This is a genomic window from Croceitalea sp. P059 (genome assembly GCF_031846365.1).
Classification (GTDB): Bacteria; Bacteroidota; Bacteroidia; order Flavobacteriales; family Flavobacteriaceae; genus Croceitalea; species Croceitalea vernalis.
Genome location: NZ_JAVRHW010000001.1, coordinates 115,343 through 173,013 on the forward strand (window position 1 = coordinate 115,343; position 57,671 = coordinate 173,013).

General features: G+C 34.3%; 40 protein-coding genes (2 of these 40 running past the window's edge). 18 read left to right on the top strand and 22 right to left on the bottom strand.

Annotated features, from left to right (window positions below; genetic code table 11):
* On the bottom strand, positions 1–412 hold the 5' portion of the coding sequence (locus RM542_RS00490) for a pseudouridine synthase (RefSeq protein ID WP_311383739.1). 449 nt of this gene lie to the left of the window's left edge; only the first 412 of its 861 coding nucleotides appear in the window; the start codon lies at positions 410–412; the stop codon falls past the left edge of the window.
* A gap of 123 nt (positions 413–535) precedes the next feature.
* Here RM542_RS00490 and RM542_RS00495 point away from each other — a divergent pair, with 123 nt between their 5' ends.
* Positions 536–3,325 (top strand): prolyl oligopeptidase family serine peptidase, encoded by a 2,790-nt coding sequence (locus tag RM542_RS00495; RefSeq protein ID WP_311383740.1) that lies wholly within the window; start codon positions 536–538, stop codon positions 3,323–3,325.
* 188 nt (positions 3,326–3,513) lie between these two features.
* A complete protein-coding gene (locus tag RM542_RS00500) occupies positions 3,514–5,397 on the top strand; it encodes a tetratricopeptide repeat-containing sensor histidine kinase (RefSeq protein WP_311383741.1) in 1,884 nt (627 codons plus the stop codon).
* A gap of 14 nt (positions 5,398–5,411) precedes the next feature.
* Here RM542_RS00500 and RM542_RS00505 read toward each other — a convergent pair whose 3' ends face one another.
* The 4 genes from RM542_RS00505 to RM542_RS00520 form a co-directional block, all read right to left on the bottom strand.
* The gene (locus RM542_RS00505; protein ID WP_311383742.1) at positions 5,412–6,362 is read right to left on the bottom strand and encodes a carbon-nitrogen hydrolase family protein; all 951 of its coding nucleotides are present in this window, start codon (positions 6,360–6,362) and stop codon (positions 5,412–5,414) included.
* Positions 6,362–7,267, bottom strand: coding sequence for a geranylgeranylglycerol-phosphate geranylgeranyltransferase (locus RM542_RS00510; RefSeq protein ID WP_311383743.1), 906 nt, complete (start codon positions 7,265–7,267; stop codon positions 6,362–6,364). The genes RM542_RS00505 and RM542_RS00510 overlap by 1 nt, the downstream gene beginning before the upstream one ends.
* Before the next feature lie 9 nt (positions 7,268–7,276).
* Entirely contained in the window at positions 7,277–8,209 is a 933-nt protein-coding gene (locus RM542_RS00515) for a mevalonate kinase (RefSeq protein ID WP_311383744.1), read from the bottom strand.
* Positions 8,210–8,353: 144 nt separating this feature from the next.
* Positions 8,354–9,439 (bottom strand): diphosphomevalonate decarboxylase, encoded by a 1,086-nt coding sequence (locus RM542_RS00520; protein WP_311383745.1) that lies wholly within the window; start codon positions 9,437–9,439, stop codon positions 8,354–8,356.
* Between the two features lie 89 nt (positions 9,440–9,528).
* Here RM542_RS00520 and RM542_RS00525 point away from each other — a divergent pair, with 89 nt between their 5' ends.
* Positions 9,529–10,002 carry a TspO/MBR family protein gene (locus tag RM542_RS00525; protein ID WP_311383746.1) on the top strand — a complete coding sequence of 158 codons (474 nt, stop codon included), beginning with the start codon at positions 9,529–9,531 and terminating at the stop codon, positions 10,000–10,002.
* A 26-nt stretch (positions 10,003–10,028) separates the two neighbouring features.
* On the opposite strand, the gene RM542_RS00530 is transcribed toward RM542_RS00525, so the two are convergent.
* Positions 10,029–10,556, bottom strand: a complete 528-nt coding sequence (locus tag RM542_RS00530) for a DUF1697 domain-containing protein (protein ID WP_311383747.1) — start codon at positions 10,554–10,556, stop codon at positions 10,029–10,031.
* Positions 10,557–10,625: 69 nt separating this feature from the next.
* Here RM542_RS00530 and glpK point away from each other — a divergent pair, with 69 nt between their 5' ends.
* A complete protein-coding gene (glpK, locus tag RM542_RS00535; RefSeq protein ID WP_311383748.1) occupies positions 10,626–12,119 on the top strand; it encodes a glycerol kinase GlpK in 1,494 nt (497 codons plus the stop codon).
* A gap of 29 nt (positions 12,120–12,148) precedes the next feature.
* Positions 12,149–12,877 carry an MIP/aquaporin family protein gene (locus RM542_RS00540; protein WP_311383749.1) on the top strand — a complete coding sequence of 243 codons (729 nt, stop codon included), beginning with the start codon at positions 12,149–12,151 and terminating at the stop codon, positions 12,875–12,877.
* On the opposite strand, the gene RM542_RS00545 is transcribed toward RM542_RS00540, so the two are convergent.
* The 5 genes from RM542_RS00545 to RM542_RS00565 form a co-directional block, all read right to left on the bottom strand.
* Positions 12,855–14,135: an NAD(P)/FAD-dependent oxidoreductase gene (locus RM542_RS00545; RefSeq protein ID WP_311384883.1), complete on the bottom strand. Its 1,281-nt coding sequence runs from the start codon at positions 14,133–14,135 to the stop codon at positions 12,855–12,857. The genes RM542_RS00540 and RM542_RS00545 overlap by 23 nt on opposite strands.
* Positions 14,135–14,890, bottom strand: a complete 756-nt coding sequence (locus RM542_RS00550) for a glycerophosphodiester phosphodiesterase family protein (protein WP_311383750.1) — start codon at positions 14,888–14,890, stop codon at positions 14,135–14,137. Before RM542_RS00550 ends, RM542_RS00545 begins: the two co-directional genes overlap by 1 nt.
* An 80-nt stretch (positions 14,891–14,970) precedes the next feature.
* Entirely contained in the window at positions 14,971–16,839 is a 1,869-nt protein-coding gene (locus RM542_RS00555; protein WP_311383751.1) for an alpha-amylase family glycosyl hydrolase, read from the bottom strand.
* Positions 16,836–19,139: a glycoside hydrolase family 65 protein gene (locus tag RM542_RS00560; protein WP_311383752.1), complete on the bottom strand. Its 2,304-nt coding sequence runs from the start codon at positions 19,137–19,139 to the stop codon at positions 16,836–16,838. Before RM542_RS00560 ends, RM542_RS00555 begins: the two co-directional genes overlap by 4 nt.
* Before the next feature lie 24 nt (positions 19,140–19,163).
* Positions 19,164–20,186, bottom strand: a complete 1,023-nt coding sequence (locus RM542_RS00565) for a LacI family DNA-binding transcriptional regulator (protein WP_311383753.1) — start codon at positions 20,184–20,186, stop codon at positions 19,164–19,166.
* A 334-nt stretch (positions 20,187–20,520) separates the two neighbouring features.
* Between RM542_RS00565 and RM542_RS00570 the strand changes: the two genes are divergently transcribed.
* The 8 genes from RM542_RS00570 (at position 20,521) to RM542_RS00605 (ending at position 38,513) form a co-directional block, all read left to right on the top strand.
* Positions 20,521–23,649, top strand: a complete 3,129-nt coding sequence (locus tag RM542_RS00570) for a SusC/RagA family TonB-linked outer membrane protein (RefSeq protein WP_311383754.1) — start codon at positions 20,521–20,523, stop codon at positions 23,647–23,649.
* A 20-nt stretch (positions 23,650–23,669) separates the two neighbouring features.
* A complete protein-coding gene (locus RM542_RS00575; RefSeq protein ID WP_311383755.1) occupies positions 23,670–25,298 on the top strand; it encodes a RagB/SusD family nutrient uptake outer membrane protein in 1,629 nt (542 codons plus the stop codon).
* A gap of 242 nt (positions 25,299–25,540) precedes the next feature.
* Positions 25,541–28,786, top strand: coding sequence for a VCBS repeat-containing protein (locus RM542_RS00580; protein ID WP_311383756.1), 3,246 nt, complete (start codon positions 25,541–25,543; stop codon positions 28,784–28,786).
* Complete coding sequence (locus tag RM542_RS00585) at positions 28,783–32,121, top strand: VCBS repeat-containing protein (RefSeq protein ID WP_311383757.1); 3,339 nt, start codon at positions 28,783–28,785, stop codon at positions 32,119–32,121. The genes RM542_RS00580 and RM542_RS00585 overlap by 4 nt, the downstream gene beginning before the upstream one ends.
* Entirely contained in the window at positions 32,114–35,356 is a 3,243-nt protein-coding gene (locus RM542_RS00590; protein WP_311383758.1) for a VCBS repeat-containing protein, read from the top strand. Before RM542_RS00585 ends, RM542_RS00590 begins: the two co-directional genes overlap by 8 nt.
* A 7-nt stretch (positions 35,357–35,363) precedes the next feature.
* Positions 35,364–36,695, top strand: a complete 1,332-nt coding sequence (locus tag RM542_RS00595; protein WP_311383759.1) for a vanadium-dependent haloperoxidase — start codon at positions 35,364–35,366, stop codon at positions 36,693–36,695.
* A gap of 59 nt (positions 36,696–36,754) precedes the next feature.
* On the top strand, positions 36,755–37,660 hold the full coding sequence (locus RM542_RS00600) for a GyrI-like domain-containing protein (RefSeq protein WP_311383760.1): 906 nt from the start codon (positions 36,755–36,757) through the stop codon (positions 37,658–37,660).
* A complete protein-coding gene (locus tag RM542_RS00605) occupies positions 37,653–38,513 on the top strand; it encodes a hypothetical protein (RefSeq protein ID WP_311383761.1) in 861 nt (286 codons plus the stop codon). Before RM542_RS00600 ends, RM542_RS00605 begins: the two co-directional genes overlap by 8 nt.
* A gap of 23 nt (positions 38,514–38,536) precedes the next feature.
* Here the strand turns inward: RM542_RS00605 and RM542_RS00610 are convergent, their stop codons facing one another.
* The gene (locus tag RM542_RS00610) at positions 38,537–42,274 is read right to left on the bottom strand and encodes a metallophosphoesterase (RefSeq protein ID WP_311383762.1); all 3,738 of its coding nucleotides are present in this window, start codon (positions 42,272–42,274) and stop codon (positions 38,537–38,539) included.
* Positions 42,275–42,328: 54 nt separating this feature from the next.
* Here RM542_RS00610 and RM542_RS00615 point away from each other — a divergent pair, with 54 nt between their 5' ends.
* Positions 42,329–43,522 carry a Pycsar system effector family protein gene (locus RM542_RS00615; RefSeq protein ID WP_311383763.1) on the top strand — a complete coding sequence of 398 codons (1,194 nt, stop codon included), beginning with the start codon at positions 42,329–42,331 and terminating at the stop codon, positions 43,520–43,522.
* A 2-nt stretch (positions 43,523–43,524) separates the two neighbouring features.
* Here the strand turns inward: RM542_RS00615 and RM542_RS00620 are convergent, their stop codons facing one another.
* Positions 43,525–45,897, bottom strand: coding sequence for a GAF domain-containing protein (locus RM542_RS00620; protein WP_311383764.1), 2,373 nt, complete (start codon positions 45,895–45,897; stop codon positions 43,525–43,527).
* A 115-nt stretch (positions 45,898–46,012) separates the two neighbouring features.
* Between RM542_RS00620 and RM542_RS00625 the strand changes: the two genes are divergently transcribed.
* The gene (locus RM542_RS00625) at positions 46,013–46,909 is read left to right on the top strand and encodes a metallophosphoesterase (RefSeq protein WP_311383765.1); all 897 of its coding nucleotides are present in this window, start codon (positions 46,013–46,015) and stop codon (positions 46,907–46,909) included.
* Between the two features lie 4 nt (positions 46,910–46,913).
* On the opposite strand, the gene RM542_RS00630 is transcribed toward RM542_RS00625, so the two are convergent.
* Positions 46,914–48,176, bottom strand: a complete 1,263-nt coding sequence (locus RM542_RS00630; protein WP_311383766.1) for an aminotransferase class V-fold PLP-dependent enzyme — start codon at positions 48,174–48,176, stop codon at positions 46,914–46,916.
* Positions 48,177–48,277: 101 nt separating this feature from the next.
* On the opposite strand from RM542_RS00630, the gene RM542_RS00635 reads away from it, so the two are divergent.
* Positions 48,278–48,919, top strand: coding sequence for a hypothetical protein (locus RM542_RS00635; RefSeq protein WP_311383767.1), 642 nt, complete (start codon positions 48,278–48,280; stop codon positions 48,917–48,919).
* A gap of 16 nt (positions 48,920–48,935) precedes the next feature.
* Here the strand turns inward: RM542_RS00635 and RM542_RS00640 are convergent, their stop codons facing one another.
* Positions 48,936–51,107 (bottom strand): acylase, encoded by a 2,172-nt coding sequence (locus RM542_RS00640; RefSeq protein ID WP_311383768.1) that lies wholly within the window; start codon positions 51,105–51,107, stop codon positions 48,936–48,938.
* Between the two features lie 111 nt (positions 51,108–51,218).
* Here RM542_RS00640 and RM542_RS00645 point away from each other — a divergent pair, with 111 nt between their 5' ends.
* Positions 51,219–52,955, top strand: a complete 1,737-nt coding sequence (locus tag RM542_RS00645; RefSeq protein WP_311383769.1) for an ABC transporter ATP-binding protein — start codon at positions 51,219–51,221, stop codon at positions 52,953–52,955.
* Here RM542_RS00645 and RM542_RS00650 read toward each other — a convergent pair.
* The 7 genes from RM542_RS00650 to trmB all read right to left on the bottom strand — a co-directional run bounded on the left by RM542_RS00650 (position 52,952) and on the right by trmB (position 57,546).
* Complete coding sequence (locus tag RM542_RS00650; RefSeq protein ID WP_311383770.1) at positions 52,952–53,284, bottom strand: 2Fe-2S iron-sulfur cluster-binding protein; 333 nt, start codon at positions 53,282–53,284, stop codon at positions 52,952–52,954. The genes RM542_RS00645 and RM542_RS00650 overlap by 4 nt on opposite strands.
* 3 nt (positions 53,285–53,287) lie before the next feature.
* A complete protein-coding gene (locus RM542_RS00655; protein ID WP_311383771.1) occupies positions 53,288–54,346 on the bottom strand; it encodes an NAD(P)/FAD-dependent oxidoreductase in 1,059 nt (352 codons plus the stop codon).
* Between the two features lie 65 nt (positions 54,347–54,411).
* Positions 54,412–54,651 (bottom strand): NifU family protein, encoded by a 240-nt coding sequence (locus RM542_RS00660; protein ID WP_311383772.1) that lies wholly within the window; start codon positions 54,649–54,651, stop codon positions 54,412–54,414.
* Between the two features lie 6 nt (positions 54,652–54,657).
* Complete coding sequence (locus RM542_RS00665; protein ID WP_311383773.1) at positions 54,658–55,794, bottom strand: Mrp/NBP35 family ATP-binding protein; 1,137 nt, start codon at positions 55,792–55,794, stop codon at positions 54,658–54,660.
* Positions 55,795–55,912: 118 nt separating this feature from the next.
* Entirely contained in the window at positions 55,913–56,248 is a 336-nt protein-coding gene (locus RM542_RS00670; protein WP_311383774.1) for an MGMT family protein, read from the bottom strand.
* Positions 56,248–56,874: a LysE family transporter gene (locus tag RM542_RS00675; RefSeq protein ID WP_311383775.1), complete on the bottom strand. Its 627-nt coding sequence runs from the start codon at positions 56,872–56,874 to the stop codon at positions 56,248–56,250. The genes RM542_RS00670 and RM542_RS00675 overlap by 1 nt, the downstream gene beginning before the upstream one ends.
* Positions 56,875–57,546: a tRNA (guanosine(46)-N7)-methyltransferase TrmB gene (gene trmB, locus RM542_RS00680; RefSeq protein ID WP_311383776.1), complete on the bottom strand. Its 672-nt coding sequence runs from the start codon at positions 57,544–57,546 to the stop codon at positions 56,875–56,877.
* 70 nt (positions 57,547–57,616) lie between these two features.
* Between trmB and RM542_RS00685 the strand changes: the two genes are divergently transcribed.
* Positions 57,617–57,671, top strand: partial view of a glycosyltransferase gene (locus RM542_RS00685; RefSeq protein ID WP_311383777.1) — the 5' portion only. 1,058 nt of this gene lie beyond the right edge of the window; the window shows 55 of its 1,113 coding nt (coding positions 1–55); the start codon lies at positions 57,617–57,619; its stop codon lies beyond the right edge, outside the window.

Genomic DNA, 57,671 nt, shown 5'->3' on the forward strand with positions numbered 1-57,671 from the left:
ATTCCATTACTGTTCTTCTGCCTTTTTCGTCATTTGTTGTGGTAATAAACCCTTTAGGTTTATTTAATAAAATATACTCTTTTTTCTCAGGGTTTAGTCGCTGTCCATCATAGCGAACATCATCAGTCAACTTTACTTTATAGCCCATTTCAGATACCACCTTACCGTTTACAGTGACACTGCCGGCCGCAATATACGTATCGGCCTCGCGACGAGAGCAAACACCTGCATTTGCAATGTATTTGTTTAACCTAATGGCATCAGGATTGGTATTTGTTTTTGGTGGTGCTTTTCGCTTTTTAGGAGGTGTACTTCTTGAGAAGTCTTTCTTTTTTCTAAACCCACCAGTTGGTCGGTTTTTATTGCTATCTGAATTGGGTTTGCGCTTACCCTTATAGTCTGATTTCGCCATCAGTCATTAATTTTTGACAAAGGTAGGCTTTTAGAAATGCTCTTTCTAACGAAAATGAGAATTATAAACACCTAATATAACATGCAATTAACACTTATATTTATAGTAACTAATTCAACCAAAATGAATCGTAAAATTTTATTTCTACTTCTCGCACTATTCGGGACAACTATATTAGCTCAAAAAAAGGTTTTAGATCATGCGGATTATAAAATCTGGAGTACAGTTCAAGACGCCACAATATCACCTGATGGTTCGCATGTAATTTACAGTATTGAACGTGGTGAAAAAGACAACTTTTTAAAAATACAAGATTCAAATGGCAACTTTATTTTAGAATATGATAGAGCCGATAAAGGTCAATTTACTTATAATTCAAAATACGCAATTTTTAATATAAATGCTTGGAAAGACAGTGTTATTGCCATGAAAAAGCGTAAAGTTAAAAAGAAAAACCTCCCGAAAGATTCTTTGGCAATTTTCAATTTAAAGACACAATTCCTTTCTAAAATTGGGAATATAAAATCATATAAAGTTCCGAAAAAATGGTCCGGTTTTGTAGCATATCAATTAGAAGACATTAAAAAAGAGAAAACCTTAGAAGAAAAAGATTCAACTAAAACAAAAGAAAAGAAAAAAGAAAAACTTAAAAAAGTTGGAAAAGACAATGGGTATCATTTAGTTCTTAGAAATCTAAAAAACAATTCTCAAGATACTATCAAATTTGTAAAAGATTACATTTTTGCCGAAAAAGGAAAATATCTAGCCTATTCTTCAACAGGTGAAACCAAAAAAGATTCCTCAGGGGTTTTTATAATGAATTTAGTATCCAACTCGAAAATTGTATTGCATAAAGCAACTAAAGCTAAATACTTTAAGATGAACTTCAGTGAATCTGGTAAGAATTTGGGATTTGTTGTAGATACTGATACTTCCAAAATTCAATTAAGACCTAACGAACTTTATTTATGGAAAGAAGGTCAAAAAACAGCTATGAAAATAGCAGATAATGCAACCACACCAAGCGGATACGTTGTTTCAAAATATGGCGAGGTTCATTTTTCAAAAGATGAGTCAACATTATTTTTTGGCCTTGCTAAACCTCCAATTGAAAAAGATACTTCCCTGTTGGCAGAAGAAATTGTAAATGTAGAAGTATGGACCTATAATGAACCTAAATTATACACTGTTCAAGAATTACAACTTAAAAATGATAGTATTCAATCATTTACATCGGCTTATCATTTAAAAAATAATAAAATAGTTCAATTGGCGAGTTCTGCCTTTATGAATACGGAATTAGGTGATGAGGGTAATGGTAAATTTGCGCTTGTAAATACAAGTATACCTTACGAACTACCAAGTCAATGGACAGGACGTAGAGCTTATGACTACAAAGTTATCAATACAGAAACAGGACAAACTCATTTAGAGTTGAAGCAAATACCCAGAATGAGATTGAGTCCAAAAACAAATTATGGATATGGTTACAATCGTGCAGATAGTACATGGTTCGCCTATAATCTTAATAATAAAAGCTATGCAAGCCTCACAAAGGGTAGCATTTTTTATGATGAACGTAATGACTCACCTATTTTTCCTAGAGCCTACGGTCTTGCAGGCTGGACAAAATATGATAAAGAAATAGTCATTTATGATAGATATGATATTTGGAAATTCAATCCTGACACAAAAAAATCTGTTCGATTAACTAATGGCAGAGCAACCAAAACTGTATATCGCTATGAAGAATTGGATAAAGAAAAACACTACTTAAATATTAATGAAAAGTGGATTTTAAGAACCTTTAATGAAACCACTAAAAATGCTGGGTATGCAGAATTCAATCCAAAGAATAATTCTATAAAACAACTCATTGAAGGTCCTTATCGTTATTCCAATTTTCAAAAATCAAAATTGAGTAATACCGTAATTTATTCAAAAGAATCTTTTGAGACTTTTCCTGATATACGCTTAACGGACTTAAATTTTAAAAAAGATATAAAACTTAGCGAAGCGAACCCACAACAATCATCCTATAATTGGGGTACCATTGAATTGGTTAATTGGACTTCGTTAGACGGGAAAGTGTTATCGGGGATGTTGGTTAAACCGGAAGATTTTGACCCAACTAAAAAATATCCTCTACTAGTCAATTTTTATGAACGAAGCTCAGATGGAATTCATAGGCATAGGTATCCAAAACCTGAGCGTTCTACTATTAATTATAGTTTTTTTACAAGTCGAGGTTATGTGATTTTTAATCCCGATGTAGAATATCGAATTGGATATCCGGGAGAAAGTGCATATAACTGTGTTATCCCTGGTGTAACTTCATTAATTGAAAAAGGATTTATTGATAAGGATAATATTGGTGTACAAGGTCATAGTTGGGGCGGTTACCAAATTGCATATTTAGTTACCAAAACCGATATTTTTAAGGCTGCTGAGTCTGGGGCGCCTGTTCCTAATATGATTAGTGCTTATGGCGGTATTAGATGGTGGACTGGTTTAAGTAGACAATTTCAATATGAACACACTCAGAGCAGAATTGGTGGCACTCCATGGGAATACCCCGCTCGATATATCGAGAACTCCCCAATTTTTAATATTGATAAAATCAACACCCCTTTATTGATAATGCATAACGATGCGGATGGTCATGTTCCATGGTATCAAGGCATTGAATTTTTTGTAAGTCTACGTAGATTAGGCAAACCTTCATGGTTTTTAAATTACAACGGAGAACCACACTGGCCATTGAAGTATCAAAATCGAACTGATTTTAGTATTCGAATGGCACAATTTTTTGACCATTATTTAAAAGGAAAACCTAAACCAATGTGGATGGAACGCGGTGTGCCACCAATTGAAAAAGGGATTAAACAAGGCTACCAATTGATTGAAAAATAAATTTTTATCAAACACAAAAGTTCTAAATTTTGAAAATCAGATTTCGTATCTCCTTTTTTATCTTTTGCTTCATTCTTACTAGTTTATCTTCTCAAATTACTAAACGTGATAGTATAAAACAACAAGTTGAAAATTTAAAGAAAACATTACCTAATTTCCAAAAAGACACACTTTATATTAATACCCTATTGGACTTAGCATTTGAAAATAGATATTATAATTTAGACACCCTTTATTTACTAACTAATGAAGCTCTAGGCTTAAGTGAGTCCATAGATTTTAAAATTGGAAAAGCCAAGTGTTATTTCAACTTAGGGACTTTTTTTTCGAAAAAAGGTAAGCATGAGCTGGCACTAAAAAATTTCTCAATTTCAAATAACCAGGCGAAAGAACATGCTGAATATGAATTAGAGTTAACTACTATAGATGCAATTGCATACGAATATGAGTTCAAGGGTAATTTCACTCTAGCACTAAAAACTTATTTAGAAGGAAAAGAAAGAGCCGAATCTTTAAAAAACTTTACATCTCTTGCCAATTTCAATGCTAACATAGCCTCTCTTTATTTACAATTAAATGACTATGATATGGCTCTTAATTACTACACTAAAGCCAAAATTATTAGAGTAAAACTCGGCAAGCCAATTGCCTTGGCAAAAACTAACTGTAACATAGCACACCTTAATATCGATATAAAGAAATTTGATATAGCACTAAAAAACCTAGATTACTCCCTAAAAATATTTAAAGAAAATGCAATTCTTGATTGGCTTGCGTATGCCTATGAAATAAAAGGAAAGTTATTTCTAAAAAAGAATGAATTTGAAACTGCCGTTCTCTGGTACCAAAAGAGTGAGGCTATTTATAAAGAATTAGATGATGAATACTACCAAATAAGAATGTTACTCGGAATGTCTGAGGCACTTTTAGGTCTTAATAAAAATGAGCTCTCTTTTAAGTATGCCAACAAAGCAAGAAAACTTTCTGAAAAGCTAACTTTTACAAAAGGATCTAAAGATAGTGCTCGCATGTTGTTTTTAATAAATAAAAGTAATGGGGAATTTGAAACCGCTTTGCAGTATTATGAAAAGTACCAAACATTAAAAGATTCTTTAAGTATCAAAGAAAATAATAAAGCTCTTATGCTTTTTAAAGCGCAAAAGGAATATGAGGAAGAAAAAGAAGAATTTATCGAAGCAAATGAAGAATTAGTAGCCAAGCAAAAATCATATGTTTTTATATCTATTGGTATTCTAATTTTTCTACTAACCGTCCTTTTTTTAGTTAAAAGAAATGAGAAAAATTATAAATCATTAAATCAAAAATTAATGATTCAACAAGCTAATCTCAAACAGAGTGAAAAACAACTGCGTTATACTAACTTGACAAAAAATAAATTATTTTCAATTGTAGGTCATGATTTACGGGGGCCTATAATTTCTTTTCAAGAACTTATTAAACTCCATTTGAAAGGCTCCATAAGCAAAAAAGAATTTATAGCCTTTGTTCCTAAACTCAAAACATATATTGACAGCATAGCATTTACACTTGATAATCTATTGCATTGGGGACAAACACAAATTAATGGACTAACAACGAATCCAACGAACAACATTGTACAAAATATTTTAGATGACAATATCTCATTACTATCAGAAATAGCTTCAAAAAAATCAATCTCTATTCAAAATAATATTTCATCCAATATTGTTTCTTTTGCAGATGGGAATCATTTAGATGTTGTTGTAAGAAACCTTTTAAACAATGCTTTAAAATTTACCGAAGTAAACGGAGAAATTTCAATAGGAGCAGCCGATAGACTCAATTTCTGGGAAATATATATAAAAGACACGGGTATTGGTATGGATAAAAAAACCATTGATGAAATTTTTAATACGGATAAAACCTATTCGACTGTTGGAACTAATAGAGAAAAAGGTACCGGATTAGGCATTTCATTATGTAAAGAGCTAATTGAATTAAATGGAGGAAAGATTTGGGTAGAAAGTTCTTTGAATATTGGCTCTAGTTTTTTCTTCACACTTCCCAAGTCAGAATTAATTTCTAAATAAATTAAGAGCACTAATTAGTCGTTAAACTCGACGGTAGATTGTCTCCCTCTATTTACAATGAGTTTAGTAACATCAGGCCTTGAATAATGTCCAACGGGATCAAAGTTTTGACGTTCTTCAAATACGCGATTAAAGTCAAGTGTATGATATATTAGACCTTCTTTGCCAATAATAGGTGCTACTATCCACTCTCCATCTGGCCCTGCGATACAAGAACCTCCATTTGCCAAAGTATCAGGAGCCTCGGATAGTATCTCTTTAATATATGGTGTTTCTTCAGGAAAATTCTCTTTATGCATTAAGGCCGAAACAGAGATGACATAACTGCGAGACTCCCTGGCGATGAATCGGGTAATATCTTTAGTATTATGGTCACTACCGGGCCAAACTGCTACATGTAAGTCTTCTCCTAGACCATATAATGCAGCTCTTGGTAATGGCATCCAATTCTCCCAACAGTTAAGTCCCCCAACAGTAAATTGTTTTAAGGGATGCACTTGTAATCCATTTCCATCGCCAGGTGCCCATGTTAAACGTTCGTCATAAGTTGGTTGTAATTTTCTATGGACAGATTTAATTTCGCCCTGTTCATTAATATAAACCAAGGACGCATAAATACTATGACCTCCCCTATTTTTTGCCCTTTCCATTATGCCCAAATAGATGGCAATTGAATATTCTTTAGCTAAATCACAAATACTATTTAATTCTCCAGATTCTATTTGAATAGAATTACGAACATAATGTGCATGAAGCTGTTTGTTAACTTCTAGATTCCATTTAGCTCCTTGGGTGAGTGCCAACCAAAACGGATAACCAGGAAGCAAAGCTTCGCCAAAGACAATTAGTTCACTCTTATTTTGCGAGGCCTCAATAATTGATGCTTCAATTTTCGCAATTGTTGCTTTTTTATTAAGCCAAACCGGAGCTATTTGAGCTAAGGCCACATTCAATAAATTCTCCATTATATAATTCTATTTAAGACCAAATCAACATCAATTAAAAGGATACTAAAAACCCCAATCACTATTATGAACTTTAAAATATTATGAAGCCAAACGTAATGTTTTTTATCTGTTGCTCTAAATAATAAAATAATAAAAAACACCAATAACAGAATGCTACCTGTAAAGTAAACATACATTAAACCAACATCAAATTTAGTTACTAGAAGCCATGCTGGTATAAGGGTGAAAATCACTAAAAACATTATTAAAGATTTTGCTTTTCTAGCTCCATAAAGAATAGGAATGGTCCTATAATTCTGAGTCAAATCACCTGCAATATTTTCCAAATCCTTAATCATTTCTCTTGCCAGCATCAATAAGAATAAAAACAACGCATGAACAAAAATTACAGCTTCAAAATTTTTATAATAAACAAAAACCACAAAAAATGGAGCAATCGCCAAAGTAGTGGAAACCAAGTTTCCTAAAAAAGGAATTCGTTTCAACTTATGAGAATACAGCCAAATTCCGAAGATATAGGCTGAAAAAAACAAAACCGCCCTAAATGATATATAGCTTGCTGCCAAAACTGCAATAAAATTTAAAACAAAATAGGTAGTCAATTTAAAGCGCTGACTTACCAACCTATCTAACATACTTTTGGTTGGTTTATTAATAAGGTCTTTTTCAGCATCATAAAAATTATTAATGATATAGCCTGATGCTATTACTAAAGCAGAAGCGGTGACAATTAAAAAAAGATTAATATCGAAAACAACAGTTCTTAAAGGTAAATTAGGTGAAAGTATGTAAATTGATGCCAAATACTGGGCAAAGGTTATCATTAGAATATTATATCCTCTAACAACAGAAAATAGACTCAACAACTTAAAAAGAAGGAGTTTATTTTTTCTAGTAAACATGTTTTGATTTTAGAAGTTGTAAACCACTTCTAAGTTATGACCTTTTAACGAAGTTTTTGCTTTATCAATATCTTCAGTAAAACCTAAAATATAGCCTCCGCCACCTGAACCACATAACTTGAGATAATAATCATTGGTTTCGATACCTCTTTTCCATAAATCATGAAACTGTTTAGGAATCATAGGTTTAAAATTATCGAAAACCACATGAGATAGTTGCTTCATGTGACCAAAAAGACTCTTAATATCACCATTTAAGAAATGATCGACACAAGCATCAGTATGCTTGATAAATTTATCTTTAAGCATACTTCTAAAACCCTCTTGCTTCATTTGCTCCATAAAAATCTGTACCATTGGAGCAGTTTCACCAGTAATACCACTATCCAATAAAAATACAGCTCCCTTACCCGCCCTGTTTTGAGTTGGTAAACTTGTGGACTCAATATTGTCTTTGGAATTAATCAGTATTGGCAAACTTAAGTAACTATTTAAAGGATCTAAACCAGAAGATTTTCCGTGAAAAAAAGATTCCATTTGACCAAAAATGGTTTTCAACTTTAAAAGCTTTTCTCGTGTTAAATTTTCTAGAACGGTAATTTTATCAAGTGCATATTTATCATAAATAGCTGCAACTAATGCACCACTGCTTCCGACTCCATAGCCTTGTGGTATAGAGCTATCGAAATACATTCCATCCGAAACATCATTTCTAAGCGATTCAATATCAAATTCAAAAAGTCCATCAGCCTGAAGATTACCAATATGTTCGGCAAAACCAATCAAACTTTGATTTGATTTGACCGCTTCATGAGACGGATTATCATCTGTCTTCAATGCACCTTTAAAAAAATTATAAGGAATTGAAAGGCCTTTAGAATCTTTTATAATTCCATATTCGCCAAACAGCAGAATTTTTGAATAAAATAATGGTCCTTTCATAGGTTTTGAATGATAAACTTAAATTTTGTTTAATCACTTCGCTTATAAAGATAAACAAAGTGGGGTCTAAATCAAAAGTTTATACTATAGTTTGGCTTGGCTTTAAGAGAAAACGTGTAAATCCATTAAAAATTATGGACATCCTTAAGCTATTTTTGTTGCCCCTTGACCAATCCGATCACAAATATAATGTCCGTTCTCACAGTACACAACTAATTCATCTTGAATAAATTGAATTGCTTTTTCTTTTACCATTTCAGGATATAAAACATGAACATTTGCACCGGCATCAAGCGTAAAACAAATAGGGGTATTCGTAGCTTCACGGAAAGACCAAATTTTATTAATAATTTCCAAAGTATTTGGCTTCATTAAAATAAAATAAGGCAAACTCGTCATCATCATTGCATGTAAGGTTAATGCTTCACTTTCTACAATTTTTATAAACTCATTCAAATCTCCTTTTTCAAACACTTGCTCTAACTTATCTAAATTGTTATGAGCCTGCTCAAATCTTTGATTTGCAAATGGGTGATTGTGCATTAACTCATGACCAACCGTACTACTTACGGTTTTCTGTCCTTTATGAACTAATAAAATGGTATCATGATAATTCATAAAATTTGAGTGCACCTTAAATGGGTAAGAAACGCCAAACAAATTAGAACTTTCTTTTATTCCTCCATACTTTCCCCATTGTATAAAAGGACCCTCGATGCTTCTGCAAGCACTACCTGAACCCAAACGTGCAAGAAAAGATGCTTTTCGGTTAAAATATGATTGAGTAATTTCTGGGTTTAATTGTTTTTCTATTGACATAACGCAAAGCGCCAATGCTCCCATTCCACTAGCTGAAGAAGCAATTCCGCTACTATGAGGGAAGGAATTAGATGTTTCTATTTTTAAATGACATGATTTAAGAAAAGGCACATACTTATCAATTCTTTCAAAAAATGTCTGAATCTTCGGTTTAAAATCTTGATTTTCCTTTCCTTCAAAAAATAAATCAAACGAAAAGTCAGATGATATTTTATCTAGCTTTTTGTAGGTAACAGTAGTTGTAGTTGCACAGGCATCAAGTGTAAAACTTATAGATGGATTAGCAGGAATCTGATTTGGTTTTTTACCCCAATATTTTACTAAAGCGATGTTACTAGGAGCCTTCCAACCAACTCTTCCTTCTGAAGATATTACAAACTCGTCATCAAAGATGAAATTATTCTCGGTCATTAAAAGCAATTTTAGCAAAGATAAATGAAGTACCGCTATGGTAGTGTTCAATTGAAATTAATTGTTATTTTAGTAAGAATTGCACTACCATGAGAAGAAAAGTCACCAAAATAGTAATTGCTGTAATTGTTTGCCTTTTAATTGGTTTCTTATCTAGTTTTGCTACCCAAAGTTCTGTGAATGATTGGTATATAACCTTAAATAAACCGAGTTTTAACCCGCCTAACTGGCTATTTGCTCCTGTATGGACTATACTCTATGTCATGATGGGGGTTGCTGCCGGAATCGTTTGGGGCAAAGGATTTCATCATGTTTGGGTCAAAACTGCACTCTATCATTTCGGTTTTCAGCTGTTATTAAATGCATCATGGAGCATTATCTTTTTCGGATTAAAAAATCCTTTAGCTGCTTTGTTTGTCATTTTAATACTTTTAGTACTAATTGTGTTAACCATAAGATGGTTTAACGTAGTAAGTAAAAAAGCTGCTATTTTAATGGTTCCATATTTGTTTTGGGTTATTTTCGCAACAGCATTAAATTTTAAAATTTGGGAATTAAATTAAATTTTTGAGCTCATTCATTAATGAACTTAAGAGGTCATTTCAATCATTTTTTTAAGAGTATTCAGATTACGAGTTGTGGCATTTACTTTAAGCTTTTTTTCTATCAAATTGTTATTCAACTTAGCCCTTCCAGCACCTTTTTTGCAATTTAAATAAACACAATTTTCAGTAAGGAAAAATTCTTCATTAATAAATTGCAATTCTTTAAAATCGTTCACCAGAAATTTATCAGGCTCATCAATAAAAAAGGTGAAATATAAATTCTTTTCATCTGCATTTTTAAAAGGAATACCTTCCAAAATATTAACAAGAGTTACTTTAGTTGTTAGTAATACGGGAACATCAAACCCAAAATCTTGATTGATACTTTTTTCAATTATTGATTGTAATTCTTTAAATGGCTTTTTAGATTTAATAACCAAATTTCCGCTTTGTATATATGTTTTTACATTGTCAAATCCTCTCTTACCTAAAGTTTCTTTCAACTCAGCCATCTTAATTTTTTTCTGACCGCTAACATTTATTCCTCTTAAAAAACAGATATAAGACTTCATTATAATTTTTGCTTTGTTCTAAAACTAGCACATTTATTTTTAGTAAATTCCGTGAACTAATTAATATTTATGAGTGAGTATATTTTAGCCTTAGATCAAGGCACAACCAGTTGTAGGGCTGTCGTTTTTGATAAGAAAGGCGTCATAGTTTCTATAGCTCAAAAAGAGTTTACCCAAATTTTTCCAAAACCAGGATGGGTAGAGCATGATGCTACAGAAATATGGTCAACTCAGGCAGGTGTTGCTGCAGAAGCAGTTACAAAAAAAGGTTTAGAAGGGCAAGCAATAGCTGCAATAGGCATCACAAATCAACGTGAAACAGCTGTTGTATGGGATAGAAAAACCGGAGAACCTATTTATAACGCCATTGTTTGGCAGGATAAAAGAACTGCAAGCTTTTGCGATGATTTAAAAGCGAACGGAAACACTGATTTGATTCGTAAAAAAACAGGTCTGGTCATTGATTCTTATTTCTCGGCAACTAAGGTAAAATGGATATTAGATAATGTTGAAGGAGCAAGAGCGAAAGCTGAATCTGGTGAATTAGCTTGGGGTACAATTGACTCTTGGTTAATTTGGAAAATGACTCAAGGAAAATTACATATTACCGATGTAACAAATGCCTCTCGTTCCTTGATTTTTAATATTAACTCAATGGAATGGGACGAAGAGCTTCTAGAAATTTTTACCATTCCTAAGAGTATGTTGCCAGACGTAAAACAATCAAGCGAAGTATATGGTCATACAAGTCCTAACTTTTTTGCTAATAAAATACCTATTGCAGGTATTGCAGGTGATCAGCAAGCCGCTCTTTTTGGACAAATGTGCACCAAAAAAGGAATGGTTAAAAACACCTATGGAACTGGCTGTTTTATGCTCATGAACATTGGAGATAAACCTACAAAATCAAAAAACAATCTCTTAACCACCGTTGCTTGGAAGATTAATGGACAAACAACCTATGCCCTTGAAGGAAGTATTTTTATTGCTGGGGCTGTTGTTCAATGGCTTCGTGATAGTTTGAAAATTATTCAAAAGTCGGCCGATATTGAAGCTTTGGCCAGTACAGTTAAAAACTCCGAAGGTGTTTATTTTGTGCCAGCATTTGCGGGATTAGGTGCTCCTCATTGGAACCAACAGGCCCAAGGAACTCTGTTTGGACTAACAAGAGGCAGCACTGATGCGCACATTGCTCGCGCAGCATTGGATTCCATCGCCTACCAAACAATGGATATATTAAAAGCAATGGAAGCTGATTCCAATGTTTCAATAAAAGAACTTCGGGTAGATGGTGGTGCTACTGTAAATGATTTATTAATGCAGTTTCAGTCAGATGTTTTAAATACGATAACTGTACGCCCAAAGATTATTGAGACTACGGTTATGGGGGCAGCATATTTGGCAGGATTAGCTGTTGGGTTTTGGAAAAGTCAAGAAGAAATTCAAGATATTTGGCAAACTGATATACATTTTAAACCAACCTCTGATAGAAAAACAATTGATGACGGAATTAAAGGTTGGTACAAAGCAATTGATGCCCTAGAACATTGGACAAAAAATTAAGTAAAAATCTTTTTAAATAAAACCAAAATATGAGTCCATTTGTAGCCGAGATTGTCGGCACCTTTCTTTTAATTCTTTTAGGTTGTGGTGTTAATGCCAATGTTTCATTAAACAAGACTTATGGTAGCGGTTCAGGCTGGATTGTTACTACAACTGGTTGGGCATTAGCAGTTTATACAGGCGTGGTGGTTGCAGGGCCTTATAGCGGTGCGCACTTAAACCCTGCTGTTAGTATTGGATTAGCTTTTGCTGGAGAATTTTCGATATATGATGTACCCAAATACATAATCGCACAGTTTATAGGTGCGATGCTAGGAGCATTTTTTGTTTGGTTAATGAATAAAGATCATTTTAACATAACCGAGGATGGAGATGCCAAACGTGGTGTTTTTTGCAATACTCCTGCAATCAAAAATATTCCGATTAATATTTTGACTGAAATATTAGGAACTTTCGTCTTAGTATTTGCAGTATTGTTTTTTACTGATGCAACAATTACAGATGATAATACCATTATAGGTCTGGGTTCACTTGGTGCTTTACCAGTTGCATTAATTATATGGTCAATTGGTCTTTCTTTAGGAGGAACAACGGGTTACGCAATTAATCCAGCTCGTGATTTAGGTCCGAGAATTATTCATGCTTTGGTTCCCATAAAAAATAAGGGCTCTCACGGTTGGGGGTATTCTTGGGTTCCTGTTGTTGCACCAATTATAGGTGGAATTTTGGCGGCTTTTATTGCTGGGTATTTACAATAGCTTGAGCTGCAATATAGGCTCCAGTCCATGCATTTTGAAAATTAAACCCGCCAGTAATGGCATCAATATTTATAACTTCTCCGGCAAAATAGATGTTCTTTAATTTTTTGCTTTCAAAAGTTTTAAAATTAATTTCTTTCAAATCAACCCCACCAGCTGTAACAAATTCTTCTTTAAAAGTACTTTTCCCTTCTACTTTCAATGTACATCTTGTTAACTGCTCTGATAAAGATCTAATGCTTTCTTTTGAAACGTCAGCCCACCTCAGCTCAGGTGTTATTCCTGAAGCTTTTACCAAACTGTTCCATAGACGTCTTGGAATATCAACAGCTTTTGTTTTTAAGATTGTCTTTTTAGCTTCAACATCTTTTATTTCCATAAATAAACGCTCCAATGACATAGTACTATATTCGGGCAACCAATTTATCTCAATTCGGAAATTATAGTTCAGCTCATTTAAAACAGCTGCTCCCCATGCAGATAATTTTAAAATGGCAGGACCACTTAAACCCCAATGTGTAATTAACAAGGGCCCTTCAGATTCCAAAAGAGATTCTTGCCTAACGGCACTCTTAAGTTGTATGGAAATCTTTGAATCGTACTTTTTCTTTGGTAGTACTCTAACCTCGGCTTTGGTACTTAAACCTTGAATTCCTTTTATTCTTTCGTCATTTATATTAAACGTAAATAAAGATGGTACTGGAGGTATTATGCTGTGACCCATTTTTTGTAGTAAATCCCACATTTTTGGACTGCTACCAGTTGCGATAAGAAGTTTTTGACAATGGTAAAATTTATTTTTAGTAGCCACTTGCCAGCCTTCATTTATTTCTGAAGATTGTTCAATTAATTTGATAGGATTATTACGAAGAACCTCAATAGAATACTTTTCAGTCGCATTCAAAAAACAATCTATAATACTTTGAGAACTATTAGAAAGAGGAAAGATTCTACCATCTTCTTCAATCTTTAAAGGAACCCCTCGTTCCTCAAAGAACTGCATAATATCGCCAGTACTATGGGTATGAAACGGCCCTAATAATTCTTTTTTACCACGAGGATAATTATTAATAAGTTCTTGAGGGTTAAACTCAGCATGCGTAACATTGCAACGGCCACCGCCAGATATTTTTACTTTACCCAGAACCGTTTTGCCTCGTTCAAAAATCGCAATTTTCTGTTTGGGATTATTTTCTGCAATTTGAATTGCGGCGTAAAAGCCTGCAGCCCCACCACCTGCAATAATTACATCATAAATCACTGAACTCTATCTGGGTAATTGGTAAAAACACCATCTACACCAAAATCTAACATTTGTTGTAAATCTTCAGGTTCATTTACGGTATAAGTATATACCTTAAAACCTTCATTTTGTATTTGCTTTACTTTTTCAGCTGTTAAGGTTTTGAACCAAGGATTAACTGCAACGGCATTCAATTCTTTTGCCATCGCTATTGCTTCATCAAAAGCTTCATCTTCAGTTAGAACAGCTATTGCTCTATCAGGATTCAATTCTCGAGTGTATTTCAATTCGTCCCAATTAAAGCTTGAAATCACAAAATTTTCAGCGCTCCAACCATGCTTTTCAGCATAGTAGTTGGTAATGAAATTTACTCGGTCGGCGGTATTAGTACCTTTCAATTCTATATTTAGTGCAACTTTATTATCAATTAATTTAAGAACTTCTTGAAGTGTTGGTATTCTATGATTGCCATCTAAAATCACCTGTTTTAAATCACCAATATAATACTCTTCAATATTACCTGGAGCGTTAGAAATTCTATCTAAGGTTTGATCATGAAAGACCATGATTTCACCACTTTTAATTTTAAAAACATCAATTTCAATCATATCTACACCCAAGTCCAATGCCTTTTGTATAGATGCAAGGGTATTTTCAGTTTCGTAGCCCATTGCACCTCTATGGCCAATAACTAAAAGTTCTTTTTTATCCATTTCACATGAACTTAGTAATGTCAAACAAAAAATTCCCCAGAATAAAACTTTCTTCATTTTCATTTATCTTAATTAATGCCTAAAAATACAATTTGAGAAACTATTCATTTCTGAAATTAAGCCTATTATTTATTTTATTATTCTATGACGCGAAAAATATAAGACTGTAATGGCTTTAATGAAACTTGAATTTTTCCAATACCATTATCGACTTCTACAGTTTCAAAATTACCATATAATTCATCTTTAATTTTATATTGTTGATTTTTTAAATTCCATTTTGCTACAATATCTTTCGGTAGTTTCAATTCGAAATCAAAGCTTTCAATTTCATCAAAATTAGAAACAACAATTAACTTTTCATCTTCGCTCCACCTCACGAAAGACAATACTCTATGATTGTAACCTTCTGTATTTTCTTTATTGTAAAAATGAACTTCTTGATATGCCTCCATTAAGGCAGAACTGTTAATTGTAAAATTTAGAAGTCTCTTATAAAAATCACGCAGCTCTTTTTCTGAGTCCGTAAGTTGTCCTCCATCGTACTTTTTATTATTCACCCAACGTTGATGCGCAGGGACTCCAACATAATCAAATATTGAGGTTCTTGTTGGGCTCCCAAAACCAGCATTTTCTGAACCATCCTCTCCCACTTCTTGGCCAAAATAAATCATAGTAGGTGATGAACTTATAGTTGCAGAAACAACCATTGCTGGCATTGCTATTTCAGCTTTTCCTACAAAATCAGGGCTTGCTATCCTTTGTTCATCATGATTCTCTAAAAAATGAAGCATATGATGTTCAATGTCTTTTAAACCATTTTGAACAACAGGTATATGATCAGTCCAGCCATAACCTTTCATAATATGTTTTATACTATCATATAACTCTACTTTATCATAGAGGTAATCCATTTTTCCTTTATAAATATAATCTCTGTACAATTTAGGGTTATATACTTCTGCTAAAATAAAAGCATCTTGGTTCTTCATTTTTATCGATGAGTTTAAGAAGCTCCAAAACTCCACGGGTACCATTTCTGCCATATCAAATCGAAAGCCATCTACTCCAAAATCTAGCCAATACAAAGTGATGTCTCTAAATTTATACCATGAATCAGGTAAGTCTTTATTCTTCCAAAATTCAAAGTGAGATTTAAAATCTTCTTGTGCATATTGACTTGGAAGGGTTTCAAAATCATAAGAACCATCTGGTCGAACGCCGTAATTAATTTTAACAGTTTCATACCAATCATTAGTATGTGGTCGAACAGATCTAGAACCATTGCCAGTCCATTTAGCAGGTGCTTCTTTAAATTTGGAATCAACTAAATTATTTTTGGCACCTCCTAAGGGCAAATATCCATCTTGCCATTCAGGAACTTCAAACTCACTATTGGGAATATAATAGAAATTATTGTCCCTAGAATATTCCACATTAGTATTATCATCAGCGCCAAAATCCTTTACGCCTTTCGGGTTGGTTAAACCTTCATAATTACGGGCAACGTGATTAGGCACAATATCAATAATTACTTTCATACCGTGTTGGTGAGTCCTATCTATCAAAGCCTTAAATTCTTCTAATCGATTAATAGGATTAAGAGCCAAATCAGGATTCACGTTGTAATAATCTTTCACCGCGTAAGGGGAACCAGCTCTACCTTTAACAACATCAGGATCATCATGTGATACTCCAATTGATGAATAATCATTGATAACTGCATGATGCGGCACACCTGTATACCACATATGTGTAATACCTAAGTCTTTAATTTCTTGAAGGGCCTTATCATCAAAATCATCAAATTTACCTACACCATTTTCCCGTAGCGTTCCCCAAGGTTTATTTGTGGTATTAGTATTCCCAAAAAGACGAGTAAAAACCTGATAAACCACCACTTTCCTTTTTTGCATAACTTCAGGTTCTATTTTTTTAATGTTTTCTCTTTTACAGCTATGAATTAAAGCAACTACGATGATGGTCAAGGTTAAAAGTCTTTTCATACATTGACTTGTTTGCCTGGTAGTAAGATTACACGTTGATTATTTACTCTTATTGACATTTCTTCTTGACCTGTTAGTTCAAAAGAAGTGTTATCAACAGAAACACTAACCTTGATTATCCTATTTCTAAAATTGACTTTAAACGAATAAGATTTCCACTGTTTTGGAATTTGAGGAGTAAAACAAAGTTTATCTTCAAGCACCCGCATACCGCCAAACCCTTCAACAATACTCATCCAAGTACCTGCCATTGAAGTAATATGTAAACCTTCTTCAACTTCTTTATTATAATCATCTAAATCTAATCGAGAAGTTCGCAAATAAAATGTGTAAGCCTGATCCATCCGGCCTAGTTTAGCCGCTTGAATACTATGTACACATGGTGATAATGAAGACTCGTGTACTGTAAAAGGTTCATAAAAATCAAAATGTTTTTCTAATTCTTCTATAGAAAAATCTTCTTCGAAAAGATAAAATCCTTGTAAAATATCAGCTTGTTTTATGTAAGGTGAACGCAAAATTCTATCCCAACTCCATTTTTGATTAATTGGTCGATCTGATTTAGCCAAATCATTAACCTTAATCAGTTCTTTATCTAAGAACCCATCTTGCTGCAAAAATATTTGATGCTTTTTTGAGAAAGGAAAGAACATATTAGACGCCACTTCATCCCATAAATCCGTCTCATCAGAAGTCAATTTGGTATGGGCAATGATTCGATCATAATCAACCGGATATCCATCTTTAACTTTTTGCAATTGTTTTAATGTGTATTTGATACACCATTTTGCTAAATAGTTCGTATACCAATTATTATTGATATTATTTTCATATTCATTAGGTCCAGTAACACCTAAAATGACAAACTTTTTCTTTTTTGATGAGTAATTAGCACGTTGATGCCAGAATCGAGCAATGCCTATTAACACCTCAAGACCCATTTCAGGTATATAACTATAGTCACCTGTAAAACGGTAATAATTATAAATTGCAAAAGCTATTGCTCCGTTTCTATGTATTTCTTCAAAAGTAATCTCCCATTCGTTATGACATTCTTCTCCATTCATGGTTACCATAGGATATAATGCCGCACCGTATGAAAAACCTAATTTTTTCGCATTCTCAATAGCTTTTTCTAAATGATTGTAACGATATTCCAATAAACTCCATGCCACTTCTTGGTTTTTAGTAGCCATATAAAATGGAAGACAATACGCTTCAGTATCCCAGTAGGTACTACCGCCGTACTTTTCTCCAGTAAATCCTTTAGGACCAATATTCAATCTAGAATCTTTACCTAAATAAGTTTGATTTAATTGAAAAATATTGAAGCGAATGCCTTGTTGAGCTTTAACATCACCTTCAATTGTAATATCACTCATTTCCCAAATAGCAGCCCAAGTTTGTTTTTGCTTTTTTAATAAAACCTCAAATCCTAATCCTGAAGCTTCATTTAAAAGATGATTTGCGGCATCAATTAGTTCTGAAGGTTTATGATTTGTTGAAACAGTATATCCACCATACTTAGTTAATGTAATAGTTTCGTTTGATTTAAGTTCATGCTGAAATTGGCAACCAACAACAAGCTCTTCATCTTGAAGCTCTAAAACTTCAATCATTTGATTGTTGACTTCTGCTGTGGCTTCCATAAAAGTACATGTAGCAAAATTGGTTTTCATGGTGTGTGCTTCGATAAAAGCACGATTGCCAATTGAAGCTACACTTGTAGTATTCCAAAATTTATCGTCCCAGTTACTATCTTCATTAGTTATACCGCTATCAATGTAAGGTGTCATTCTGATATTAGCATCCGAATTCAAGACCGTCAATTTATATTCAATGGCACCAAGCTCATCTAAGTCCAAACTTAAAAATCGTTGAACATCAACTTTTACTTCAATATCATTGGGTAGAGTGGCTTGAAAACTGCGTATATACCAACCTTCTTTCATGTTTAATTCTCTCTTAAAAGAAGTAACCTTTTTACAAGTGGCCAAGTCAAGCGCTTGTTCATTAACATGAATATTGATTCCAATCCAATTTGGAGCGTTTAGAACTTTAGCAAAATATTCTGGATATCCGTTTTTCCACCATCCTACTCTAGTTTTATCTGGGTAATAAACACCTGCTATGTAGCTTCCTTGAAAAGTATCGCCGGAATAGTACTCTTCAAAATTAGCACGCTGACCCATAGCGCCGTTACCAATACTAAATAGGCTTTCAGAAGATTTTACTCTATCTGTTTCAAAACCCTCCTCAATAAGTGACCAAGGGTTTGGCTTTATATAATCTTGATTCATTAAAACTGCAGAATTTGCGCAAATTTAATTAATTGTAGAATCACGTTCAATTAATGTAGGCTCTAAAATTTTAGTTTGAAACGTTTCAGATTCATCTTCACTTTCAACTTTTTCTATTAACATTTCTGCTGCTAATTCACCCATCTTTTCTCCATGTTGAGCAATAGCAGTCAAACTCGGATTAGCATATTTTGACAAAAGTCCGTCAGTAAAGCCAATAAAAGATATATCCTCAGGTATTTTTAAGCCATTGTCTTTAACGCATCGCATTCCATAAATAGCAAAAATTTCATTTACACATAGTACAGCATCAATATCTGCTTTTTCAAAAAACTCTTTGAACAGTTCTTCTTGCATGCCCATACTTGGTAACCTTAATATAATCTCATTATCTACTTTGATATTATTATCATTCAAGGCCTTTAAATATCCATCGGTTCTGGCTTTACTTACGCTCAGATAGTCTTCAGTAGTAACGAGGGCTATTTTCTTTCTTCCTTCTTCAATGAGCTTTTTTGTAGCAATGTAGGCTCCCATTTTATCATCGATAATAATTTTATCACAATTAACGGCATTGGTTACTCTATCGAAAAGAACTAATGGTATACCTTGCTCTGTTACCTCTTTCAGATGATTGTAATCATTCCTCAATTGTGTATCAGATGATAAGGACATTATAAATCCATCTATACTTCCATTAGCCAGCATCTCCATATTAATGACTTCTTTATCAAAAGACTCATCTGATAAGCATACAATTACATTGTATCCTTTAGTATTGGCATGTTTTTCAATTCCTCGAACCACAGTGGTAAAAAAATGGTGTACTATATCCGGAATTACCACACCTATGTTTTTAGTTCGCTTATTTTTTAAACTTATGGCTATATTATTGGGTTTATAGTTATAAAGTTTTGCGAATGCTTGAATCTTTTCCTTTGTGTCTCTGCTGATTTCCTCACTATTCTTGAGCGCCTTGGAAACTGTAGAAATTGACACTTCTAATTCTTTTGCGATATGCTTTAAAGTGATTTTTTGCTTTAACATAAATATTTCAGTAAAGAGTATTGAACCTCGGAAATTAACTAATATATAATTAAGGTAGAATTTAAGTTAGGATTTAACATAAAAAGCCTTATTCACTAAAAAATAAAAAATAGTATATTTGCCCGTATTTTATTAGATTTCGTATTAATAACCAAGGTTATTTACGAATTAGATAATTTAACACCTTTACAATTATTATTGCCATATCGCCCAAAGTTATTAACACGAAACCGTTTTCGTGGTTTTGGGTTTTTGGCCAAAACTAGAATTAACATTTTTTTTACATATGTTTAATGCTTGAATTTAAATTAACTAAACTTAAAATTAATTATTTATGAAGATTACGCTACTTAAAGGCTTACTGCTAATTGGAGCATTCGTGTGCTTTGGTGCAGCAAAAGCCCAGACGGTATCAGGTACTATTTCTGATGCTAATGGTCCACTACCAGGGGCGAGTGTCTTGGTAAAAGGTACAACAAATGGTACTCAAACTGACTTTGATGGTAATTACACCCTTAATAATGTGGGTGATGATGCAACCTTAGTAGTTAGCTACATTGGGTTCAAAACATTCGAAACTGCTGTAAATGGCAGATCCTCAATTAATGTAACTCTAGAAGAAGATGCACAAGCACTTGATGAAGTGGTTATCATTGGTTACGGTAGTACTACCGTGAAAGATGCTACTGGATCGGTTGCCGCAATTACCTCGGATGAATTTAATAGCGGTGCTATTGTAGCCCCTGAGCAATTAATTCAAGGTAAAACCGCTGGTGTTAATATTCAACAATCAAGTGGTGAACCAGGTGCTGGTATCCAAGTGAATATTAGAGGTTCCAATTCTGTACGTGGTAATAACAATCCACTATTTGTAGTTGACGGAGTTCCATTATTTGGTGAAAATACTGATGCACAAGGTGATACCGGAAACGGTGGAAGTGATGTTGGTAATCCATTGAACTTCTTAAACCCAAGTGATATTGAAAGCATGAGTATCCTTAAAGATGCCTCTGCTACGGCCATTTATGGTTCTCGTGGTGCTAATGGTGTTATCATTATTACAACAAAGAGTGGTAGAGCAGGTTCAGGAGGAACATGGGAGCTTTCTTCTAACATTAGTGTAGCGTCTCCGGTAAGACAATTTGACTTACTAAATAGAGATGAGTACTTATCTGCTGTTACTCAGTTTGGTGGTAATGCTGCTGCTAACGATTTTGGTGCAGATACAGATTGGCAAGAATATATTTTGCGTTCTGCAACATCTACTAATCACAATTTAGCCTATTCTCAGAACTATGGTTCAGGTAATGTAAGAGCAACTTTCGGTTACCAAAAGCAATTCGGTGTTATCGAAAAGTCTGAATTCGAAAGAATCACGGGAAGAGTAAATTGGAACCAACGTTTCTTAGATGATAAGTTAACGCTTGCTATACAAACTTCTATTTCACGCACAAATCGTGAACAACCGCCAGTTGCTGCTGGAGCTGGGTTTAGAGGTGATATTCTTGGTGCTGCTTACTCTGCAAATCCAACATGGCCTGCCAACCCAGGTTTTGATGATGGCGGTGGTCTTACTCAGCCAGCTAATTACTTGAATGAAACTCAAAACATAACTAACACAAACAGATATCTTTTAAATGGTTCTGTAAACTATGCGTTTACACCAGAACTTAGTGGTAAAGTTAATTTGGGTTATGATGTTTCTGATAGTGAAAACGTATCGGTACTTTCTTCAAATCTACAGAACTTCAATGGCATAGAAGGTTTAGGTTTCGGAACGTTTAATTCATTAGAACGAGAAAACTCTACTCTAGAAGTGACTTTAAGTTACAATAAAGATTTAGGCAATTCTAATTTAGATATTGTTGCTGGGTATGCATTTCAAGACTTTAGAACTTTTGGTTTTAACTCTCAAGGTCGAGGCTTTGGAACATCAAACCTTAACGAAATGGGTCAGGATTTAGTGAATACAATTAATGGTGCTCAAGGAGTCATCTCTGGTGGTTATCAACAATTTGCTTATGGAGTAAACAGTTCAGGTTTAGTTGTAAATAGATTATTCCCGAGTCCTGTAACTGAAATCTTGCCTTTTACATTTGGTAGAGATGTGCAATCAGCTACTTTTGATCAATTCGACAACACTGATGAATTACAATCATTCTTTGCTAGAGTTAATTATAGTATAAATAGCAAGTATTTGTTTACAGGTACTTTTAGAGCTGATGGTTCTTCAAGATTTGGACCTGATAATCAGTATGGGTACTTCCCTTCTGGTGCATTTGCATGGCAAATGGCTGAAGAAGATTTCATAGGTGATAATGTTTCTACTTTAAAACTGCGTTTGAGTGCAGGTATTGTAGGTAACCAAGCTGGTTTAGGGTACGGTAACTTCGTAACACGTGAACGTTTTACAGGAATAGGTACACAAACATCGCTTGAAATTTTTGAAAATAACTTTGGTACTGCACCAGTGGCGTTTGAAAGAACTGACCTTAGATGGGAAGAGACTTTAAACTTAAATGTTGGTTTAGACTTTGGTTTTAATAATGACAAGTTTAGTGGTAGCCTTGATGTTTATAGTAATACTACTAATGACTTATTATTGCAATTACCACCAGCATTCCCTTCTGTAAGTGCATTCCAATTTGGTAATGTAGATGCTAGTGTTGTTAACCAAGGTATTGAATTAGCTTTAGGTTATGATTTTATTGAAACTGACAAAGCTTCTTTCTCTGCTAACTTTAACATTGCATACAATCAAAACGAGATACAAGATTTTACTGGGGCAATAAATACTGGTGAAATTAACGGCCCTGGTCTTTCGGGGGCTTTTGCTCAAAGATTTGAATCTGGTTATTCTTTATTTTCATACTACATGGCGACCTTCGAAGGTTTTGATGGTGAAGGAAATCCTATTTATACGGATATTGACGGTAACGGTGTTGGTGATCCAGATGCAGATAAGTCTTTTGTTGACAAAGATGGTCTACCAGATGTAACTGCTGGTCTTTCTCTTAACGCTAGTATCGGTAATTGGGATGTAACAACTTTCTTCTCTGGACAATTTGGCTTCTCAGTATATAATAACACAGCTAACGCTTTGTTTAATGCTGGACAAATTGGTACTGCAAGAAATATTACTCAAAATGTAGTAACTAGTGGTGAAAATCCAGGAGCATCTACTGCTGTTTCGACTCGTTTCTTAGAAAGTGGAGATTTTGTTCGTTTTCAAAACGCAACCATTGGGTACAATGTGCCTCTAAGTAGTGATAATGCACTTAAGAGTTTACGTCTTTCCCTAACAGGTCAGAACTTATTCTTAATTACGGATTATAGTGGTATTGACCCAGAAGTAAATGTAGCTACGGCTACACTTGGTTCAGGAGTGCCTACTAGAGGAATCGATTGGTCAGCATTCCCGCGTCCAAGAACAATCACTTTTGGCATAAATGCTACATTTTAATTAAAAAATTGTAAGAAATCATGAAAAAAAATTCAATTAAAATTTATTTAATGTTTTCCCTTTGTGCACTGGTTTTTGCCTCTTGTACAGATTTGGAAATCGACGAAACGGATTCATTCATTAGCGAAGGCTTTCAAGGTCTTCAAGATCCAGCCTCAAGTTTAAACTCTCTTTATGGAAATTTTGGAGCACTGGGTGACCAGGCGAACACTTTTGCTTTGAATGAGGTTACCACTGATGCCTTTCTTATCCCTACAAGGGGTGCGGATTGGGGTGATAACGGTCGTTGGAGAAAGCTACACACGCATGAGTGGGGCCTTGAAGAAACTGACATCCTTACACCATTTCAACAATGGACTTCAGCTCAACTTTTGGCATCTAGAATATTAGACTCTAGAAGTAATGCTGATGCTAGTACTGCTGCGCAAGCGAATTTTTTAAGAGCTTATGCTATGTGGATGACACTTGATTTGTATGGTCAAGTTCCATTTAGAGATACTCAATTACCTGACAGTGATTTACCTACTGTTTTATCCGGAGCTGATGCTGTTAACTTTATAGTCGCAGATCTTGACGCTGCAATTGCTGGTTTACCAACTGTGTCTCCTGGAGATATGGATAATTTAAGACTTGCATCTAAGGCTTCTGCTCGTTTTCTTAAAGCGAAAGTTCTTTTAAACAAACATGTCTATGAAACACAATTGAGTGGCGGCGGAGGAACTGCCGCATCGGGTGACATGAGCGAGGTCATATCTTTAGTAGATGCTATTGCAGCAGACGGTTTTGCTTTAGAAAGCATGGACTATTTCGAAATTTTCGAATCTTCTGCTGATACAGAAACTATTTACTGGATTCAAACAGGTGTTGGAAACCGTATTTTCAACGGTCTTCACTACAATTCTACTGGCTTAGGCGGTGGAGGCTGGAATGGCTTCAGTACTCTTGCTGAATATTATGATATGTTCGAAGGTGACGCAAATGCTAACGAATATGACACTGACAGAAATCCTATTTCAGGACAAGAAAGACGTCGTGGTGGTGTTCCAAAAAATGGAATTCCGTTTAGCGGTGCCGCTGGCACAAGTGATAATGGTGGATTTGAAGATGGATCTAATGTCGGTGAAGGTTTCTTAATAGGACAACAATATGCTCTTGACGGAACAGCTTTACAAGATAGACAAGGTGCTCCACTTGAATTCTCTAGAGAATTTGTTGATGGAAATGGCGCAAATAGTCTAATCAACAACAGTGAAAGAACCGGGATACGATTAATGAAGTACAGCCCACGATTTGATGGTGGTTTTAGTAACACTCAAATATTTTTCAGATACGCTGACGCTCACTTAATGAAAGCTGAAGCTATGTTAAGAAGCGGTAGCGATGCAACTGCGATGGTAAATGAGTTACGAACATTAAGAGGTGCTACACCACTTGGAACTGTTTCTGAATCAGATTTACTTGAAGAAAGAGGAAGAGAATTATTTGCTGAACAAGTGCGTAGAACTGATATGATACGCTTTGGGCAATACTTACGAGATTGGGAGTTTAAAGGAACTTCTGAAGTTGGTAATCAAACCAGAGCACTTTTCCCAATTCCACTGCCACAATTATTGGCCAACCCTAACTTAGTACAAAATCCTGGTTATTAATTTTTAGCCATTTAAGTTATAAGAAAACCCGCTCTATGGAGCGGGTTTTTTCATATTCATAACTTTTCTCTAGTTCAAAACGCAACCTATTTTTAGTAATCCATCTTGATTTAAAGTTGATAATAAGTTATTCTTATAACTTTATTACTTTTACCTATTTCTAGAATATTTTTGCCACTTCTCATTTTATGAACAGGATCGTTTTCTCTATTATTTTAATTTTAATCTCCACCTATTCTTGCATGAGGCAGGAAGAGAAAATATTTTCTGAAATTTCCCCTAGGTTTAGTGGGGTGAAATTCGCTAATAACTTATTAAACAGTCCAAATCTTAATATACTTAACTACTTATACTACTATAATGGGGCTGGTACTATTTCAGCAGATTTTAACAATGACAATCTTATTGATCTTTATTTTGTTGGCAACCAAATTTCTGATGAATTATATCTGAATAAGGGTGATTTTAAATTTGAACGTGTAACTGAAATTTCTGGTATTTTTTCATCCGAAGGCTGGTCTACAGGAGCAACACAAGTTGATATCAATAATGATGGGTACTTAGATATATACCTTTGTAAAGCTTCAGGATACCGCAATCTAAAAGGAAAAAACCTCTTATATATTAACCAAGGCCCAAATGATAAAGGAATACCAATTTTTGAAGAAAAAGCTTCTGATTATGGATTAGATTTTGAAGGTCTTTCTACAACGGCCTCGTTCTTTGATTTTGATATTGATGGTGATTTAGACATGTACCTTTTAAACCATTCTGTTCATCCAAATCGAACTTATGGTCGTGGTTCTCAAAGAACAAAAATTGATACTTTATCTGGAGATAGACTTTACCAAAACAACAATGGCCATTTTATTGATATTAGTTCTAAAGCCGGAATATTTCAAGGTAAATCTGGTTATGGGCTTGGGATATCAATAAGTGATATCAATAATGATGGATATCCTGATATATATGTTGGTAATGATTTTTATGAAAATGACTATTTGTATATAAATCAACAAAACGGAACATTTCAAGAAATAATCTCGGCTGATTCGGAACGAATTGGTCATACCACACACTTTTCCATGGGTAACGATATTGCTGATATCAATAATGATGGTTTCATGGATATTATTTCTTTAGACATGCTACCTGAAAACCTTGAAACTTATAAAACTTCTGGACTGGAGTATGCTTACCCCATTTATAGGCAATATTTAAATCAAGGTTTTTCTCCACAATACATGCAGAACACTCTCCATTTAAATCTTAAAAACGGAACATTTGCCGAAATTTCTAATCTAGCTGGACTTTCAGCAACAGAATGGTCTTGGGGAGCCCTTTTCGCCGATTTCGATAATGATGGCTTTAATGATGTTTTTATTTCAAATGGAATAAAAGGCGCTACCAATGATATGGACTATATGAATTTTATAGCCAATGATGCCATACAAAAAAGGATAGATGCCGGAATGACCAATTCCGACATGCCATTAATAGATGAGCTCCCCGAGAAAAAAGTATCAAACTATTTTTTTAAAAACAATGGCGATTTAACCTTTTCCAATTCTACTGAGTCTTGGTTTACTAAGAAACCTACATTTAGTAATGGAACAACCTATGCCGATTTAGATAATGATGGAGACTTAGATATTGTCGTTAATAACATTGACGATAATCCTTTAATTCTAAAAAATAATTCTACTGAAGGAAACCATTTAATTGTTAAGCTTAAGGGTAGTGGAAGAAATCGACACGGAATCGGAGCAAAAATTACTGCCTTTGTCAATAACAAAATAATGTATCGAGAACAATTTACATCCAAAGGTTATTTATCAAGCACATCCAATAAAATACATTTCGGTATTGGTAAAGACAGTTTAATCGACAGTCTTAAAGTAGTATGGCCTGATGGCTTAGTACAAACTAGATATAAAGTTACTCCTAATAAAGTCATTAATTTAAACCAAGTGGAGGCTAATTCTAAACACGACTATTCAAAAAACAGCAAGTCACAAAACTTAAAGAAGATTGATTCCCTTATAAACTTTGTTCATAAAGAACAAGTTACCTTAGATTTTGACCGCGAACCTCTTATTCCTTTTGCTGCATCTAATCAAGGCCCCAACATTTCAATTATTGACTTCAATCAAGATGGTTTGGATGATGTATTTATTACTGGTGGAAAAAATCAAGCTTCCGAATTACACATTCAATCCGAGAATGGAACTTTTAAGGTCAATCAAGAGACTAATTTTGAATTACATAAACTGCATGAAGACCTAGCTAGTAGTTTTTTTGATGCCGATAATGATGGTGATATAGATTTATTAATAGCTAGTGGTGGAAATGAATTTAAAAGTGGGAAACCTATAGAACCTAGACTATATATAAATGAAAAAGGTAATCTATCCTTCAAGGAATCCAACTTTAAAGGAATCAGCATTAATGCATCAAAAATTATAGCTAATGACTTTGATAAAGATGGTGATATTGACGTTTTTATTACATCGGACATAGAACCGTTACAATATGGTAAAACTCCAAAACAGTATATTTTTCTGAATGATGGAACAGGTAATTTTGAAGACGTGACTGCCTTGTTGGCACCAGAATTTGAATTTCTAGGTAATGTTAAAGATTTGGTTTTTAACGATATCAACAATGATGATTTAATTGACTTTGTTGCCGTAGGACATTGGATGCCCATATCAATTTTTATAAACAACGGTACTGAATTTCGTCTTCAGAAAAATAATCAATTATCAAATTCTAATGGCTGGTGGAATACTGTAAAAGCTAGAGATTTTGATAATGATGGAGATGTCGATATTATAGCTGGTAACTGGGGATTAAACACAAAATTTAAATCTTCAGTTGAATCGCCTCTAACTCTTTATAGCACCGATTTTGACGATAACGGATCTATTGAACCTTTAGTTACTTATTTTCATAAAGGGGTTGAAACTCCTTTCGCATCTAAAGATGATTTGGTCAAACAAATGCCTTTTTTAAATAAAAAGTATCTTTCGTATAGCAGTTTTGCCAAAGCTTCAATTAAGGAGCTCTTTGGAGAAAATAAACTTGAGAAAGCAAAGCAAAAGAAAGTCTTTGAACTTAAAAGTTGCTTTTTTAAGAACAACGGTACTGGGGGTTTTTTGAAACGAGCATTACCACTAATAGCCCAATCTTCTATTATTTATGACATTGCAATCGAAGATTTCAACAATGATGGTTTTAATGATTTGTTAATTATTGGTAATGACTTCGAAATTAGTACGCAGTTAGGTAGATTAGATGCATTACATGGGGTAATTTTGCAAAATGATAAAAAAGGTGACTTTTATTGGGATACAGAGGAGTTGCCAGACATCAATGGCGCTGCAAGAACAATAAAAGAAATTGAAATAAATGGGGATGAACATTATGTGGTTGGGATTAATTCTAAAGCACCAATTTTTTTATCAAAAAAGAAATCGAAACAATGAGAATATACTTGCCTAATATTTTTTTGCTACTGTTATTTTTAAGTAGTTGTAATAAAGAAGTGAAAGAAGAAGTGGTAACATCGCCAACACTTTTTACATTATTAGATGCTCAAGAAACTGGAGTTGATTTCATCAATAAAGTTGAAAATCAAAAGAACTTTAACATATTCAAGTATCGTAATTTTTATAACGGAGGTGGTGTAGCTATTGGCGATATTAATAATGATGGTTTGTCTGATATTTACCTAACAGGTAATATGGAGCCCAATAAACTATATTTAAATAAAGGTGATTTCAAATTTGAAGACATATCTGAAAGTGCAGGAATAAAAGGAAATAAACCATGGTCTACCGGGGTTGTAATGGTAGATATCAACGCAGATGGTTTATTAGATATTTATGTTAGTAATGCTGGTAATCTTGAAGGAAATAATCATGATAATGATCTTTATATAAACAATGGTGATTTAACTTTTACTGAAAAGGCAAGCGAATATAATCTAGCCGAAACTGGGTTTTCTACACATGCCTCCTTTTTTGACTATGATAAAGATGGTGATTTAGATGCTTACATTTTGAACAATAGTAATATCCCAGTAAGTAGTTTGGGTTACGCTGAACAAAGGGACGTCAGAGCACAAGATTGGGAAGGAGTGCCACATATATTTCGAGGAGTTGGTGACATGTTATTGCGCAATGATAATGGTAAATATGTTGATGTTAGTGAAGACGCTGGTATTTATGGTAGTCTTATAGGTTTTGGACTTGGAGTTTTGGTTACTGATATTAACCATGATCTATACCCTGATATTTACGTATCCAATGATTTTTACGAACGTGACTACTTATACATCAATCAAAAAGATGGCACTTTTTCAGAAGAAATAAAGGCATATACTTCACATTTGAGCCTATCAGCCATGGGCATTGATATCGCAGACATTAATAATGACGGTTACAATGATATTTTTATTACTGACATGCTTCCTGAACCTGACGAACGTGTAAAATCAGTCATGGAATTTGAAGGTTACAATGTATTTGATTTAAAACAATCAAAAGACTTTTACCAACAGTACATTCAAAATACTTTACAACTAAACAATGGAAATGGCACATTTTCTGAAATAGCATATTACAGCGGAGTAGACGCAACAGATTGGAGTTGGGCAGGATTATTATTTGACATGGACAATGATGGCTTAAAAGACATTTTTATTACTAATGGTATCAACCATGACCTTACAGATTTAGATTTTGTTGACTTTTTTGCAAATGAAATCATTCAAAAAATGGCATTAACAGGTCGAAAAGAGTCTATTGATTCGATTATCAATAAAATGCCTATAAAACCTCAACACAATTATGCTTACAAGAATAACGGCGACATCACTTTTGACAATGCCAATAAAGAATGGGGATTTGACTTGCCTACACGCTCTAATGGAGCAGCATATGGCGACTTAGACAATGATGGAGATTTAGATTTGGTTATTAATAATGTAAATACCAAGACTTTTATCTATAAAAACAATTCAGAAAGTCAATCTAATAATAATTACATTCAATTAAAATTTAAAGGAAAAGGAGAAAATCCTTTTGCGGTTGGTACTCTTGCAAAATTCTATTTTGATGGTAATATTGTCAATCAAGAACTAATCCCTTCTAGAGGCTTTCAATCTTCAGTTGACTATACTATGACACTAGGATTAGGTCAAACAAAAACTATTGATTCAATTCGCATAATTTGGCCAGACTCTAAAACTGAAAAATTGGCTAATACCATAGCAAATCAAGTTGTGTCCTTAGACTGGAATAATGCAACAGAAACTTATGTTACAAAACCAAATAAAATAGATAAAGCCTACCTCACGGAGCTAAATACTCCTCAATTTGTATCTCATAATGAAGATGGGTATAACGATTTTGACTACGAGGGACTCATTTATAAAAAATTATCTCAAGAAGGCCCTTCGCTTGCTGTTGCCGATGTAAATAATGACGGAAACGAAGACTTTTTTGTGGGTGGGGCTAATGGACAACCAGGAAGTTTATACATACACAATGGCAATGGTAAAGTAGCACTTAAAAACATCTCTGTATTTGAGAATGATAAAGAATTTGAAGATGTTGCAGCTGCCTTTTTTGATGTTGATAATGATGGTGACCAAGACTTAATGGTAGGTTCTGGCGGTAATAACTATAATTTACAACGTAGCTACAAAGCAAGGTTGTATTTAAATGATGGTAATGGCTCTTTTTCAAAGTCACCTAATGAACTACCATCAACATTTAAAAATATAGCTACAATCTCTCCACATGATTTTGACAAGGATGGAGATATTGATGTCTTTATTGGGTCAAGAAGTGTTGTTTCAGTGTATGGTATAACACCGGACCACTTATTGTTAGAAAACAAAGGAGATGGCACCTTCGATAATGCAACCGAAAGACTAGGTTATGAGCTAAAAGATGCTGGAATGGTAACGAACTCTCTTTGGGTAGATATTGATGGTGACGATAAAAAGGACTTAGTTATAACAACAGATTGGGATGCCCCTAAAATTTATAAAAATAATGGCCGTAGATTAACTCAATTGGTTTCTGGATTAGACAGTTTAAAGGGATGGTGGAACGCAATTGAAGCTGTAGATTTTGACAATGATGGAGACCAAGACTTAGTTTTGGGTAATATGGGATCTAATTTACATTATAAACCAACAGAAGGTCATCCAATGAAGATGTGGGTTAATGACTTCGATGGTAATGGAACTTTAGAGCAGATTGTAACCCAAAACTATAACGGTGGTGATTATCCTATTCATCAAAAAAAGGAGGTTACAGAGCAAATTGTTGCATTGAAAAAAGAAAACTTAAGAGCATCAGATTATGCTCGTAGAACAATCAATGAATTATTCCCCCAAGAGATAATCGAAAATTCAATCGTAAAAGAATCCCGTATTTCAGAATCTATTATTGCAGTCAATGAAGGTAATGGTAAGTTTTCCGTTCAAAAATTACCTCCCAGAGTTCAATTATCTTGTGTATGTGATATTACTTGTGCCGATGTTAATAGGGATGGAAAAGTTGATTTGATTATGGCTGGCAATAATTTTGAATTTAAACCACAGTTTTCAAGATTAGATGCTAGTTATGGCAATGTTTTATTAAATAATGGGGAACAAGGCTTTGAATGGCAAAACTATGATGTCAGTGGTTTCGCGATTAAAAATGAAGTTAAATATTTAGAGCAATTTAAAGACAAAACGGGCAAAACCTTTATAATAGCAGCAATTAATAATGAAGAACCAAAAATATTTGCATTGAATGAATAAACTGCTTAGAAATATTTTTGCTCTCTTGATATTTTGTGGTTGTAAAAATGATGACCATCTATTCAAAAGTCTTAATCAAAATAAAACCGGTATTGATTTTGTCAACACCATAACGGAATCTAATGAACTAAACATTCTTGATTATCTTTATTTTTACAATGGTGGTGGAGTGGCGATTGGGGATATTAACAACGATGACTTACCTGATATTTTCTTCACGGGTAATCAAGTGAAAAACAAATTATATCTAAACAAAGGAAATCTTCAATTTGAAGATATTTCTATGAATGCTCAAGTTGAAGGTAAAAGTACTTGGAATACTGGTGTCACTATGGCTGATGTTAATGGAGACGGTTATTTAGATATATATGTTTGTGCGGTAGTAGGGATAAATGGTTTCAATGGTTACAATGAACTTTATATAAATAACCAGGATAATACGTTTACCGAAAGTTCCACTGAGTATGGATTAGATTTTGATTCTTATAGTTCAAATGCTGCCTTCTTTGATTATGATTTAGATGGCGATTTGGATCTTTATTTACTCAATCACGCAGTTCATACGCAAAATTCATATGGTAATGCTGATTTAAGAAATAAACGCAACTACCAAACAGGAGATAAGTTGTTGCGCAACGACAATGGTCAATTTAAAGATGTTAGTGAACAGGCTGGAATATTCGGAGGTATTAACGCCTACGGCCTAGGCTTAGCCGTATCTGATTTTAATTTAGATGGATATCCGGATTTATATATAGGCAATGATTTTCATGAAGATGATTATTATTATTTAAATAATGGAGATGGCAGCTTTACTGAAAGCTTAAAACAATTTTTTGGTCACACTAGTAGGTTCTCTATGGGAAGTGATGTCGCGGATATTAATCACGATGGTAGACCAGATATGATTTCTTTAGATATGTTGCCAGAAGATGAAACAGTTCTCAAATCTTCAGAAGGTGATGACAATGTTCAAATACAAAGACTAAGAACTGAGCAATTTGGTTATCATTACCAATTTACCCGAAATATGCTTTATGTAAATCAGCCAGATGGCAACTACCTTGAAACCGCTCTTTTAAGTGGTGTTGCAGCAACAGATTGGAGTTGGAGTGCCTTATTTGGTGATTATGACCTTGATGGGGAGCAGGATTTGTTTGTCGCTAACGGAATTTCAAAAAGACCGAATGACCTTGACTTTGTAAAATTTGTTTCTAATGATCAAATTCAGAAAAAAATTGACAATACAAAATTGGTTGATCAAAAAGCAATTGACCTAATGCCTTCAGGTAACGCTCACAACTATATTTTTAAAGGCCATAAGGGATTGAACTTTGAAGATATGTCTGGCCAATGGATGACAAACGATACTATTATTTCTGGGGCCACTGCTATGGCAGATTTAGATGGTGATGGTGATTTAGATCTAGTAACCAATAATATTAACACGCCTGCTTCCATTTACCTTAACCAAACAAATCAAACGGCAAATCACTTAAAAATTAAATTTAATTATGGTGATAGGAATGTATTTGGTATCGGCACCAAAGTCTATTCTTATCATAACAATATTCTTCAGTACAAAGAGCTTTTCCCAACGAGAGGCTTTCAAGCTAGTTCAGAACCTTTTATCCATTTTGGTTATGGGGATGCCCAAAAAGTTGACTCAATAAGAATAGTTTGGCCAAATAAGACTTTTCAAGTTATAACAGATGTTGCTATTAACCAAACACTTATTGTCAAACCAGAAGGCACAGAACAATTTAGCTACCATCTTTTAAATAAAAAATCTATTCCATTATTCAAAAAAGTTGCCAATAATTTAGGAATTGAATTTGAACATCAAGAAGATAGCTACAATGATTTTTTGAAAGAGAAATTGATGCCCTATAAAGCATCAGATAGAGGGCCTGCCGTTGGTGTTGCAGATTTAAATTTGGATGGCCAAGAAGATATTTTCTTTGGTGGATCAAGATTTATTCCTTCCCAAATTTATATTCAAAAAGACTCGGGTTTTACAAAAGAAAAAACACCGAATATAACAAAAGACTCAATTAAGGAAGATATCAGCATTGCTATCGCAGATTTTAATGGAGATCACAAAAACGATATTCTGTTAGGTTCAGGGGGAGCCCACTTTACCGGCAAAGCAAAAGCTCTTTTAGATAGCTATTATATTAAAGAAGATAACGGTTTTAGCACAGGAAAACTGCCCGATTATTTTCAAAATGCCTCGGTTATCAGACCCTTTGACTACGACAATGATGGGGATTTAGATGTTTTTATTGGTGGTCATACGGTAAGCTCAAACTTCGGACAAACACCAGAATCGGTATTGTTAGTTAACGAAAATGGAACTTTTTCAATTCTTGATAATTTTATTGGAAAAAACTCCGGAATGGTGACAGATGCCGTTTGGGATGATTTTGATAAAGATGGCGTAAAAGACCTAATTGTTGTTGGAGAATGGTTTTCACCCAAATTCTATAAGAATTTGAATGGAGAGCTCATCGCAATTCAATCACTAGACTTAAGCGGTCTCTGGCAGACTATTGAACCTTTTGATATTGATAATGATGGGGATACTGATTACCTGCTTGGTAATTGGGGAACTAATTCAAAATTCAATGCATCAATTAAAAAGCCGCTTAAATTATATGTAGGTGATTTTGATAAAAATGGTCAAACTGAAACGATTACTGCAATAGATAAAAACGGGGCGTATTACCCATTGGAAGGGTTAGATGAACTCAGTTCTCAGATGGTTTCACTGAGAAAAAAATATACCAACTATCGTTCTTTTGCTGGTCAATCAATAGAAGAAATTTTAGGTGAAGAAAGTATGGATAGGGCTACAATATTAAAAGTCACAACTTTACAATCTGGTTATTTAAAAAATAATAATGGGGTTTTCAATTTCATTCCTTTTTCCAATGAACTGCAGGTTTCTCCGATTTTGAAATTCTTAGTCCATGATTTCGATGGTAATGGCGATAATGAAGTTCTAATAGGTGGTAATTATTTTGGAGTTAAGCCATATCAAGGAAGGTTTGATTCTTTCCCTGGTGCTATATTAAAAAATGAAAATGAGATTATTTTAGGAAATACATTAGGCCTTGATTTTACTAAAAAATCTATCCGTCACCTGAACATAATAACGTTTAAAAATAAGTCATATTTACTTGCGACTTTCAATGATGCTAAAGCTCAAGTCTATGAATTCGAAACTAAATAGATAGGTTATGAAAGAAAGATTATTTTTTATTCTGCTCACAATAGTGACGTTATCAGCATGTCAAAAAAATTCAACCCCAATTGTGATAACACCAGAAGATTATCATAATTCTGTGAACAAGGTTACTCAGGTAATGATTCATGATATTTTTTCTCCTCCAGTAGCCAGTAGAATATATGCTTACCCGAATATTGCTGCCTATGAGATACTAGCTAAAAAAGAAAATACTTATCAGTCTCTTGCAAATCAATTAACAGATTTTAAATCTATTCCTGAACCAATAGATACTTTAAATTTAAATTATGATTTAGCAGCCTTGATTGTGCATATGCACTTAAGCAAGCAGTTGATTTTTTCTGAAGAACGTATTGAGATATTTAGAGACAGCCTTTATTCCGTTTGGCAAAATCAGAATGAACTAGAATTTATTACTTCAAAAGATTATGGTCTTAAAGTTGCTGAACATATATCAGAATGGATGGATAAAGACAATTACAAACAGACTCGTACCATGCCTAAATTTTCGGTGAATTCTGATGACCCCTCTAGATGGCAGCCGACTCCCCCAGCATATATGAGCGGTATTGAACCACATTGGAATAAAATTCGTCCATTCGTTATTGATTCAGCTAGTCAATTTAAACCGACTCCTCCTCCGTCATTTTCGATGGATGTTGATTCTGATTTTTATAAAGAGTTAAAAGAGGTATATGATATTAGTAATGAAATTACATCTAAGGGTGACACATCTGAAGAAGTTGCTATAGCCCAGTTTTGGGACTGTAATCCTTATGTTTCAGTAACAAGAGGTCATTTAATGTTTGCGACTAAAAAAATCACTCCAGGTGCGCATTGGATTGGTATTACAAAAATTGCATCGCTAAAAACCAATTCTAATTTAATTCAAACTGTTTATGCTTACACCAAAACATCTATTGCCATAGCTGACGCGTTTATTAGTTGTTGGGACGAGAAGTATAGAAGTAACTTGATTAGACCAGAAACTCTTATTAATGAACACATAGATGATAGTTGGGAACCTGTACTACAAACCCCTCCATTTCCTGAATATACTAGCGGTCACAGTGTAGTTTCTGGTGCGGCAGCCACCGCATTAACAAGTATTTTTGGTGATGATTTTGCATTCGATGATGATACTGAAGTGGCTTTTGGACTTCCAGTGCGATCATTTACATCTTTTAAAGCAGCCGCTGACGAAGCAGCCATTAGTCGTATGTATGGTGGTATTCATTATAGGGCTGCTGTAGAAATAGGCGTTAAACAAGGTAGAAATCTTGGAGAATTTATTGTTAATAGTCTTCAAATGAAAGACGATTAATAACAATGTCCAATTGAAATTAAAAATATTAAATCAACTGTTTGTGAAATTTTATTAAAATGAAAAAAGCACTAATAGGATTCTCGCTAATCATTATTTCAGGATTAATCTGGTACCTTTTTATCAAATCATACGATTACACAATAAGGTTTACAACCGATACTAATGCTGGTACAATAAATCAAAGTTTAAAACTTTGGGACCAAACTTTGGATACAATTGAGTCAATTAAGCAAAATGAATCTCTGTATCGTCTAACACAGAAAGTACGTTTTGGAGATTCTATACATCGTTACCAATGGAAAATAAATCCACTTACTGATTCTACCTCAAGAGTAGTAGTTAACATCAAAGATGTTCAACATAGTCTTATTAATAAGGTTAAGGTTCCATTTTCTGATACCAATTTTGAAAAACGTTCAAGGAAAACCGTATTTGATTTTATGGAGAACTTGAAGGATCATATTGGTAAGTTTAAGATTAGCATTATTGGAGAAGCTGAAATGCCTTCGAAATATGTTGCTTATATACCTATAAAAGCTACTCAATTTCAAAAAGCAGGAGGTATGATGAAAAATGACTCGTACATTAGTCAGACTTTGCTTAATACAAATGCTGAATTCGATGGGCCTCCGATGATTGAAATAACAAAATGGAATAGAAAAAATGACTGTCTTGAATACAATTTTTGTTACCCAGTAATTCGTTCCGACCAATTGCCAATGGGTACTGAAATTCAATACAAAAGAATCTTTGGAAAGAAAGCCTTAAAGGCTATCTATAATGGAAACTATATTACATCTGACAGGGCTTGGTATGCCTTAATCAATTATGCCAATACTAATGGTATTGAAATAGAACCAAAACCTATTGAAATATTCTTTAGTAATCCTCACTCCGGTTTAGGCGAATTAAATTGGAAAGCGGAAATATACCTGCCAATAAAGGAAGATTTAAATGAATAAACTTGTTATTCTTAGCTGTCTTGTCATTTTACAAGCTTGTGCTCAAAAACCTTGGTATGGAGATTTAAACCATCTTGGTAAATTCCCAAATAGCTTGAGTGAAGTCTCTGGCATTGTTACTTATACAGATAATTTAGCTTGGGTAATAGAGGATAACGGGAATAAAGAATTTATCTATGGTATAAATCTTAAAGCTGGATTAGTTAAAAAATTAAAAGTTAAAAATGCAGAAAACAATGATTGGGAAGATTTGACAACGGACAAAGAAGGTAATTTATATATAGGTGATTTTGGCAATAACAATAATGAACGAAAAAATCTGACCATTTATAAATTACCCAATCCTGAACTTGAAAAAGGTGATAAAATACCATCAAAAAAAATAACTTTCAGTTACCCAGAACAGAAAAATTTTCCACCAAAAAAAAGAAGTATGTTGTTTGATTCAGAGGCCTTTTTTCATTGGGATAATCATTTATACATTTTTACAAAAGACCGATCAAGACCTTATTTAGGTAAGACTTTTGTTTATCGTATACCTGATAAAGAAGGTGACTACAAAGCAACTTTGGTAGGTACTCTTAATTTATGTGAAAACCAGGATCATTGCTCTGTTACTGGTGCCGATATTTCAGATGATGGCAAAACTGTAGTACTAATTGGATATGGTTATTTATATTTAATAAAGAACTTTCAAGTAAATATGATTTCAGAATCTCAATTTGAGACTATTTATCTTAAACATGAAACACAAATTGAATCAGTTTGCTTTTTAAATAATTCCACATTACTAATAGCCGATGAGCAATCAAAAACTAAAGGACGCAACTTGTACAATTACGTACTTAAATAAATCGTAACCTTTGGATTTTTTAATTAAAAACCGAAGCCTACCCCAAAAGCAAATCGAATTCCATCAGTACTATTAAATACCCCAATATTGGCTGAAATTAAGTCAGAACCATTGACAAAAAATCCACCGCCATATGAATTATGCCATGTATTTGAATCTTCACCTGGTAACCATACTCTGCCATAATCAAAACCACCATAAATTCCTGGAGTAACTGGCAATAACCCGGTATTTCTTTTTCTAAAACTCAAGCGTAAATCTGTATTTTGAAAATAAGATGTCTTGCCTGTAAAACGTTGAAAACGAAATCCTCTTAACCCATCATTTGCCCCTATATTAGCAGCTTGGTAAAATTCATAGTCGTCTCCAATATTAAATTGTCCTTTAAACTTTGTGGCAAGGACTAAACTTCCATTCGGAACCAGTTTGTAGGCAAATGAAAGACTCGGAATGAAAAAACCATATGCTCGACCAGATTCAGTCAAATTAGTTTTATATCCTCCTTGTAATGATATTTCCATACCCATGGTAGGAAATGCTTCATTATCAGCATTGGCATAAGAGTATTCAGCATCCAGTCCAAAAAAATCTTGTTGAGCTTCACGACCTAAACCAGTGTAGAAATCTTCAATAAATCGGTCTTCAGTTTCTTCAACATCATAATTCTCATAAGAAACTCCAAATCTCACCTTAGAGCCTAAATCTCCACGCCAAACTAATGACGGAGCAAATTTGATTGTTCTTATTTTTACACGGTTAAAATCAAGCTCTAAAGGATTTTCTTCATCTAAATTCTCGGTATCGTTACCAAAGCCGAAAAAATTAACTGAAAAATTAGGGCTTGTAAAATTTGCAGCAATTTCAAGGTTAACCCCTTCAAAAATATTGGCAAATTCTCCGCTATACCCTAAATCAAAACCATTTGTAGCAAAATAATAAGCTGCATTAATAGTATGTTGTTGGGTAAAAGGGTTTTGTCTAAAACCATTAAAGGTATACGTATTTGTTAACCCGAGCCTAAAACCATCATCTGGGTTAGCACCAATAGAAGGTAGTATTTGATTATTACTTGCTTTAATTTTCAAAAACTGATACGTATTCGTATCATAATCATTGATTTTATGGATTTTGCCTCCAAATGCTTCATCATAGGTATTCTTTTTAGTTTTAAAATCATAAGTATGTACTCCCCTGGCATTTTCATGAATCTTATAAAAATCATTGTTCTGGCCACCCACTAGGCGAATTTTTATTTTACCATCGGTTTGACCCACATCAAAAACATCATCATCATCCAAAGCATATATCCAAATCTCCTTCGTGCTTTCAGGTTGGTAAACTTTATCAAAAAACAAATCAGTCTTTATTCCATTTTTAATCCGAAACCCCTTTACTGCAACTTTTCCTTTTCCAATTGAACTAACTGTAAAATAATCATCCTTATCTGTACCTGTGACCACACTGTATTTATTGATGATGCCAAAATATTCTTTTGCTGTGCTCAATAGGGCAGACTTTCTGGCTAAAAGCGTTTTCTTAATGCTTAAAACGGTTTCATCCCTTACTTCTTCCGGAAATTCATTTAACGCAATATCTATGACTTCTTCAGTAATATTGTTCTGAATAAATTTAGCTTGCTCCTCCCAGTCTTTAATTGTAGTTTCAGGTAATAAGGCCATATCTAAAGCAAATGTTCGCGGTGATGCATTAAAACCTTCAACACTGCGTATCTCCTCATTAAAGCCCTCAAAAATTCTAAGAGAAGGTACCGTTTTTGAGGCAAAACCCATTATTGATCCGTCTCCCCATATAGAATATGATTGATCCCTATCTCTTGGAATTGGTTTAAAAATAGTATTTCCATTATCATCTTTAAATCCTGCCCAACGCCATTGATCTACGTGCCTGTCCCAATCACCAATTAACATATCGAATAATCGTGCTTTTACATATTCTTTTGTATCCACGCGATACTCCTCATCTTTTCTTAGTTTGTTAATAAGATCGTAAGTACTTTCAATCTTCTTGGTTTTTCCAAAACTTTCAAGATCATTATGTCCTTCCGACACATGTTCTTCAATCATATATAGACCATCACCAAACTCACCATTATATCCACCAAGAGCATTTTGTTTTGGTATATAATATAATTTTGGATTAGTATGATAAATACCTACCGCATCTGAAAGTGCTCCCACAGTGAAAGGTGCGTACGGATGGGCTCCTGTATAGAAATCCATAAGAAATTTCTCCGTGAACGAATCCTCAAAATCTCCTATAACGTACTGATTTTGAAAAGCAATCGCTTGTAAATAACGTTCTGCGCTCTTGCGCAAAGCCCTCATCACAAATTGCCTGCCATCTGCGTGTTGAAGTCTTAGCGAATTTGATTGATTACCACCCCCTTTTCTGACTACAGTTAAACCACCCATCAACGTATCCAAATTAACAGTTGAGGCTTTTATTTTAGTAGCGTAATACTCTCTATATCTGTCACCCCAAAGCCATTTATAAAAGCCACCTTTATCCACCTCATCATCAGAATATATGGAAGCCTCCATTTCAGATGGAAAATTATTGGAATATTGCGTAACAGATTTCTTCTTATTTGGTTTTAATATGTTAGTGCTGAATAACAATTCTTCATTTTCATCTTCGACTCCAAAAAATTCAACACTAGATGAACCATTATCAAAGATTTTTAGAATTGCATAACCCATCTGCCCTGTAGAAAACTGGCTACCGTTAAGTAATTGAGTAGCTCCTTTTTTCGCACCGGAACCGCTTACAATCTGAGGTGTATTTTCTTCAACAATGTATTGTAACGAATGTTCATGACCTGAAGCGAAAATTACCTTTTCAGAGTATTGCGCCAAAGTTACCAATCTGTTTTTCAATTGATTATACTTTTTGTTGGATTGGTCTTCAATGGTCGCGCCTGAGGTTCTTCTTAAAACATTAATTAATGACCCTATAAAAGGTAATGGAACTCCACCACTTGGAAAGATATGCTGTTTAAAAGAAAACTGACCGCCATGGGGACCATAGGTGAACATCGGGTGATGTAAGGCAATAATCGTAGTTTTATCCCTGTTTTTTTTGATTAAGCTCTCTATTTCTTCAAAAAATCTTCCTCGGTCTTTTATTTCGCAATCATCGTTTATTGTAGGATGTTTATCCCAATTTACAAGGTACCATTCTGTATCCAGAGCAATTACTACAATGTTATCACTGATTTCTATTTTCTCGATGGGGCATCCATTTTTAGGCAAAAAGACCTTTTTGCTATCGAGAGCATTTTGAATATACTTGCGTTCTCTTTCCAGTCCCTTTAAACCATTACTATACCAATCATGGTTGCCCGGGATAAAAACCGTTCTACCTTGAAAATCAGTAACTGTATTTATTTGAGCATCTATATGATTTTTTGCGTTCTCATAACCTAGTGCATCATCCTTTTTACTAGGAAAACCTTTGGGATAAATATTGTCACCTAAAAAAATAGCAGTACTATTTTTTGAAGCTTTTCCCAATTTATTTTTTAGAGTTTTCAATACTGGGTTTAAATCACCCTTTGGAGATTTTCCAGCATCTCCAATAAGATAAAATGTGTGCGATATATTTTTTCCAGAACTTGATTGTTGTTTAATAGCTTTATCAGAATATTTGGTTTTATAGGTAGCACATCCACTGATAAAAATGCATATAATTAAAAGGAAAAGATAGCTTTTAACTAATCGTAAATAGGTAAATGAGTTCATAGTGTTGACGCTTCAATCCAAAATTTCGTATTTTGGATTATTCAATATACAACTATGTCGGAGATTGTTCAAAAAGCTGAATATTTTGTTACCCATCTTTTGGAAAATCAGCTTAATAAAAATTATTTATATCATAATTTAAAGCATACCCAACGGGTTGTAAAAAGCACTAAAGAACTATTAGCTTTTCATAAATTACCAGAACTCGAAAATGAACTTTTACTTATAGCCGCCTGGTTTCATGATACAGGTTACACCAAAGGAGCCGACGACCATGAAGCTAAAAGTTGCATAATTGCATCAGATTTTTTGAAGGAAGAAAATTATAGTGAAGAGGGTATTTCTGAAATTAACAAGATTATTCTAGCTACTAAAAGACACCATGAACCCATTGGCCTTCATGAAGAAATCATCCGAGATGCCGATGCCTCTCATTTTGCCCAAAAAAGCTATTGGGAAACAACTGATTATTTAAAAGAGGAGCTTGAACTTTTGGGAATTAAAAAATATTCTCAAAAAGAATGGCGAGATGCGAATATCAAAATGTTTAGAACTGAGCACAAGTATTATACAGAATATGCTCAGGAAAATTGGGAAGAAGCAAAGCAGAAAAACCTAAAGCAACTTATAAAAGATAAAAAAACAGAAAAGGAAATTGCTAAAAAAGAATCTTTAAAAGCAAAATATAAAAGTGAAAGTCCAGATAGAGGAATACAAACCTTATTTAGAGTTACCCTAAAAAATCATCTTACACTTAGTGATATAGCAGATACAAAGGCAAATATTTTACTTTCAGTAAATGCTATTATAATTTCTGTCGCATTATCTAATCTTATTCCTAAACTTGATAATCCATCCAATTCATATTTAATTTACCCGACTTTAATATTTATAGTTTTCAGTGTTATATCTATGATTTTAGCGGTATTGGCAACTAGACCAAATGTAACAAGTGGGAAATTCACAAAAGAAGATGTAGTACAAAAGAAAGTAAATCTATTATTCTTTGGCAACTTTCATAAAATGAGCCTGCCAGAGTATGAATGGGCAATTCAAGAATTAGTGAAAGACAATAAATTTATCTATTCTTCACTTACCAAAGATCTATATTTTTTAGGCCTAGTTCTTAATAGAAAGTATAAAATCTTAAGAATTACTTATACTATTTTTATTATTGGGATAGTAGTTTCTGTATTAGCTTTTGGTATATCATTTCATTTTGAAGAAATGTCAAAGCTTAACAGATAAACTTAAACCTTCAATTCCTCCATTAAATCATTATAAGTATACGTTTTTTCAGAGCTATCATCTTTCTTATAAAGAACTTCCGCACGAATTGCTTTGAGACCTGTAACTCCTTGTAAACCTTCTAATTCTACAATTTCAATATTATTTGTAAAATAGCCTTTAGACTTTAAAAACTTGACATAACGCAAGTATTCTTTTTCATCCTTTTTTTGAGAATATACAATTGCTAATTTCCCTTTTTGAGTTAAGCGTTCATTTGTGCCTTTAATGTATGACTTATCTATTCGCTTTTTAATAACTTCATAACGAGCATTATAAGTGCCATCAACATCAAACTTCTTTTCATCCATTCTAAAACGTATGGCTAGTGGAGTGCTATATACCAGCAATAAAGAAGCAACATCCAGAGGAACAGGCAGTTGATGTTTAAGGGCATAATGGGTATTCTCCATTTCAACCATCACCTGCAATTGCCACAAGCGTAAGTTATTCAAATAAAGGGCATCAAAACTTCTGTCATTGGCAATGGAACTGCCGATATACATATTATGTTCAATACCATCGGTCTTATATCGCTCAAAATAATGGGGAAACATTTCTTGGGCTGCTTGTTGTTTTTTATCAAGCTGAGCAGCTAATTTCATGTTAATCTCCATCACACTATCATCATAATTACGTCTATGATCATAATAGGATTCAGTTGTCTCATCTATCTGGGCCTCATAGTGCTCCACCATTTTTTCAATACTCTTATCTTCACGTTTTAGGTGATGAAAAACCGGGTTAATTTCTTCTTGAACGAAGTCAAAAATTGCTTGTTCACTATTAGTGAAAAGAGTTTCTTTAATCTCTTCTAAATGATTGCTAACTCTAAACATGAGCTCTTCGTAAATCGGTAGTTTAAATTTAGTTTTAGCAGCTTCTAAAACCGTATTTATCTCCGATAATTGAATCATTAAATCTCTTTGTATAGCTATATTACGTTGCTTGGAAGAATCTTTGATATCAATTTGTCCGTATAAGGGATAAACCTCCTTAAAAACAATTTCATTAAAAGAAGGTTCTTGCCCTGAAAGTTCTTGAGTCATAAAAAGCTTTGCCTCTTCTTGAAATTTCCAATATACCGATGAATGCACTGTTGTACATTCATGTTGAATAATAGCATCAATTAAATTTTGTTCTTCTTCAATTGATCGCAGTACCGCGGAAACAATAAAAGGCATTACGTCAATCAATTTATTTGCATTTATACTATTCAATTCGTTGACATTAGTTGATACTAATTCAAGAACCCCTAATAGGTTGCCATCATCGGCGATTGGAGCTAGAATTGCACTTTTAAAACCTTGTTCATGAAGATTTTTATAAGGTTGTCCGCCTTCTGACTTAATAAAATATTTTTCAACATTAGATATGGCTATATAGTTGCTTTCATCCAATAATTTTTGATACGAATAGTCACAAAGCATACTATCACAAGATTCCATTTCTTTACCTTTCAGAATAAAGCTCTCTATGCCTTTACCATGTATTTTTAAAAACCTATCGGTGTGAGGGTCGTAACCGGCAAAACCAACTGAGATATTTTTTAAATTAAAAAGGGAACGAAAGGTATCTTGAAAACTATCCATGAAATTTTCACTGCCCCTCTTATTGCTACCAATTAGGGTAGATTTAATTTCAGAAATGGAGTGTTCTGCAGTTACATCAAACATATTTGAAATCACAAAACCTTTAGAGATAAAACTCCCCGGAGGAATTTTTTCTTTCCATAAATCAAGATTGTCGAAATTTTCTAAAAGTTCATCTAAATCATCTTGAACTAAATCCTTGGCTTTCTCCGTAGGAGAAATTTCCATAAAATCTGCATTATACAAAATTCTATAATGACGAGTGACACCATTGGCATCTGGGATATCGTAAAACAATGGCCTTTTAAAATCCATCTTAAAACCATAGTAAAAACTCAAAATCACTGTACACTGCATAATATATTGCAAATCGTCAGGTAAGTTTCTTATTTCAAGCTCAAAATCTTTGCCAGCATCATTAAGAATTTTTTCAAATCTGCTAGACGAATTAAATATCAAGTTGGCGAAAGGAATAGAAGCTGCTTTGATTTCATTATTAGTCAAAACAGGTGAAAAAGTATCTGCAAGAATGGTTCGAATTACTTCTCTTCTGGTTTCCAGAATTGTCAAATCGTCAAATCCATCTCTTAATTCAGGATATGAAGCGGCTGCGTCTAAAACAAAACGAGCTCGAGAACTAAGATATTCGTCTTTGCTCTTAACCTGCTCATCATAATGTTGTAAGAGCTTATTAAAACTAACTAATTGAATTAGTGGTGTTTCACCATTGTAATTATATCCCATATCGGTATTGGTCGTAGTTACAATGGTAAAGTTACAAAAAGATGAAATAGAGAATTGTTAAGAGATTCTTTATGGTTTTGATGGCTTTTTTTGGATATTTATTAAAATTTAATGGATGTCATCTTTTACACGTCTTGACCGTGCTTATCAAAGCGCCAAAATCATCCCTTTTGATGATAGTTCAAAGTTCATATTATTTAGTGACTGTCATAGAGGTGATAACAGTTTTGCTGATGATTTCGCCAATAATCGAAACATCTATTTTCATGCTTTAAACCATTATTTTAGAGAAGGGTTTGATTATTGTGAATTAGGTGATGGAGATGAATTGTGGGAAAACCTAAATTTTGAATATATTTTTGAAGCTCATAAAAATGTCTTTCAACTCTTAAGAAAGTTTCATATTCAAAGTAGGTTACATATGGTTTGGGGCAATCATGATATGGTGTACCGCGACCAAAGCTATGTTGACAAACATCTTTCAAGCTATTTTGAACCTATTGATGGCGAGGATAAAGAATTGTTTGAAGGGCTAGCCTATCATGAAGCTTTGGTACTAAAACATAAAGAAACTGAACAAGAGCTTTTTTTAACTCATGGCCATCAAGCAGATTGGTGGAATTATAATTTCTGGCGTATAGGGCGTTTCTTAGTCCGAATTTTATGGAAACCGCTACAAGTGGTTGGCATTGCTGACCCTACTAGTCCCGCGAAAAACTATAAAGAACTGATTCGAATTGAAAGACGAATTAAAAGATGGATTTTAAAAAATAACCTGAGAATTACGGTTGCTGGTCATACCCATAGGCCTCGTTTTCCTGAACCTGGACAAATTCCTTTTTTTAATGATGGTAGTTGTGTTCACCCAAGAAGTATTACCGGAATTGAAATTGAAAACGGTCATATTTCACTTATAAAATGGCATATTGAAACTAAGATTGATGGGACCCTACAAATTGTTAGAGTGTTATTAGAAGGACCTGAAAAATTGGTAGAATATATTTCCAAATAAGTTATTAAGTTCTGCGAGCCAAAGTTTTCATGGCATCAACAAACTTATCTAATTCCTCAGTAGTTGTATAGATATTTGGTGTGATACGACAGCCTTTTACATTAGCGTAATCAATACCAACGGTCCAAATTTGAAATTCATTCAAAAGTGCTTTTGCTAAATCCAAAGGATTCATATTAGTCAGACCAACATTGGCAATTCCGCAACTTCTATTTTCATCATTTGGTGTATTTACGATTACATTTTCAACTGTTCTTAAACTATCACTCCAGTAACGCTGAATAAACCGTAGTCGACTCTCTTTTCTTTCTAATCCAATCATTTCTAGATAACTGATTGAATCATTAATTGTCAAGTCAGTATGAACTGGATGGGTACCCGTATGATTTAATCGTCTAATTTTTGTAGGGTCTTTTTCATGTTCCGCAAGCAAAGGCCAAATTTTTGGAATATGCTTTTTTGCTACATACAACATTCCTGCACCGAGTGGAACACTTAACCACTTATGTAAGCTTGAACCGTAATAGTCACAATTTAACTGATCAATATTAACATCAATATGACCAATACAATGCGCACCATCAACGAGTACTTCAACGTCATACTTATGGGCCATATCGCATATTTTCCTAATTGGTAGAATCTGACCTGTAATATTAACCATATGGCAAACCATTATAAGTTTTGTTTGCTCAGTAATTTCTGATTCATATAAGGCAACTAACTCCTCATCTGATTTTGGGTGATTCGGGATAGAAACTTCCTTACAAATGATACCGTATCGGTCTCTCATTTGATGAAAATGAATTCGCATGGCACCATAGTCTTGTAAAGCAAATATTACCTCATCATTTTTTTTCCAAGGGAAGCCTCCAATAATTAAATCTAGTGACTCCGTGGTGTTTCGAGTAATGACCAATTCCTCCGCCGAACAACCTACTAAACCTGATAGCCTAAAAGCCACCTTATTCTTATTGTCCCATTGTTCAGTTCTCATATAATAAGAAGCCTCATAATTCACCTTCTTAATATGCTCAATATACTTGTTCAATATAGGTTTTGGAACAAAATTGTAATACCCATTTTCTAAATTGATATAATCGGGCTTTAAGTCGTAATCTTTGCGTATCCGTTTCCAAAATTCTTCATCATCATTCAAAGGGTAAGAACTGCATTCGTCAGAAGTATTTGAATATCCGGACAATGGCATTAAAGTTGTTCCTACAGCTACATTACCCAACGTTTTAAAGAATCTTCTTTTGTCCATAACTCCTTATTTTTAATCAATTTAACGAATTTAACAGCCTATTACAACTACCGTGGCAAGGTATTTGTTAATTTTATTTTATTGTTACGACTTAAATTGTGATGAAAAGACTATTACCTTTATTTGCTTTCCTTTTGACCTTGCATTTTAGCTATGGTCAAGGAGATTTGCCCACGACTAAGCCTTTGAAGGTTGGAGCCAATAATAAGTTAGATACCAAAACAAGTAATCAAGGTACTTCGTTACGGATGCCATCTGTTCTTGATAAAAACTTAATATCAAAAGGAAGAGACGTTAAAATGTTACCCGACCGACAATTGGTCCAGGCCGGAACAGGAATGGTTATTGACCCAAAAGTTGGTGAGAAAGAAAAAAAAGGTGCAACAAAGTATTTTGGTGATCAGTATCTAGGAGATATTAAAACTAAAGCCAAGTTCATCGGTATCGTTTGCAGAGATCATGAATACGTCGATGGTGATAGAGTGAAGATATATTTAAACGGTGTTGTTGTTGAACCAAACATTCTTCTTTCTGGCAGTTTTAAAGGCGTCAATGTTGATTTAACTGAGGGTTTTAATCGTGTAGAATTTGAAGCCTTAAACCAAGGGTCATCAGGTCCGAATACCGCTCAGGTTGTTATAACTGATGATGAAGGCAATGTCATTCATAATAATCGTTGGAATCTTTCTACAGGCTCCAAAGCCAGCATGATTGTGGTAAAAGACGAAAGTGAAGAAGAGTAAAATATTAGTTATTACCCTATCTTTTTTCTCCTGGATGATATGTTTTTATTGCTCTTTTTAAAACATCTTCTTTGTAATAAGGGACATCTTTCCAATTTACATCTGCATATTTTTGAATCTGGTCATTAAAATGTGATGACTCTGGGTCACCGCTTTGACCGCCTGCTAAAATTGTTTTTGCCTTTACCCTGTCTCCAAATTCTACCGCCGCAACAAAGCTATTACCACGAGTTCCATACATTTTTTTTGCCCCTTCATTGGTGTATCTAGCACCGTAGGCCGCTAATGCGCCCCAACGACCACTGGCAAACCCAATAGGAATACTTGGTTTAGAATCGTCAAATGGTTGTCGAATATCGCCATTTAAACGTTGGTATCGATTGACCTCACCCCAAGGCATTTTCCAAGTTCCAAAATCTGTAATTAATTTATCAATGGTTTCTTGAAATAAGGACAGTTTTTCTGAGTCTGAAGATTTACCTCCCCAAAATTTTACCAATTCCATTGAGTATAAACCACTAGGTCGTTCTGCCTGCAAGTAACTTTGAGTCCCATAATAATGCGCCAAAGTCATTGCAATGGATTCTTTTGAGGTTTTAAAGTCCCAATTTCGTAAGAGTTCAATTGGTTCTTTTAATTTTAAAGTGGGCGTTTTATCAAACGCTCTAATTAGGCCAGGTATTAAAGCCTCAAATGCTGGTAGATAGGGGTCATGAGCTAATTGTATCAAGCTATCTAAAGAGTACCCTGTTCTATCTTTCAGAAGCTCAATTGCATGAATTCCTCTAAAATTTTCTTGGTCACGTGACATATAGTAAGGATAATCTTCTTTTTTAGGACTGTATTCCAAAGCCGAGGTATATGGCGTAGAATTGCAATTCTGAATCCAGCCGTTTTCTGGATTGAGCACTAAAATATTCTCATCAACTTCATGTAAGCCTTGCCAATCTGTTTTAGGATTGCTGCCATCTACTGGTTGGGAATAATTAAAACTTACGTCTCGTTTTGGTACAAAATTTCCATGGAAGTAAGCAATATTTCCTTCCGCATCGGCGTAAACCGTATTATTACTAGAATTAGTTCTAATGTCCATCATTTCACGAAAACCTTGGTATCCATCTTGCTTCGTTCGAATATAAGACTGTTCTAAAGCCTTTACGGGTTCCCACATCATTGCAGAAGCGGTCCATTGGCCATTTACCGAATGAGTTATTGGACCATGATGTGTGCTATACATTGGAAAGGTTTTAGTCATTAGTCCATTATCTGTTTTGTAGCTCAAAACCACAGCTGTAGAATCTATAGCCCGTAATTCTTCTCCATATTTATAAAACAAGTTCCCATCATTCTTTACTACCGCCTCTTTGAACTCATCCATCACATCTGTGTAAGTTGAAGTATGCATCCATCCTGTCTTTTCATTAAATCCTTGATAAACAAAAAATTGCCCCCAGGTTACCGCACCATACGCATTCAAACCCTCTTCTGAAACTACATGTACCTCTCCTCTAAAATAAAAAGAAGTGTGCGGGTTAATCAACAACATTGCATTGCCAGACTGTGTCAAATCACCCGAAATTGCAATTCCGTTTGAACCCTGAGGTTCTGCCATTTCTTTTTCTTCTTTCTCTTTCAACAGTTCCAATTCAGGTAGTTCCATACCACTTTCATAAAAAGCTTTTATTTTCCTAGTTGAAATACGTTCAATATCACCTCCAATACTGCCTTCGCTAAAATACATTGGCATCCAAGGCTCAAAACGAGTTAGTAATCTAGGTTTAACTTCAGGATGAGTATGTAGATAGTAATTAATTCCATCCGCAAAGGCATCGCAAAGTTCTTTTAACCACTCCGGACTTTTTTCATAGTTAGCTTTAGCTATCTCTTCAGTCATAAAAAGTTTAGCTCTTAAATCGCTATACAAGGCATCTTCTCCCTCAATTTCTGCCAATCGCCCGGTTGCCCAAATATAATTTTGCTCTACCCGGTTAAAATCATCTTCACATTGCGCGTATAACAATCCAAACACAGCATCAGCATCAGTTTTACCGTAAATATGCGGTACTCCATAGTCATCACGTATAATTTCAATATTACTGGCTTGTTCTTCCCATACCTTAATTTCAGTTGGGGCCTGTTCTTTACAAGAAATAATTACAATCAAAAGGGCTACAAAAAGTGTTCTCATGTTTCTTCAATCAAGGAATTCGTTGACTTAAAGATAAAGACTACAATTCAAAGTTTCTCATTCAGATGATTATTCTATTTGAAGTAACTTGCACTACTATTAAAATTAGAAATGGCAGACAAAAAAGTAAGTATTCTTAAAGCATTTAAAACAATTATTTGGCCTAGACGAAATTTAGTCTTTATAGGGCTTTTATTAATTGTAATAAGTAAAGCGGCCAGTTTTGTTACGCCTATTGCAACCAAATATGTTATCGATGATGCCTTTGCAAATAAAGATGTTGATTTATTAAAGTATTTGGTAGGTGCTATAATGATAGCTATCACCATACAAGCTGCAACATCTTTTCTTTTAACTTATATTTTAAGTGTACAAGCGCAATTTTTGATTTCTGAACTGCGAGCCCAGGTTCAAAAACAAGTGCTTTCATTACCTATTCGATTTTTTGACAACACCAAATCGGGAGCTTTGGTTTCTAGAATAATGAGTGATGTAGAAGGTGTTAGAAATTTGATTGGCACTGGCCTCGTACAACTTGTTGGAGGTACCGTAACTGCGATTGTTGCATTAATTCTTTTACTCAGAATAAGCGTCACAATGACCTTATTTACCTTATTACCTTTAGCAATTTTTGGATTTATTGCTTTGAGAGCTTTTAAAATTATACGTCCAATTTTTAGAAATCGTGGAAAAATTAATGCAGAAGTAACAGGTCGATTAACAGAAACACTAGGTGGTGTTCGAGTAATTAAAGGATTTAATGCTGAAGCTCAAGAAAATAAAATTTTTGAGGTTGCTGTTGGAAAACTCTTTGAAAATGTAAAGAAGAGCTTGATAGCAACTGCAGCAATGACCAGTTCAGCAACCTTTCTAATAGGTATAGCCACTACAGGTGTCATGGGTCTTGGTGGCTATAAAATAATACAAGATGAATTGACTATTGGACAATTTATTGAATTCACTGTTATTTTAGGTTTGATGATTGCACCGATTGTTCAAATGAGCAATATTGGTAGCCAATTGACAGAGGCCTTAGCGGGTCTTGACCGTACTGAAGAGTTAATGAATCAAGTTACTGAGGCAGATGAAAAAAATAGAACCATAAAACTTGCAAATATTAAAGGTGATATGGTTTTCAAAGACGTTTCTTTTGCTTATGAAGAAGATAAAGAAGTTTTACATGATATTAGTTTTGAAGCCAAATCAGGAGATGTCATTGCCTTAGTTGGAAGTTCAGGTTCAGGCAAATCAACCATTGCAGGTTTAGCAGCTACATTTTTAAACCCTGACGCTGGTAAAATTACTATTGACGGAAATGATTTAGCAAAAGTAGACCTCACTAGTTTTAGACAATATTTAGGTGTTGTATTACAAGATGATTTCCTTTTTGAAGGAACGATAAAAGAAAACATTCTTTTTCCAAGGCCAAACGCTTCTGAAATGGAATTAAGGGCAGCCGTAAAAGCAGCTTATGTTGATGAATTCACGGATAGATTTGATGACGGGTTAGATACTCTAATTGGTGAAAGAGGTGTAAAACTATCAGGTGGTCAACGTCAACGTATTGCAATTGCCCGTGCAGTTTTGGCAAACCCTAAAGTTCTAATTTTAGATGAAGCAACCTCAAATTTAGATACTGAAAGTGAAGCCTTGATTCAGAAAAGTCTAGCAGAATTAACCAAAGGACGAACTACCTTTGTCATTGCCCATAGATTAAGCACCATTCGAAAAGCAAATCAAATACTAGTAATTGAAAATGGTAGAATTGCTGAGCAAGGCACTCATGATGAGTTGATTGCTAGTGAAGGAAGGTATTATGACCTATTTACCTATCAAGCAAGAATTTAAACTTCCTCAGGGGCCAATTCCACTTCTAATCCATCCAAGTTTTCGGTGATATGGATTTGACAGCCTAAACGTGAGTTTTCTTCAACATTAAATGCTTCAGATAACATTGCTTCTTCATCGTCAGACTTTTCTGGAAGACTATGATCAGAATTGACATAGCACTGACAAGAAGCGCACATGGCCATACCTCCGCAAATTCCGACAGTACCTTCAGGAGCCAGTTCATAAGAACGAACAACCTCCATTAAATTCATGTTCATATCGGTAGGTGCATCAATCTCATGAAGTATTCCTTCGCGGTCGGTTATTTTAATTTTTATATCTGACATGAATCAATTTATTGCTTTAACAACCGCCTTTGGTGCTTCCTTTTTAGAGCCATCAAAACCTTGAACACCTCCTACAGTGGTATATTTCATTACGTATTTTTTATCAGGAAAAATACGCTGGTAGGCACTTTGACACATTAAAGTAGCCTCATGAAATCCACATAAAATAAGTTTTAGTTTACCCGGATACGTGTTAACATCACCTATTGCGTAAATACCAGGAATATTGGTTTGATAGTCCAATGTATTGTCAACCTTGATAGCATTTTTTTCAATTTCTAATCCCCAATCTCCAATAGGTCCAAGTTTTGGTGATAAACCAAAAAGTGGTATGAAATTATCTAGTTCAAGCTCAATTTGCTCCTTAGTATCTGTTTTCTGAATTACTACAGAAGATAATTTAGCATCACCCCTAAGCTCTATGACCTCAGCGGGAGTAATCAGATTTATTTTTCCAGCATTTTTAAGTTCTTGCACCTTCTCAACTGAATCTAAAGCTCCTCTAAACTCATTTCGGCGATGAACTAAGGTAATTTCCTTAGCAATATTTGCCAGAAAAATTGCCCAATCTAAAGCTGAATCACCACCACCTGCCAATAATACTTTTTTATCTCTATAAACCTCAGGGTCCTTTATGATATAAGCAATACCATTATCTTCAAACTTAGTTAGATTCTCTAGCTGTGGTTTTCTAGGCTCAAAACTACCCAACCCGCCAGCTATAGCCACAATGGGCGCATGATGTTTTGTTCCCTTATTAGTAGTAACTATAAAAGTTCCATCTTCTAATTTTTCAATGGTATCGGCCCTTTCTCCAAGAGTAAAACCAGGTTGAAATGATTTTATTTGCTCCATCAGGTTATCAACTAAATCACCTGCCAATACCTCTGGAAAACCAGGTATATCATAAATTGGTTTTTTAGGATAAATCTCTGAACACTGGCCACCCGGTTGCGGAAGCGCGTCTATTAAATGGCACTTTAATTTTAAAAGCCCTGCTTCAAAAACGGCAAAGAGTCCAGTCGGACCTGCTCCGATTATTAAAATATCTGTTTTAATCATGAAAAAGAGTTCAAGAAAACAAAGCTATACTTTGTCTGAAGAAAAAAATTATGATTTTTATCAGTTTAACTCAGATTTACAACTTCTTCAATTTGAGGAGCGTACTTTTTGATGGTCATTTCAACTCCACTTTTAAGTGTCATTTGATTAACACTACAACCTATACAATTCCCTTCTAATTTTACTTTTACTGAAGTATCATTATCTATAGAAATTAAAGAAATATCACCTCCATCACTTTGTAAAAAAGGTCTTATTTCTTCTAATGCTTTTTCAACGTTTTGTCTTACTTCTTCTGATGTCATAAGGCTTTACTTTTTAACGGCAGAACAACCCGCCATTGTTGTAATCTTAATTGCTTCGGTTGGTGGCAAAGCTGTATTTCTTTTGACCAATTCTTGAACCACATTTTTGGTCAAGGTTTCAAATGCTTCTTCAGTCGGTGTGCCATTTTGTAAAGCTGCTGGTCTTCCAACATCTCCCGCTTCTCTAATACTTTGCACCAAAGGTATTTCTCCTAAGAAAGGCACTTTTAAATCTTGAGCTAAATGCTTTGCTCCATCTTTACCAAAGATATGATATTTGTTATCAGGTAATTCTTCAGGTGTAAAATAGGCCATATTCTCTATGATGCCTAATACAGGCACATTAATAGCCTCTTGTTGAAACATCGCAACGCCCTTTCTTGCATCAGCAAGAGCAATCTCTTGAGGAGTACTTACCACAACTGCCCCAGTAACTGGTAAAGACTGCATAATACTTAAATGAATATCACCTGTTCCAGGTGGCAAATCCAATAAAAGAAAATCTAACTCATCCCAATGTGCATCAAAAATCATTTGATTCAAAGCTTTGGAAGCCATCGGGCCTCTCCAAATAACTGCTTGATTAGGTTGCGTAAAAAATCCTATTGACAAAAGTTTGACACCGTAATTTTCAACTGGCTTCATTTTGTTCTTTCCATCAACGTTTATTGATAGTGGTTTTTCTAAAGCAACATCAAACATTATTGGCATAGAAGGTCCATATATATCAGTATCTAAAAGACCAACTTTAAAACCCATTTTAGCTAAGGTCACGGCCAAATTAGCAGTAACAGTAGACTTACCTACACCACCTTTACCTGAAGCAACAGCGATAATACTTTGAATACCTGGTATAGGTTTACCTTTTATTTCGTTTACCGTTGTCTTTGCGGGGGCTTCAACTTTTAAATTCACCTTAATCTTGGCCTTAGCATAAACTTTATCGTGAATAATTTTTAATATTTCTACTTCAGTTTTTTTTCTTGCTTGTAGACTAGGGTTTTTGATGGTAATATCCACTTCAACCTCATCACCAAAAACTTGAATATTCTTTACTGCACCACTCTCGACCATATTCTGACCTTCACCAGGAACTGTAATATTTTCAAGTGCTCGTAAAACTTCTTTCTTATCTATCTTCATCAACCAAATTTGATTACCAGTCGTTTAAACTGATTCTAAATTACAAAGATACGTTGTAGAGGGCAGATTGTACAGATGATATATTGAAAATGAAGATGATAAGATAAACTGTGTCTATCTAGTAATATGACGGCAGCTCTTTGCTTGGATCCCAAAAGTATTTTTGAAACTCCACGATTTGATTATCAACAACTTCTACGCCCTCATTCTCCAACAATTGTTGCATGAGGTTAGTACCATCAAAATGATGTTTACCTGTTAATAGGCCTACTCTGTTTACAACACGATGTGCAGGAACGTCTTTAGTATGAGAATTGTTCATGGCCCAACCTACCATTCGTGCACTACGCGCTGCCCCTAAATATTTAGCAATGGCTCCGTAAGAAGTAACTCGACCATGCGGAATCAGTTGTGCAACTTCGTAGACCTTATCAAAAAAACTCTTTTCCTCCATCAATTATAAATACGGTACAAGGTTATTAAAAACAATAAGACCATAAGCGCGCTCAAAATATAATTAGAGTTCTTTGAAAAGCGATTCGTTTTATGTTCCATTTTATTGAAATAGAAAACATATAAATACATTACCAAAAAAGTACCCAAACCTGCAGCCAATATAAATACTACCTCGTCAGAAATAGTATATCGCATTAAACCTTGAGAATTAAAAACACTATTCAGACCGCTATAATAAGGCACGGTAAGCAAGTTTAAAGCAGCCAAAAACATTCCTTTTGTAAAGCTGCCACTTTTTTTACCCTTTTCTTGTAGCAAAGGTTTTACATTTTCTTTTCTGGCTTTTAAGAAGAAAAAGACAGCCAATCCTGCAAATACAACTAGTGCAGTCTTTAAAAGCATTCCTATAACTTCAGGGTTTCTGCTCAAATATTTAGCAATACGCACTGCCAAATAAGTTTGCATCATTACCATTAAGGCAACGCCTAGACCAAACATAACGCCATTGTTCTTGCCTTTTTCTACACTGGTCTTTGCAGCATTTACGTTCAAAAGCCCCGGTGGAGCCGAAGCAAGAAACGCCGCAGAAAAAGTAGCTATAAAAAGCGTAAACAGTTGAGTCATTTAGTTGGTTATCCGAAATTGGATATAGGTTATTGGTTTTCCTTTTTCAAGATACTGATTTTCGTAGAATGTTTGAATTTTTAGAACTTCTTCAGGGCTACCTTCGTTTTTATAGATATCATGGTTGGCATAAATCACCTCATGTTCCAAGCCATGCAAAAGCCCCAAAGTATAACCGTGCATAAATTCACTATCTGTTTTTAAGTGAATAAGACCATTTGGTTGTAAAATACTTTTGTATTTCTTTAGAAATACTTCGTTTGTCATTCGATGCTTCGTTCTTTTATATTTTATCTGAGGATCCGGAAAAGTAATCCAGATCTCAGCAATTTCGTCCTTATCAAATAATTCGTCAACCAACTCAATTTGAGTTCGAATAAAAGCGACGTTAGATAGATTTTCTTGAATAGCAGTCTTAGCACCACGCCAAAAACGAGCGCCTTTAATGTCAATTCCGATATAGTTTTTATTCGAATTTCTTTCGGCCAAACCAACCGTATATTCGCCTTTACCGCACCCTAATTCCAGAACAATAGGGTTTGTATTACCGAAAAATTTACCCCAGTTACCCTTTTGTTCCAGCCCTTGTAAAACCTCTTCACGTGATGGCTGTATTACATTTGAAAACGTATCGTTTTCTCTAAATCGCTTAAGCTTGTTTTTGCTTCCCAAAACAAAAATTTAATGTTTTGACAAAACTAAGGAAATCAAAATCTTCTTTTGGTTTTGTTCCTTTACATTTATGACCGAATCAAAACGAATTTTAGTGGCCCCATTAAATTGGGGTCTAGGGCACG

Bases quoted from the DNA above. Each gene is read 5' to 3' on its own strand.
- RM542_RS00620 (WP_311383764.1), bottom strand. From the start codon at position 45,897: ATGGGATATAATTACAATGGTGAAACACCACTAATTCAATTAGTTAGT.
- RM542_RS00635 (WP_311383767.1), top strand. From the start codon at position 48,278: ATGAAAAGACTATTACCTTTATTTGCTTTCCTTTTGACCTTGCATTTT.
- RM542_RS00590 (WP_311383758.1), top strand. From the start codon at position 32,114: ATGAATAAACTGCTTAGAAATATTTTTGCTCTCTTGATATTTTGTGGT.
- RM542_RS00595 (WP_311383759.1), top strand. From the start codon at position 35,364: ATGAAAGAAAGATTATTTTTTATTCTGCTCACAATAGTGACGTTATCA.
- RM542_RS00580 (WP_311383756.1), top strand. From the start codon at position 25,541: ATGAGGCAGGAAGAGAAAATATTTTCTGAAATTTCCCCTAGGTTTAGT.
- RM542_RS00670 (WP_311383774.1), bottom strand. From the start codon at position 56,248: ATGGAGGAAAAGAGTTTTTTTGATAAGGTCTACGAAGTTGCACAACTG.
- RM542_RS00650 (WP_311383770.1), bottom strand. From the start codon at position 53,284: ATGTCAGATATAAAAATTAAAATAACCGACCGCGAAGGAATACTTCAT.
- RM542_RS00560 (WP_311383752.1), bottom strand. From the start codon at position 19,139: ATGAATCAAGATTATATAAAGCCAAACCCTTGGTCACTTATTGAGGAG.
- RM542_RS00565 (WP_311383753.1), bottom strand. From the start codon at position 20,186: ATGTTAAAGCAAAAAATCACTTTAAAGCATATCGCAAAAGAATTAGAA.
- RM542_RS00660 (WP_311383772.1), bottom strand. From the start codon at position 54,651: ATGACATCAGAAGAAGTAAGACAAAACGTTGAAAAAGCATTAGAAGAA.
- RM542_RS00645 (WP_311383769.1), top strand. From the start codon at position 51,219: ATGGCAGACAAAAAAGTAAGTATTCTTAAAGCATTTAAAACAATTATT.
- RM542_RS00575 (WP_311383755.1), top strand. From the start codon at position 23,670: ATGAAAAAAAATTCAATTAAAATTTATTTAATGTTTTCCCTTTGTGCA.
- RM542_RS00630 (WP_311383766.1), bottom strand. From the start codon at position 48,176: ATGGACAAAAGAAGATTCTTTAAAACGTTGGGTAATGTAGCTGTAGGA.
- RM542_RS00610 (WP_311383762.1), bottom strand. From the start codon at position 42,274: ATGAACTCATTTACCTATTTACGATTAGTTAAAAGCTATCTTTTCCTT.
- RM542_RS00540 (WP_311383749.1), top strand. From the start codon at position 12,149: ATGAGTCCATTTGTAGCCGAGATTGTCGGCACCTTTCTTTTAATTCTT.
- RM542_RS00555 (WP_311383751.1), bottom strand. From the start codon at position 16,839: ATGAAAAGACTTTTAACCTTGACCATCATCGTAGTTGCTTTAATTCAT.
- RM542_RS00550 (WP_311383750.1), bottom strand. From the start codon at position 14,890: ATGAAGAAAGTTTTATTCTGGGGAATTTTTTGTTTGACATTACTAAGT.
- RM542_RS00625 (WP_311383765.1), top strand. From the start codon at position 46,013: ATGTCATCTTTTACACGTCTTGACCGTGCTTATCAAAGCGCCAAAATC.
- RM542_RS00530 (WP_311383747.1), bottom strand. From the start codon at position 10,556: ATGAAGTCTTATATCTGTTTTTTAAGAGGAATAAATGTTAGCGGTCAG.
- RM542_RS00665 (WP_311383773.1), bottom strand. From the start codon at position 55,794: ATGAAGATAGATAAGAAAGAAGTTTTACGAGCACTTGAAAATATTACA.
- RM542_RS00615 (WP_311383763.1), top strand. From the start codon at position 42,329: ATGTCGGAGATTGTTCAAAAAGCTGAATATTTTGTTACCCATCTTTTG.
- RM542_RS00640 (WP_311383768.1), bottom strand. From the start codon at position 51,107: ATGAGAACACTTTTTGTAGCCCTTTTGATTGTAATTATTTCTTGTAAA.
- RM542_RS00600 (WP_311383760.1), top strand. From the start codon at position 36,755: ATGAAAAAAGCACTAATAGGATTCTCGCTAATCATTATTTCAGGATTA.
- RM542_RS00510 (WP_311383743.1), bottom strand. From the start codon at position 7,267: ATGTTTACTAGAAAAAATAAACTCCTTCTTTTTAAGTTGTTGAGTCTA.
- glpK (WP_311383748.1), top strand. From the start codon at position 10,626: ATGAGTGAGTATATTTTAGCCTTAGATCAAGGCACAACCAGTTGTAGG.
- RM542_RS00570 (WP_311383754.1), top strand. From the start codon at position 20,521: ATGAAGATTACGCTACTTAAAGGCTTACTGCTAATTGGAGCATTCGTG.
- RM542_RS00605 (WP_311383761.1), top strand. From the start codon at position 37,653: ATGAATAAACTTGTTATTCTTAGCTGTCTTGTCATTTTACAAGCTTGT.
- RM542_RS00675 (WP_311383775.1), bottom strand. From the start codon at position 56,874: ATGACTCAACTGTTTACGCTTTTTATAGCTACTTTTTCTGCGGCGTTT.
- RM542_RS00585 (WP_311383757.1), top strand. From the start codon at position 28,783: ATGAGAATATACTTGCCTAATATTTTTTTGCTACTGTTATTTTTAAGT.
- RM542_RS00495 (WP_311383740.1), top strand. From the start codon at position 536: ATGAATCGTAAAATTTTATTTCTACTTCTCGCACTATTCGGGACAACT.
- RM542_RS00515 (WP_311383744.1), bottom strand. From the start codon at position 8,209: ATGAAAGGACCATTATTTTATTCAAAAATTCTGCTGTTTGGCGAATAT.
- RM542_RS00520 (WP_311383745.1), bottom strand. From the start codon at position 9,439: ATGACCGAGAATAATTTCATCTTTGATGACGAGTTTGTAATATCTTCA.
- RM542_RS00525 (WP_311383746.1), top strand. From the start codon at position 9,529: ATGAGAAGAAAAGTCACCAAAATAGTAATTGCTGTAATTGTTTGCCTT.
- RM542_RS00655 (WP_311383771.1), bottom strand. From the start codon at position 54,346: ATGATTAAAACAGATATTTTAATAATCGGAGCAGGTCCGACTGGACTC.
- RM542_RS00505 (WP_311383742.1), bottom strand. From the start codon at position 6,362: ATGGAGAATTTATTGAATGTGGCCTTAGCTCAAATAGCTCCGGTTTGG.